This window comes from Providencia rustigianii (assembly GCF_900637755.1).
Lineage (GTDB): Bacteria > Pseudomonadota > Gammaproteobacteria > Enterobacterales > Enterobacteriaceae > Providencia > Providencia rustigianii.
In genome coordinates, this window is the sequence record NZ_LR134396.1 from 403,701 (window position 1) to 461,371 (window position 57,671).

The 57,671-nt window shown below is 42.6% G+C and carries 53 protein-coding genes, 1 pseudogene and 1 riboswitch (2 of these 55 cut by a window edge); of the genes and pseudogenes, 32 read left to right on the forward strand and 22 right to left on the reverse strand.

Annotated features, from left to right (window positions below):
• The 3 genes from EL244_RS01850 to EL244_RS01860 form a co-directional block, all read left to right on the forward strand.
• Window positions 1-291, forward strand: the 3' end of a protein-coding gene (locus EL244_RS01850; protein WP_230084813.1) for a TauD/TfdA family dioxygenase. Its footprint begins 513 nt before the window's first position; 291 of the gene's 804 nt are visible here — the last part of the coding sequence; the start codon falls outside the window, past its left edge; it ends in the stop codon at window positions 289-291.
• A gap of 98 nt (window positions 292-389) precedes the next feature.
• Window positions 390-2,657 carry an arginine decarboxylase gene (gene adiA / locus EL244_RS01855; RefSeq protein WP_126458333.1) on the forward strand — a complete coding sequence of 756 codons (2,268 nt, stop codon included), beginning with the start codon at window positions 390-392 and terminating at the stop codon, window positions 2,655-2,657.
• Between the two features lie 137 nt (window positions 2,658-2,794).
• Window positions 2,795-3,958, forward strand: a complete 1,164-nt coding sequence (locus EL244_RS01860; protein WP_172597492.1) for a tetratricopeptide repeat protein — start codon at window positions 2,795-2,797, stop codon at window positions 3,956-3,958.
• An 87-nt stretch (window positions 3,959-4,045) separates the two neighbouring features.
• Here the strand turns inward: EL244_RS01860 and EL244_RS01865 are convergent, their stop codons facing one another.
• The 4 genes from EL244_RS01865 to EL244_RS01875 all read right to left on the reverse strand — a co-directional run bounded on the left by EL244_RS01865 (window position 4,046) and on the right by EL244_RS01875 (window position 8,370).
• Window positions 4,046-4,756: an Lnb N-terminal periplasmic domain-containing protein gene (locus tag EL244_RS01865; RefSeq protein ID WP_126458339.1), complete on the reverse strand. Its 711-nt coding sequence runs from the start codon at window positions 4,754-4,756 to the stop codon at window positions 4,046-4,048.
• 15 nt (window positions 4,757-4,771) lie between these two features.
• Window positions 4,772-4,909 (reverse strand): hypothetical protein, encoded by a 138-nt coding sequence (locus EL244_RS17970; RefSeq protein WP_232004560.1) that lies wholly within the window; start codon window positions 4,907-4,909, stop codon window positions 4,772-4,774.
• A 143-nt stretch (window positions 4,910-5,052) separates the two neighbouring features.
• Window positions 5,053-5,994, reverse strand: coding sequence for a peptidase (locus tag EL244_RS01870; RefSeq protein ID WP_232004561.1), 942 nt, complete (start codon window positions 5,992-5,994; stop codon window positions 5,053-5,055).
• Window positions 5,995-6,435: 441 nt separating this feature from the next.
• Window positions 6,436-8,370 carry an ABC transporter ATP-binding protein gene (locus EL244_RS01875; protein ID WP_126458342.1) on the reverse strand — a complete coding sequence of 645 codons (1,935 nt, stop codon included), beginning with the start codon at window positions 8,368-8,370 and terminating at the stop codon, window positions 6,436-6,438.
• A 151-nt stretch (window positions 8,371-8,521) separates the two neighbouring features.
• On the opposite strand from EL244_RS01875, the gene kefG reads away from it, so the two are divergent.
• The 4 genes from kefG (at window position 8,522) to slyD (ending at window position 11,789) form a co-directional block, all read left to right on the forward strand.
• Window positions 8,522-9,082: a glutathione-regulated potassium-efflux system ancillary protein KefG gene (kefG, locus tag EL244_RS01880; protein ID WP_112835999.1), complete on the forward strand. Its 561-nt coding sequence runs from the start codon at window positions 8,522-8,524 to the stop codon at window positions 9,080-9,082.
• On the forward strand, window positions 9,075-10,883 hold the full coding sequence (kefB, locus tag EL244_RS01885) for a glutathione-regulated potassium-efflux system protein KefB (RefSeq protein WP_115163894.1): 1,809 nt from the start codon (window positions 9,075-9,077) through the stop codon (window positions 10,881-10,883). The genes kefG and kefB overlap by 8 nt, the downstream gene beginning before the upstream one ends.
• 10 nt (window positions 10,884-10,893) lie before the next feature.
• Window positions 10,894-11,097, forward strand: a complete 204-nt coding sequence (locus EL244_RS01890) for a YheV family putative zinc ribbon protein (protein WP_006813703.1) — start codon at window positions 10,894-10,896, stop codon at window positions 11,095-11,097.
• A gap of 86 nt (window positions 11,098-11,183) precedes the next feature.
• A complete protein-coding gene (gene slyD, locus EL244_RS01895; RefSeq protein WP_006813702.1) occupies window positions 11,184-11,789 on the forward strand; it encodes a peptidylprolyl isomerase in 606 nt (201 codons plus the stop codon).
• 59 nt (window positions 11,790-11,848) lie between these two features.
• Here slyD and EL244_RS01900 read toward each other — a convergent pair whose 3' ends face one another.
• Complete coding sequence (locus EL244_RS01900) at window positions 11,849-12,070, reverse strand: SlyX family protein (protein ID WP_006813701.1); 222 nt, start codon at window positions 12,068-12,070, stop codon at window positions 11,849-11,851.
• A 234-nt stretch (window positions 12,071-12,304) separates the two neighbouring features.
• Here EL244_RS01900 and fkpA point away from each other — a divergent pair, with 234 nt between their 5' ends.
• From fkpA to EL244_RS01995, 19 genes and pseudogenes are all read left to right on the forward strand, one after another.
• A complete protein-coding gene (fkpA, locus tag EL244_RS01905; protein ID WP_006813700.1) occupies window positions 12,305-13,048 on the forward strand; it encodes an FKBP-type peptidyl-prolyl cis-trans isomerase in 744 nt (247 codons plus the stop codon).
• Between the two features lie 341 nt (window positions 13,049-13,389).
• Window positions 13,390-14,094, forward strand: coding sequence for a helix-turn-helix transcriptional regulator (locus tag EL244_RS01910; RefSeq protein ID WP_006813699.1), 705 nt, complete (start codon window positions 13,390-13,392; stop codon window positions 14,092-14,094).
• Window positions 14,091-14,495 (forward strand): sulfurtransferase complex subunit TusD, encoded by a 405-nt coding sequence (gene tusD, locus EL244_RS01915; protein WP_006813698.1) that lies wholly within the window; start codon window positions 14,091-14,093, stop codon window positions 14,493-14,495. Before EL244_RS01910 ends, tusD begins: the two co-directional genes overlap by 4 nt.
• Before the next feature lie 25 nt (window positions 14,496-14,520).
• Entirely contained in the window at window positions 14,521-14,880 is a 360-nt protein-coding gene (gene tusC / locus EL244_RS01920) for a sulfurtransferase complex subunit TusC (protein ID WP_006813697.1), read from the forward strand.
• A 39-nt stretch (window positions 14,881-14,919) separates the two neighbouring features.
• Complete coding sequence (gene tusB / locus EL244_RS01925; RefSeq protein WP_006813696.1) at window positions 14,920-15,207, forward strand: sulfurtransferase complex subunit TusB; 288 nt, start codon at window positions 14,920-14,922, stop codon at window positions 15,205-15,207.
• A gap of 136 nt (window positions 15,208-15,343) precedes the next feature.
• Window positions 15,344-15,718, forward strand: a complete 375-nt coding sequence (rpsL, locus tag EL244_RS01930; RefSeq protein ID WP_004265905.1) for a 30S ribosomal protein S12 — start codon at window positions 15,344-15,346, stop codon at window positions 15,716-15,718.
• Between the two features lie 97 nt (window positions 15,719-15,815).
• Window positions 15,816-16,286: a 30S ribosomal protein S7 gene (rpsG, locus tag EL244_RS01935; RefSeq protein ID WP_006813694.1), complete on the forward strand. Its 471-nt coding sequence runs from the start codon at window positions 15,816-15,818 to the stop codon at window positions 16,284-16,286.
• Window positions 16,287-16,372: 86 nt separating this feature from the next.
• Complete coding sequence (fusA, locus tag EL244_RS01940) at window positions 16,373-18,499, forward strand: elongation factor G (RefSeq protein WP_006813693.1); 2,127 nt, start codon at window positions 16,373-16,375, stop codon at window positions 18,497-18,499.
• 76 nt (window positions 18,500-18,575) lie between these two features.
• Window positions 18,576-19,760 carry an elongation factor Tu gene (tuf, locus tag EL244_RS01945; protein WP_112836004.1) on the forward strand — a complete coding sequence of 395 codons (1,185 nt, stop codon included), beginning with the start codon at window positions 18,576-18,578 and terminating at the stop codon, window positions 19,758-19,760.
• A 514-nt stretch (window positions 19,761-20,274) separates the two neighbouring features.
• A complete protein-coding gene (gene secE, locus EL244_RS01950; RefSeq protein WP_006813689.1) occupies window positions 20,275-20,661 on the forward strand; it encodes a preprotein translocase subunit SecE in 387 nt (128 codons plus the stop codon).
• Entirely contained in the window at window positions 20,662-21,207 is a 546-nt protein-coding gene (nusG, locus tag EL244_RS01955) for a transcription termination/antitermination protein NusG (RefSeq protein WP_006813688.1), read from the forward strand.
• A 168-nt stretch (window positions 21,208-21,375) separates the two neighbouring features.
• Window positions 21,376-21,804, forward strand: coding sequence for a 50S ribosomal protein L11 (rplK, locus tag EL244_RS01960; protein ID WP_006813687.1), 429 nt, complete (start codon window positions 21,376-21,378; stop codon window positions 21,802-21,804).
• Window positions 21,805-21,807: 3 nt separating this feature from the next.
• The gene (gene rplA / locus EL244_RS01965) at window positions 21,808-22,509 is read left to right on the forward strand and encodes a 50S ribosomal protein L1 (RefSeq protein ID WP_006813686.1); all 702 of its coding nucleotides are present in this window, start codon (window positions 21,808-21,810) and stop codon (window positions 22,507-22,509) included.
• A 336-nt stretch (window positions 22,510-22,845) separates the two neighbouring features.
• The gene (gene rplJ, locus EL244_RS01970; RefSeq protein ID WP_006813685.1) at window positions 22,846-23,343 is read left to right on the forward strand and encodes a 50S ribosomal protein L10; all 498 of its coding nucleotides are present in this window, start codon (window positions 22,846-22,848) and stop codon (window positions 23,341-23,343) included.
• 60 nt (window positions 23,344-23,403) lie between these two features.
• Window positions 23,404-23,769 carry a 50S ribosomal protein L7/L12 gene (rplL, locus tag EL244_RS01975; protein WP_006813684.1) on the forward strand — a complete coding sequence of 122 codons (366 nt, stop codon included), beginning with the start codon at window positions 23,404-23,406 and terminating at the stop codon, window positions 23,767-23,769.
• Window positions 23,770-24,123: 354 nt separating this feature from the next.
• Window positions 24,124-28,152 (forward strand): DNA-directed RNA polymerase subunit beta, encoded by a 4,029-nt coding sequence (rpoB, locus tag EL244_RS01980; RefSeq protein ID WP_039854517.1) that lies wholly within the window; start codon window positions 24,124-24,126, stop codon window positions 28,150-28,152.
• Window positions 28,153-28,267: 115 nt separating this feature from the next.
• A complete protein-coding gene (rpoC, locus tag EL244_RS01985) occupies window positions 28,268-32,491 on the forward strand; it encodes a DNA-directed RNA polymerase subunit beta' (RefSeq protein WP_126458344.1) in 4,224 nt (1,407 codons plus the stop codon).
• Between the two features lie 140 nt (window positions 32,492-32,631).
• Window positions 32,632-33,048, forward strand: a pseudogene (locus tag EL244_RS17975) (VWA domain-containing protein); the annotation flags it as partial.
• Between the two features lie 235 nt (window positions 33,049-33,283).
• Window positions 33,284-33,751 carry a hypothetical protein gene (locus EL244_RS01995; RefSeq protein WP_126458347.1) on the forward strand — a complete coding sequence of 156 codons (468 nt, stop codon included), beginning with the start codon at window positions 33,284-33,286 and terminating at the stop codon, window positions 33,749-33,751.
• Window positions 33,752-33,924: 173 nt separating this feature from the next.
• Here EL244_RS01995 and dcuC read toward each other — a convergent pair whose 3' ends face one another.
• From dcuC to EL244_RS02065, 14 genes are all read right to left on the reverse strand, one after another.
• Entirely contained in the window at window positions 33,925-35,298 is a 1,374-nt protein-coding gene (gene dcuC, locus EL244_RS02000; RefSeq protein ID WP_006813678.1) for a C4-dicarboxylate transporter DcuC, read from the reverse strand.
• Window positions 35,295-36,548: a peptidase T gene (gene pepT, locus EL244_RS02005; protein ID WP_115163897.1), complete on the reverse strand. Its 1,254-nt coding sequence runs from the start codon at window positions 36,546-36,548 to the stop codon at window positions 35,295-35,297. The genes dcuC and pepT overlap by 4 nt, the downstream gene beginning before the upstream one ends.
• A gap of 563 nt (window positions 36,549-37,111) precedes the next feature.
• A complete protein-coding gene (thiH, locus tag EL244_RS02010) occupies window positions 37,112-38,233 on the reverse strand; it encodes a 2-iminoacetate synthase ThiH (RefSeq protein ID WP_126458349.1) in 1,122 nt (373 codons plus the stop codon).
• Window positions 38,230-39,000: a thiazole synthase gene (locus EL244_RS02015; protein ID WP_006813674.1), complete on the reverse strand. Its 771-nt coding sequence runs from the start codon at window positions 38,998-39,000 to the stop codon at window positions 38,230-38,232. The genes thiH and EL244_RS02015 overlap by 4 nt, the downstream gene beginning before the upstream one ends.
• Before the next feature lie 2 nt (window positions 39,001-39,002).
• Window positions 39,003-39,203 (reverse strand): sulfur carrier protein ThiS, encoded by a 201-nt coding sequence (gene thiS / locus EL244_RS02020; protein WP_006813673.1) that lies wholly within the window; start codon window positions 39,201-39,203, stop codon window positions 39,003-39,005.
• A complete protein-coding gene (locus EL244_RS02025; RefSeq protein ID WP_006813672.1) occupies window positions 39,191-39,949 on the reverse strand; it encodes a HesA/MoeB/ThiF family protein in 759 nt (252 codons plus the stop codon). Before EL244_RS02025 ends, thiS begins: the two co-directional genes overlap by 13 nt.
• Window positions 39,950-39,962: 13 nt before the next feature.
• Window positions 39,963-40,607, reverse strand: a complete 645-nt coding sequence (thiE, locus tag EL244_RS02030; RefSeq protein WP_126462702.1) for a thiamine phosphate synthase — start codon at window positions 40,605-40,607, stop codon at window positions 39,963-39,965.
• Window positions 40,600-42,588: a phosphomethylpyrimidine synthase ThiC gene (gene thiC / locus EL244_RS02035; RefSeq protein WP_126458352.1), complete on the reverse strand. Its 1,989-nt coding sequence runs from the start codon at window positions 42,586-42,588 to the stop codon at window positions 40,600-40,602. The genes thiE and thiC overlap by 8 nt, the downstream gene beginning before the upstream one ends.
• A gap of 147 nt (window positions 42,589-42,735) precedes the next feature.
• Window positions 42,736-42,848, reverse strand: a riboswitch (TPP riboswitch).
• Window positions 42,849-43,211: 363 nt separating this feature from the next.
• Window positions 43,212-43,718: a DUF6392 family protein gene (locus tag EL244_RS02040; RefSeq protein ID WP_126458355.1), complete on the reverse strand. Its 507-nt coding sequence runs from the start codon at window positions 43,716-43,718 to the stop codon at window positions 43,212-43,214.
• Between the two features lie 97 nt (window positions 43,719-43,815).
• Window positions 43,816-44,313 (reverse strand): DUF6392 family protein, encoded by a 498-nt coding sequence (locus tag EL244_RS02045; RefSeq protein WP_112836025.1) that lies wholly within the window; start codon window positions 44,311-44,313, stop codon window positions 43,816-43,818.
• A 59-nt stretch (window positions 44,314-44,372) separates the two neighbouring features.
• Window positions 44,373-44,864, reverse strand: coding sequence for a DUF6392 family protein (locus tag EL244_RS02050; protein WP_126458357.1), 492 nt, complete (start codon window positions 44,862-44,864; stop codon window positions 44,373-44,375).
• 59 nt (window positions 44,865-44,923) lie between these two features.
• Window positions 44,924-45,415 (reverse strand): DUF6392 family protein, encoded by a 492-nt coding sequence (locus tag EL244_RS02055; protein WP_126458359.1) that lies wholly within the window; start codon window positions 45,413-45,415, stop codon window positions 44,924-44,926.
• Window positions 45,412-45,921, reverse strand: coding sequence for a DUF6392 family protein (locus EL244_RS02060; RefSeq protein ID WP_126458362.1), 510 nt, complete (start codon window positions 45,919-45,921; stop codon window positions 45,412-45,414). Before EL244_RS02060 ends, EL244_RS02055 begins: the two co-directional genes overlap by 4 nt.
• Window positions 45,918-47,351 carry an S-type pyocin domain-containing protein gene (locus tag EL244_RS02065; protein WP_230084832.1) on the reverse strand — a complete coding sequence of 478 codons (1,434 nt, stop codon included), beginning with the start codon at window positions 47,349-47,351 and terminating at the stop codon, window positions 45,918-45,920. The genes EL244_RS02060 and EL244_RS02065 overlap by 4 nt, the downstream gene beginning before the upstream one ends.
• Before the next feature lie 497 nt (window positions 47,352-47,848).
• Here EL244_RS02065 and galE point away from each other — a divergent pair, with 497 nt between their 5' ends.
• The 6 genes from galE (at window position 47,849) to EL244_RS02095 (ending at window position 55,336) form a co-directional block, all read left to right on the forward strand.
• Window positions 47,849-48,883: a UDP-glucose 4-epimerase GalE gene (gene galE, locus EL244_RS02070; protein ID WP_126458364.1), complete on the forward strand. Its 1,035-nt coding sequence runs from the start codon at window positions 47,849-47,851 to the stop codon at window positions 48,881-48,883.
• Between the two features lie 6 nt (window positions 48,884-48,889).
• Window positions 48,890-49,942 carry a UDP-glucose--hexose-1-phosphate uridylyltransferase gene (locus EL244_RS02075; protein WP_126458367.1) on the forward strand — a complete coding sequence of 351 codons (1,053 nt, stop codon included), beginning with the start codon at window positions 48,890-48,892 and terminating at the stop codon, window positions 49,940-49,942.
• Window positions 49,943-50,015: 73 nt separating this feature from the next.
• Window positions 50,016-51,176: a galactokinase gene (galK, locus tag EL244_RS02080; protein WP_006813667.1), complete on the forward strand. Its 1,161-nt coding sequence runs from the start codon at window positions 50,016-50,018 to the stop codon at window positions 51,174-51,176.
• Window positions 51,177-51,226: 50 nt separating this feature from the next.
• Entirely contained in the window at window positions 51,227-52,255 is a 1,029-nt protein-coding gene (gene galM / locus EL244_RS02085; RefSeq protein WP_126458369.1) for a galactose-1-epimerase, read from the forward strand.
• A 197-nt stretch (window positions 52,256-52,452) separates the two neighbouring features.
• Entirely contained in the window at window positions 52,453-53,451 is a 999-nt protein-coding gene (locus tag EL244_RS02090; protein ID WP_006813665.1) for a substrate-binding domain-containing protein, read from the forward strand.
• A gap of 253 nt (window positions 53,452-53,704) precedes the next feature.
• The gene (locus tag EL244_RS02095; RefSeq protein ID WP_039854509.1) at window positions 53,705-55,336 is read left to right on the forward strand and encodes a sodium/sugar symporter; all 1,632 of its coding nucleotides are present in this window, start codon (window positions 53,705-53,707) and stop codon (window positions 55,334-55,336) included.
• Window positions 55,337-55,426: 90 nt separating this feature from the next.
• Here EL244_RS02095 and EL244_RS02100 read toward each other — a convergent pair whose 3' ends face one another.
• The 3 genes in view from EL244_RS02100 to EL244_RS02110 are tightly spaced (at most 32 nt apart) and all read right to left on the reverse strand, a layout consistent with a single transcriptional unit that may run on beyond the window.
• Window positions 55,427-56,089 (reverse strand): HAD family hydrolase, encoded by a 663-nt coding sequence (locus tag EL244_RS02100; protein WP_126436282.1) that lies wholly within the window; start codon window positions 56,087-56,089, stop codon window positions 55,427-55,429.
• 32 nt (window positions 56,090-56,121) lie between these two features.
• Window positions 56,122-57,138, reverse strand: coding sequence for an ABC transporter ATP-binding protein (locus tag EL244_RS02105; protein ID WP_126458371.1), 1,017 nt, complete (start codon window positions 57,136-57,138; stop codon window positions 56,122-56,124).
• Window positions 57,135-57,671: the 3' portion of an ABC transporter permease gene (locus tag EL244_RS02110; RefSeq protein WP_126458374.1), read on the reverse strand. 279 nt of this gene lie beyond the right edge of the window; only the last 537 of its 816 coding nucleotides appear in the window; its start codon lies beyond the right edge, outside the window; its stop codon occupies window positions 57,135-57,137. The genes EL244_RS02105 and EL244_RS02110 overlap by 4 nt, the downstream gene beginning before the upstream one ends.

The window sequence follows — 57,671 nt, forward strand, 5'->3', positions numbered from 1 at the left end:
TTAGGATGGATAGAGCAGATGCTGATTTATTTCCCTTTTGACGACAGTCAACAGGCTAATTGGGAATCACGTATTGTTGGGTTTTCTAAAGAGGAAACGAAAAAATTCTTTGCTGAATTAGCTGAATTTATAAAGCAGCCTCGTTATTCTTATAAACACTATTGGGAAAATGGTGATTTGCTTATTATGGATAACCGGCGAGTGCTCCATGAACGAGAAGAATTTGAGGATGATAAAATTATTCGCCATCTCTATCGTGGGCAAACAACAGATTCTTCATTATCTGAATAGATAATACATTCATTAACGCTCAATTTTGCAATAATGCCTAATCTGAGTTAAGAATAGAGTAATGGTTTTTTTATTTACTATTTGAAAGGGTATTATTGATGAGAGCGCTCATTGTTTATACTGAGTTAACTGATGAAGATTCCGTAATTAGCCATGCAGTCGCTAGGCTTGCAAGTGAATTAAACGATGAGCATGTGGAAACGGTCATTATTCGTGATTTTGAAGATGGTTTGGCATATATTCGCTCAAACTCCAGTATTGATTGCCTGCTCTATGGACGGGATATGTCCGATAAAGAAGAGCAGGCGCAAGCCCATCGGCTAATCACGCAATTGCATCGTCGCCAAGAGGATGTCCCCGTTTTCCTATTAAGTGATCGTGAAGAAGCCCTTGTCGCCTTTGATAGAAAAATGATGGAGCAAGTGGATGAATTTGCGTGGATCCTTGAAGATTCTGCTGACTTTATCGCAGGGCGAGTACTTGCTGCGATAATCCGCTACCGAGCTCAATTACTACCTCCTCTGATGAAAAGCCTGATTAAATACAGTGATGTGCATGAACATTCATGGGCCGCACCGGGACATCAAGGGGGCGTGGGTTTTACTAAGACGCCTGCGGGGCGTATCTATCATGATTTCTTTGGTGAAAATCTGTTTCGTACCGACATCGGTATCGAACGAGTCGCAGTAGGTTCGCTTTTGGATCACACTGGCGCATTTGGTGAGTGCGAGAAAAATGCTGCGCGTATTTTTGGTGCCGACCAGTCCTATTCTGTGGTGGTAGGAACCTCTGGCTCGAACCGAACCATTATGCAGGCGTGTATGACCGATGATGATGTGGTGGTGATTGACCGTAATTGCCATAAATCTATCGAGCAAGGATTGATTTTAACAGGGGCAAAACCTGTTTATATGGTCCCAAGTCGTAACCGTTATGGGATCATCGGCCCAATTTACCCAACTGAAATGTCTCCAGAGGCGATTCAAAGAAAAGTGGCAAGTAACCCATTAACAAAAGATAAAGTAGGCAAAAAACCTGCTTATAGTGTAGTGACCAACTGTACCTATGATGGGGTGTGCTACAACGCGCGTAAGGTTCAAGATTTACTGGATAAATCCCTCGATCGTATTCATTTTGATGAAGCTTGGTATGGCTACGCACGTTTTAACCCTATTTATCGTGACCATTTTGCGATGCGTGATGAGGAACGAAAAGCAGATGACCCGACTATCTTTGCTACTCACTCAACACATAAATTACTTAATGCCCTCTCCCAAGCCTCATTTATTCACATCAGAAATGGGCGTAATGCCATAGATTTTAATCGCTTTAATCAGGCTTATCATATGCATGCGACCACATCGCCGTTATATGCGATTTGTGCATCAAATGATATTGCTGCCGATATGATGGACGGTAACAGTGGTCGCTCTTTAACCGATGAAGTGATCCGCGAAGCCATCGACTTCCGCCAATCTTTGGGGTATCTGTATAAAGAATTCCAAAATGATGGCGAGTGGTTTTTCAAACCGTGGAATCAGGAGACAGTAAAAGACCCTGCAACAGGCGAAGTTTATCCCTTTGAATTTGCGCCGGTTCCTCTGCTGATGAAAGAACAGAGTTGCTGGGTGATGAATCCTGAAGATACATGGCATGGTTTCAAAAATATTCCTGCTAATTGGGCGATGCTAGATCCGATTAAAGTGAGTATTTTGGCACCAGGCATGGGAGATGATGGCAAATTACAAGATTCAGGCGTTCCTGCTGCATTGGTGACGGCGTGGCTAAATCATTATGGTATCGTCCCAACAAGAACGACAGATTTTCAAATCATGTTCCTGTTTTCTATGGGAATAACCAAAGGTAAATGGGGGACGCTGGTGAATGCGCTACTCTCCTTTAAACGCCATTACGACACCAATACGCAATTGAAGAAAGTGTTACCGGAAGTGGTGGAGGTTGCTCCTGAGATTTATGGAGATATGGGACTTCGTGATCTTGGGGATAAAATGTTTGCCTATTTACAGCGCAATAATCCGGGAAGCCAGTTGAACCAAGCCTACTCTGAATTACCGCAAGTGATGATGAGCCCACGAGATGCCTACCAAGAGATTGTCGCTAACCGCGTGGAAGCGGTTCCTCTCGATAAGTTAGCGGGACGTATCGCGGCTAACTCGATTATTCCTTACCCACCGGGTATTCCTATGTTGTTATCGGGTGAAAGTTTTGGGGAAACCCATAGTCCTCACATTGGTTATTTACGTAGTTTGCAGGCATGGGATAGCGAGTTCCCAGGTTTTGAGCATGAAACCGAAGGCACAGAAAAAATTGATGGGAAATATCATGTGATGTGCGTGAAAGTGTGAGCCTGTGCCCTATAACTGGATGGCTTATAGATGTTAGGTTTATAGACAGTGAATTTATAGATTAAGTATTGATAAATGGCGGGATGCCGAAAAATCATTCTAGGCAATAGATGCCATTTATTATCAAGGAGATGAAAATGGTAAAACGGATCTTAATAGTGTTTCTATTGTCGGTGTGTTTTTCGGCATTTGCTGAGCCTTCCTTTGATGAAGTGATGATCAAAGCCAAGCAAGGTGATGCAGAGTCTCAATTTATCCTTGCTGAAAAATACCGCGTAGGTGACGAAGTTGAAAGGAGCCTCGATAAGTCTATCGAGTGGCATAAAAAAGCAGTAAAAAATGGCAACAATTACAGTGATTATCTTTTAGGGATTATCTATCTCACCTCTGACCTAAAACACCGTGACCTCACCAAATCTATTGCGCATTTGAAAGCCGCTAATATCAAATCTCCCCAACTTGCCGATCAGTGGTTAAAGTGGTTTTCCATCTATGACCTTAAAGCTGGAGAAGACCTTACCTTATCTAAAGCAGACTATGAAAAAGCAGCTGAGAAAGGGGACCAACAAGCCTTGTTTTTACTCGGTGTCATGAGCTATTTGAGTATTGAGGGTAAGCAGGATATTGATAAGTCGATAAAATACTTTAGCCAGATGGATGAGACGGCATCCCCAAAAGTGGATCGTGCGCTGGGATATATGTATCTGGAAAAAGCCTCTGAGACGATGTTTAATGACCCAGACCGAGCTCAGTGGCAGATAAAGGCAAAAAACGCATTTATTAAAGCATCAGATAAAGGCGATGTATTATCCCAAACTGCTGTGGCAAATCTTTATTTACGTGATGAGTCAGGTGAGTCGATATCTATGGCATTCTCATTTGATAAGGGCGTCGAATGGTTAGAGAAAGCAGCCAATAATGGCTCTGTAGCTGCACAACTACGATTGGGGATGCTCTACTTTAATGGCGATAAACTTTCAGCAGATAAACAAAAAGCCAAATATTGGTTAGAAAAGGCAGCCTTACAGGGAGATCCAAATGCTCAGCAAGCGATGGGCGTGATTTACTTTTTAGGGCAGGGTGTTCCTGTAGATTATACTCAAGCCGCAAAATGGTATGAAAAAGCCGCAATACAAGGGGGGGATAACTCTATGGTTGCTCTTGGACGAATGTATACAGCAGGTCTAGGTGTTCCTAATGATCCCAAAAAAGCGAGTTTTCTATTCAATAAGGCCTGTGATATGGGGAATAGAGAAGGGTGCATGTTAGCGGGGCGTAATCGAGTAGGACAAGCTTATTAAATATTATTGGGTTACATAGTCCATATGTAACCTAAATTAAAATGGGAAAAGCGATATTTTATTATCAGAGTATGTTTAGTATGAACGTCAACTTCTTATTCTCTGAGAAAAATCACTCTCAATACTTTCAATAATAGGAACTATTTTATTATCTAAATCATATTTTTTATCGATAAATCCCAACTGAATACAATATTTAAACGCATATCCGCTAGCTAATAATTTCCAGTTAAATTTAAATTCTGGGTAAGTTTTCTTGGCAATTTTATAGATACTTGTTGTGCAGTTATTCCACATGGAATGATATCGTTCATCCGTATCTTTGAGCTCATTGACTTTATGCATATAGTTTAAAAATAACAACGTGACTAACTCGTGATCTAGGTTTAAAGGATAGATATAAACCTGCTCATTACGCAAATTGACTCTTGTACCAATCAAATCTTGTTCATCCGCCACGACATAAATAATGTCATAGTGATAGAAAAATCCTTTCCAAACAGAAAATTCTTGATGTGATTTTCGCCGTGTTTCAATGGAGAAAGAAACATATTCTCCATTGGCAAAACCAAAACTAAGAAAAACATGGGCGATCACTTTTCCTGTCCAATGGGACTGTACTAAATCCACACTGCGCAAATCGGAAAGATTGTAGCTCTTTGTATTCCAAATATATTTATTTTCATCTGAAAACTGAAAGGACCTAAAATTGTGGATCGTTATTTCAGCGGTATCACTGTTAAGCTCCATATGAGGTTTATAGCGATATTCCGTTCTCCAATCATCTTTTGGATTCATAGACTGACCGTAAAGTTACATTTTTAATAGTACAGACATCGCTCGGGAATAATCTAAAACAATCCCTGGAGTCCATGTCATGATACTTGCATGTTTTCTTAGCTGGGACATAACCCATAATTCAGGGCTAAATAGCAGCTTCAGGAGGAGCATAAATCCGCCACGCTTCTCAGTAAAGTAACCCTCGGTGCTTTTTATTAATGCAAGAGAGACCACAGTTGAGCAATTTCGGTTAGTGAGATTGTAAGTGGTATCTTTGCGATATTCATTCCAAAATTCGTCTAACTTTTCTTTGCTTACACCGTCGATTGGGATTGTGAAATTAGAGGGGGGGCAATTTTCATTTCGTCGTTATAACTGATTTGGAAAACGCCAGAATCGTTATTTTCTTCAGTCGATTTTAAAATTTTTAAGAATTGAGAGGTATCGCGTTCAATATCTTTTTCTGGGTAATGGCTAATATAAACCTCATCAAGTTCAAAGGCGACGTGGCCTGTACTGATCACCCCTAATGAATTGCGAGAGACAATGTAGCGTTGAATAAGTTTAAAAAAGAGTGGTAATTGCCCTGTGGTTGTCCAAACATGCAAAACCGCTTTTTCTCTATTTTTATTATTAGTCTCATTCTCTTCATTAGCCTCATTTTCATTTGATTTTAGGCTATCAATATCCGCTAATTGACTACTCGTAACGAAGTAATAAACAAAAAATGAATCAAGGGAATAAATTAAAATCAGAGTCCCAACATCCCAATATATTTGACGAGACGAGTAATCAAAGGACCATGGAATAAAATTCCACAGTCCTATCATGAATTCAAGAACGGAAACAGCGAACATCAGTTTCCAGCGTTTAAACTTAAGCACGACGCTGTTTGACATCTTCCAAACAGAGCTCACCATCAAATATAAGCCGGTAATAAAACCGGATAATACCGTTTCCCATGCATGAATTTTAGAAAATAAAACGACATAGACCATAAATAGTAAAACGAGTCCGCGGCTGATCCTTAGCCCTCTAGCCGCTCCAGTACAATAGGCTGCACAAAAAAATGAGCGGATAGCTTCTAATAAGATAGGAATACAGAGGAGAATAATAAATTCATAGGGATCGGCGAAAAAAGGTAATAAAAAAAAGCAAATGCCAATAAAAGCACCAAATAATGTTATTGTGAGAATAGCCCAAAAATATCGCTTAGCCGTTTCTCTTCCGTAAAGCATTGTTATTATATAGATCATAGAATACCAGCCATGAAATAATATCAAAATAAGAATAGTTAAATTCTCACTTGGATGATTTTTAATGTGTGCAATTATGAATATTATAAAGGCTTTCTTTCGATGGAAAAAATAGCTTATTTAAGCGATTATTTTTTAGAACGTAATATTATGAATAATAAAGAATGTTTTAATATTCTTTGATTTTTTATTTAGTTAAAAATACTCATTTATTGCTATCGAATGAAATATCAGACCAGCAATTATAATTAAGTGCTGTTAAACATATGTAAATTGATGGAAATATAAGATTTTTATTACTAATTAATATTTCATATCTAGATATCCCATTTTTACTTGTGTAATTTGACTTAAATTAGGTGTGTCATATGTATAGACAATAAAAAGCCCTAGTTAATAACTAGGGCTACATCTATCGATTTAAAAGCTTAAGCCGCGGAGCTAACCCGCTTCAAACTCACTGGTCATCGTTTCTAATTGCTCTTGCAGGTCCATCCACTCCATTTCAACATCCTCAAGTGCGGATTTTTGTTCTGTCTGTTTTTTCAAACAGTCAGTTAACTCTGCTTTTTTGTCTTGTTCGTAAATTGTAGGATCGGATAACTTTGCTTCTAACTCATTCAAAGACGTCGAATATTTTTCCATCTTTTTTTCCAACTCCGTAATTTTTTTACGGATAGGCTGGGTCAGTTGACGGAATTCGGCATCGCGACGTTTTTGGTCTTTTCTATCTTGTGCCGTCACGGTTGATGCGCTGGCTGGTTTGTCTTTTTCTAGCAGATCGCGAGTCTGTTGTAACTCGAGTTTGTTTTGCTCAGCTAGCCATTGTTGATAATCATCTAAATCACCATCAAATTGAGCCACCATACCGCCATGAACCAGATAAAATTCATCCGTTGTTGAGCGCAATAAATGCCTATCATGGGATACCACCACTAATGCCCCTTCAAAGTCCATTAGCGCATCAGTAAGTGCTTGACGCATATCTAAATCAAGGTGGTTAGTCGGTTCATCGAGTAACAGTAGGTTAGGGCGCTGCCATACCACTAAAGCTAAAACTAAGCGCGCTTTTTCACCGCCAGAAAAACGGCCCGTTGGATCCGTGACTTGGTCGCCTTTAAAGCCAAAACCGCCTAGATAATCACGCAGTTGTTGCTCGGTTTGGTCAGGTGCAAGGCGGGCGATATGCTGTAATGGCGATTCATCTGCATGCAAATATTCTAATTGATGCTGAGCGAAGTACCCAAGCTTGATGCCTTTTGAGAGCGAGATTTTCCCATGTAATGGAGGCAAATCACCCGCAAGCATCTTGATCAAGGTCGATTTACCTGCTCCGTTACGGCCTAGTAAGCCGATACGTGAACCGGGAACTAGGTTCAATTTTATGGATTCTAAAATCACTTTTTCGGCGTAACCTGCGCTGACTTTTTCCATTTTCAATAATGGGTTTGGTAAGCTTTCGGGTTTACGGAATGAAAAATGGAAGGGGTTATCTACATGTGCTGGAGAAACCATTTCCATTTTTTCGAGCATTTTAATCCGGCTTTGAGCTTGTTTTGCTTTAGTGGCTTGCGCTCTAAAACGATCAATATAACTTTGTAAGTGTGCGGCTCTAACTTGTTGGCTCTCATATAAAGCTTGTTGCTGTGAAAGCTTCATCGCGCGTTGTCCCTCGAACGATGAATAATTGCCGGTATACTCGAACATGGATTCTTGCTCAATATGCAGCACTTTGTCGATGATTGGGTCGAGGAAGTCCCTATCATGGGAAATCAAAATCAGGGTGCCAGAATAGCTTTTAAGCCATTTTTCCAACCAAATCACTGCATCTAAATCTAAGTGGTTCGTCGGCTCATCGAGCAGCAACAAATCTGAACGGCACAATAACGCTTGTGCAAGGTTCAAACGCATACGCCATCCACCGGAGAATGATTTTACTGGGGATTGTAGCTGGGCTTGGCTAAAACCTAAACCGTGGAGCAAGCTAGAGGCTCTTGAGCGGATCGTCCACGCATCGATAGCATCTAATTGACCGTGGATCACGGCAATCCCATGACCATCATTTTTTTCATTGGCGTGTTGTAGCTTACGCTCTAATTCACGGAACTCTCGGTCACCGTCAATCACATATTCAATACAAGGGATATCAAGGGCTGGAGTTTCTTGGTTTACCCACGCCATTGACCAATTACTTGGAAAGGTTGCTGATCCTGCCTCTGCTTGCAGTTCGCCCTTTAAGAGTGCCAGCAGTGTTGACTTCCCGCAGCCGTTTTTACCCACTAACCCAACTTTTTGTCCTGGGTTGATAGTCGCAGTTGCATTGTCCAACAGAACACGTACACCTCGGCGAATTTGTAATGAAGAGAAAACAATCATAGAAACCGTCTATTGAAAATATGTTAAATTATCGAGTTGGATATATTTGAGTAATAAAGTTATTACAGAAATATATTAAGCTTAAAGTACATTTTTGAGGCTGCATGGTAACGGAAAATTATCCGTCTGACACGCCTTTGAGGAGGGAAAGATGTCAAATACACCGAAAGTGCTCGTAGTCTATGCTCACCCATATCCAAATGAATCTGTTGCTAATCGTCAGTTACTGAATGCTATACGTGATTTTGAGCATGTTACGGTTCATGATTTATATGCGACCTACCCCGATTTTTTTATTGATATCACGGCTGAGCAAAAGCTTCTTTGTCAGCATGACATCATTGTATTTCAACATCCTCTTTACACTTATAGTTGTCCCGCTTTACTGAAAGAGTGGTTTGACCAAGTGCTAACTCGGCGATTTGCAACAGATCAGGGCTACCAAAAACTAAAAGGAAAATATTGGCGCTCGATTATTACTACCGGGGAACCGGCTACAGCTTACCAGCATGGTGGATACAACCGTTATCCATTATTAGAAATACTTCGTCCGTTTGAATTGACGGCATTGATGTGCGACATGCAGTGGTTATCGCCAAGTATTATTTATTCTGCTCGTCGGCTGGAGGGGGAACGACTACAGCAAATGATTGATGAATATAAACAATGGATGCAGCAACCCTTAAGTACCGGAGGAAATCCAAATGGATGAACTGAACCTTTTCGAGTCAGTGATCATATTTCTGTGCGCGGGTGTGGTTATGGTGCCGATTGCGCAAAAAATTCGTTTGGGAGCGGTGCTGGGGTATTTGCTAGCAGGCATCATGATTGGGCCCTTTGTATTCGGTTTTATTCACAATGTCGACGATATTCTGCATTTTTCCGAAATGGGTGTGGTTTTTCTAATGTTCCTGATTGGGTTGGAATTAAAGCCCTCTAAGCTTTGGGAACTTCGGCGATCAATTTTTGGCGTAGGCTCAGTGCAGGTTGTCGTCACTGCTGCGATTATGGCTGGGTTATTAATTCTTGCACAATTTTCATGGCAAGCGGCGGTTGTTGGTGGGCTCGGTATGGCAATGTCCTCCACGGCAATGGCATTGCAGTTAATGGATGAAAAGGGCATGTCTAAGCAAGAAAGTGGGCAGCTCGGTTTTTCTGTTTTACTTTTTCAAGATATGGCGGTTATTCCAATAATGGCGTTGATCCCACTCCTCGCAGGGGATACAGGGAGTAGCGACTGGTATAAAATTGGCTTGAAAGTTGTCGCTTTCGCTGGATTATGGATTGTCGGGCGTTATCTATTACGTCCATTATTCCGATTAGCGGCTAAGTCTGGTGTACATGAAATTTTCACAGCAGCTGCGTTACTGGTGGTTCTCGGATCAGCACTAGTGATGGAAAGCTTAGGTTTTTCAATGGCGCTCGGTACGTTTATGGCGGGGGTCATGCTAGCAGAAACGGAATTCCGCCATGAGCTAGAAATCAATATCGATCCATTTAAAGGGCTACTTTTGGGATTATTTTTTATCTCTGTAGGTATGTCTCTTAACCTACAAGTCCTATGGAGCTACCTGCCACAGGTCTTAATTGCCGTGGTTGCTTTGGTGGCTGTAAAAGCGTTGGTTTTATATGGGTTAGGTTTTGCAGCTCGTTTACGCAATGGTGCAAGGGCTCAATTTTCTGGGGTACTCAGTCAAGGTGGGGAATTTGCATTTGTGATTTACGCGACGGCATTTGGAGCGAGCGTTATCAACGAGGTGCAGATGGATTTACTGTTGGTTGTGGTGACATTATCTATGATGACAACCCCACTTGTGATGCAGCTGATAGATGCTTATTTGAACCGTCGCTATAATCAACAACCTTTTTCCACAGAAAAACCGTTTGTTGAGGATAATGATCCCCATGTTATTTTGGTTGGTTTTGGGCGAATGGGGCAGGTTGTTGGTCGCTTACTCATGGCGAATAAGGTAAAAATTACCGTATTAGAGCAAGATGTCACCGCAATTAGTACCATGCGCCGCTATGGTTACACCGTATATTATGGGGATGCTAGAGACCTTCAACTATTACGCTCAGCGGGAGCAGATAAAGCAAAATCGATTGTTATCACTAGCAATGTTCCAGAAGAAGTGATGGAAATAGTCCGAATTTGCCAAGAAAACTTCCCTAATTTACATATTATTGCTCGTGCTGAAGGGCGTTTAGAAGCTCACGAATTGCTGCATAGTGGTGTGACAGATTTTAGCCGTGAAACTTTTTCCAGTGCTTTAGAGATGGGAAGCAAAGCATTAGTCAGCACAGGAATGCATCCTCACCAAGCTTATCGAGCGAAACAGCATTTCCGTCGTCTAGATATGCGTATGCTAAGGGATGTCGTTCCTGAAAATGAAAATAGCGACAGTGGCCAAATATCACGTATTAAAGAAGCTCGCCGTGAATTAAACGAGCTTTTTGAAAAAGAGATGCAAAGAGAAAATCGCCAGCCTCATAGCTGGAATCGCGAACAGTGAAGGTAGAAAAATGGCGTCAACACGTAAACGCTTTATTGCGGGGGCTACTTGCCCTAAATGCCAGTCCCAAGATACTTTGATGATGTGGCGTGAAGATAAAATTGATGTAGTGGAATGTGTGAAGTGCGGCGATCAACAACGACAAGTTGAGGGTGATGCAACGGAGCATGTTAGAAAACAAGAAAAAGTAATCGGTATTTTTAATCCAGAGTAAGAGAATTTTGTCAATTCTCAATACAGCACACATGTTTTCCGGTACAATTGGCAAAAATTTTTCCCTTACGGGTCGTAGGAGATGTCATGAAAGTAGCAAAAGACTTGGTTGTGAGCTTAGCTTACCAAGTAAGAACAGAAGACGGTGTTTTAGTTGATGAGTCCCCAGCCAGTGCGCCAATGGACTACCTGCATGGTCGTGGTTCTTTAATTTCTGGTCTGGAAAAAGCATTAGAAGGCCGTGAAGTTGGTGAACATTTCGATGTTGAAGTCGCTTCAGACGATGCATATGGTCAGTATGATGACAACTTAGTTCAACGCGTACCAAAAGATGTATTTATGGGTGTTGATGAGTTAGAAGTGGGCATGCGTTTCTTAGCTGACACTGATATGGGTCCTGTTCCAGTTGAAATCACTGGAATCGAAGGCGATGAAGTTATCGTTGATGGTAACCACATGTTAGCGGGCCAAAACCTGAAATTTAACGTTGAAGTCATGGCTATCCGTGAAGCAACAGAAGAAGAAATCGCACATGGACATGTTCATGGTGCAGATGGTCACGACCACGACCATGACCACGAAGGTGGTTGTTGTGGCGGTGGCGGTCATAGCCATGGTTCTGAAGGCGGTTGCTGTGGCGGTGGCGAAGGTCACGGACACGGTCAAAAACAAGGCGGTTGCGGCTGCCACTAAGCCTTAACTGTTTGTAGAAAAGGAAAGCTTATGCTTTCCTTTTCTCGTTTTAGCCCACATTAGTAATGTGGTGGCGGAGTTTCTTCCTCTGGACGTGCGAGATGGGAAGATTGTGATGCTTTTAATCTCTCAGCGACAATTCGGAGATGCTCTTGCATTTTTGACAGTTGCATTTGTTGCTCTGTGATCACTTGGTTAAGTTGTTCAATCGTCAATTCTTGGAAAGCAACTTTACTTTCTAAAAGTTCCAACCGTTGTTCAAAAGTATCTGATGCATCCATTTTAGACTCTCCTTATGGGTTCTCATCATAAAAAAACATCATAATAACCGAACATTACAAATCAACAGATAAGTTTTACTTAAAGGTATAGGCGTTGAAACCTCTTTTTGTTAATGTGGTCTAAGATATTCTTATATTAATTGTGTTAACTGACAGCTTGTTTTTTAAATTAAAGGAACAGCTATCAATAAAAGTGAGTCTCAAAGACTCGAATAATAGCTATCGGAGATTAGGATGAAATCACTGTTTAAGGCAAGTCTATTAGCAACGACATTAGCGCTGACATTTGCGGCACCGCAAGTTATGGCAGCAGAAGCAAAAGCGCAAAGCAGCGCATTCAAAAATGCAGAAGAGCGTAATGCTTACGCACTAGGTGCCTCTTTAGGCCGCTACATGCAGAATTCTTTAGATGAGCAAAAAACCATTGGTATCAATCTGGATAAAGCTCAACTACTTGCCGGTGTTCAAGATGCATTCAACGGTAAAAGCAAAATGACAGATGCTGAAGTTGAAGAAACTTTACGTCAATTTGAAGGTCAAGTAAAAGCAGCTGCTGAGAAAAAAATTAAAGACGAAACTGTCGCTAATGAGAAAAAAGGTGCTGATTACCGTGCTGCATACGCTAAAGAAAAAGGCGTAGTAAAAACGAAATCAGGTCTGCTATATAAAATTGAAAAAGATGGTACAGGCGCAAAACCTAAAGAAGATGAAACTGTTGTTGTTCATTATAAAGGAACTTTAGTTGATGGTTCTGAATTCGATAGTTCATATGCACGTAATGAGCCACTGACAATTCCATTGAACTCAGTGATCAAAGGCTGGACTGAAGGTTTATCTAACCTGAAAAAAGGCGGAAAAATTCAGTTAGTGATCCCACCAGAATTAGCATACGGTGAGAATGGCGTTCCAGGTATCCCTGCAAACTCCACATTGGTCTTTGATGTTGAATTATTAGATATCAAACCAGCTGCAAAATAATTTTTCTCTCTGAGACAAAATTGATGAAACCCAGACTTGTTCTGGGTTTTTTTGTATTCAGTGGTCAATACGAGACGAAAAAAATAGTTTTGTATAAGCCTTGAGAGAAAATTTGTATTTAAAAATCTTAAATTGCATGAAACTTGTGATAAAACATACTCTCTTGCATTCATTCTCTTGACGGCAGCGCCTCGTAGTTTTAACTTCAATAGATTCGTTTTTATTTTTTATCATCATATACGTCAGCTATGAGCAATAAAATGAAGGCAAATTAGTCGAATAATGAATGCCTTGCTAGCCGACGTGATGAATTTTATACACTTTAGAAGGATGAAGTTGAAATGTCTGATGCATTACAATCCCATGATCTCAGTGATATCAATATCTTAGATAACCAACCTTTTACTGAGACAGACCATGAAATTTTAAAGTCTTATGAAGCTGCGGTTGATGGACTCGCTATGCTAATTGGTGAGCATTGTGAAATTGTTCTTCACTCTTTGGAAGACCTAAAATGTTCAGCGGTGAGAATAGCAAATGGTCAGCATACTGGTCGTAAAATTGGCTCACCAATTACTGACCTCGCGTTAAGAATGCTACACGATATGGCTGATGCGGAATCCAATGTATCAAAAGCTTACTTTACTAAGGCAAAAAGTGGCGATTTAATGAAATCGGTCACTATTGCGATTCGTAATCGTAAGCAGCGTGTCATTGGTTTATTGTGCATCAATATGAACTTAGATGTTCCTTTCTCTGAGATTATCAAAAGCTTTGTGCCAGAAGAAAAACAAGAGATTACATCTGATGTTAACTTTGCATCGTCTGTTGATGATCTTGTTGCACAAACTTTGGAATACACCATTGAAGAAGTGAGTAATGATCGCAACGTATCGAATAACGCGAAGAACAAGCAAGTTGTACTCAACCTTTATGAAAAAGGTATTTTCGATATTAAAGATGCGATTAACCAAGTTGCAGATCGCCTAAACATCTCTAAGCACACCGTTTATTTATATATCCGCCAATTTAAGAGTGGTGAATGAGTAAGCCAAACCCATTAACTTACTGCTTATTAGTCACTGGACCTGCTTATGGCACTTCGCAAGCTGCGAGTGCCTACCAGTTTGCCAAAGCTCTACTGAAAGCGGGGCATATTTTGAAAACCCTATTTTTTTATCAAGATGGGGTTCTCAACGGTAACGTGCTTACCTCACCGGCTACGGATGAATTCGATTTAGTCAATGCATGGCGGAAGTTAGCACAAGAATCTGGCTGTGAAATGCATATCTGTGTCGCCGCAGGATTACGTCGTGGAATTATTGATAAAGAGCAAGCAGCCTCATTATCATTACCTACACATAATTTATCGGACGGTTTCATCATGAGTGGTTTAGGCAGTCTTGCTGAAGCTATGTTAACAACTGACCGCACTATCCAGTTTTAAGCTGCGATTTTATTGAAGGTATCTCGTGAAAAAAATTGCCTTTGTTTTTACCACCATACCTCATGGAAGTGCCAGTGGGCGAGAAGGGCTAGATGCATTGTTAGCAACATCTGCATTGAGTGATGATATCAGTGTTTTCTTTATTTCTGATGGTGTTTGCCAGCTACTCGGATATCAACAACCTAAAGAAATTCTGGCGCGCGACTATATCTCGACATTTAAAATTTTGCCTCTATATGACATCGAAAATATTTACATATGTATGGACTCATTACAGGAAAGAGGCATTAGCCAACAAAATGAATGGGTTGTTCCTCCGGAGTTTTTAACGGCGCAGCAAATCAAAGAAAAATTGTCATCTTGCGATGTCGTGCTTAAATTTTAAGCTTGCGCTCAAATTTTGATCTGTAGTAGGATCCCGTCCATGCTATACACAATCGCTACCTCCCCGTTTAAATGTGATTTTCCCGCTATATTGCGGTTAATAACAAACAATGACGCTGTTCTACTGATGCAAGATGGGGTTGTCGCCGCCATTGCGCACTCAAAGTACCTCGCTGAATTACAAAACAGCGGTGCTCAAATTTACGCCTTAGATGTTGATATTAACGCCAGAGGATTGCAGAAAAAAATTTCTGACAACGTTTCTATCATCACATATCAAGGTTTTGTGACACTGACTGAGGCTCATAAGCAACATTTTGCCTTATAAAGTCACTAAAAGTTGTATATTTCTTGACACCTGAGCCAGTCGGCAATAAAATTTCGCGTCCTCGTGTATCGTCATGTTGGCGAATGAGGTCAAAATCCGTGTTTACGAAGCAAAAAAACCAGGAGCTTTTTTAATAATGGCAACTATTAATCAGCTGGTACGCAAATCTCGTAGCTCGAAAGTTGTTAAAAGCAACGTTCCAGCACTGGAAGCTTGCCCGCAAAAACGTGGCGTATGTACTCGTGTATATACTACCACTCCAAAGAAACCAAACTCAGCATTACGTAAAGTGTGCCGTGTTCGTTTAACTAACGGTTTCGAAGTTTCTTCCTACATCGGTGGTGAAGGCCACAACTTGCAGGAACACTCCGTAATCCTGATCCGTGGCGGTCGTGTTAAAGACTTGCCAGGTGTGCGTTATCACACCGTTCGCGGAGCACTGGACTGTTCTGGTGTTAAAGACCGTAAGCAAGCTCGTTCTAAATACGGCGCGAAGAAACCTAAGGCTTAATGGATTTCCGTTAAGTAAGGCCAAACATTTTCATCTTAATGTCAAAATACTCTCGTAGAGTTTTGGACAAACCTGAATTAACAACGGAGTAATATCCATGCCACGTCGTCGCGTAATTGGTCAACGTAAAATTCTTCCAGATCCTAAGTTCGGATCAGAATTACTGGCCAAGTTTGTGAATATCCTGATGGTAGACGGGAAAAAATCTACTGCTGAAGCAATCGTATATAACGCACTTGAGCTCCTTGCTCAGCGTTCTGGTAAAACTGAACTTGATGCATTCGAATTAGCACTGGATAACGTGCGTCCGACTGTCGAAGTTAAATCTCGCCGTGTTGGTGGTTCAACTTACCAAGTTCCAGTTGAAGTTCGCCCGGTTCGTCGTAATGCCCTGGCAATGCGTTGGATCGTTGATGCTGCTCGTAAACGCGGTGATAAATCTATGGCACTTCGCCTGGCAAACGAATTATCAGACGCTGCTGAGAACAAAGGTTCATCTGTTAAGAAACGTGAAGACGTTCACCGTATGGCAGAAGCTAACAAGGCGTTCGCACACTACCGTTGGTAATTTCTTACTGATATTAGTGATGTATCTCAGGGTAGCCTTTCGCTACCCTTTATATGATAAATTGAACGCCCACGAGAGAGGAAAAAATGGCCCGTCAAACGCCCATAGCACGCTATCGTAATATCGGTATCAGTGCACACATCGACGCCGGTAAAACCACAACTTCTGAACGTATTCTGTTCTATACTGGTGTAAACCATAAAATTGGTGAAACTCACGAAGGTTCTGCAACAATGGACTGGATGGAGCAGGAGCAAGAGCGTGGTATTACTATCACTTCCGCTGCGACTACGGCATTCTGGTCTGGTATGGCAAAACAGTTCGAGCCACACCGTATCAATATCATCGACACCCCGGGACACGTTGACTTCACAATCGAAGTAGAACGTTCTATGCGTGTTCTTGATGGTGCAGTAATGGTTTACTGTGCGGTTGGTGGTGTTCAGCCACAGTCTGAAACTGTATGGCGTCAGGCTAACAAATATAAAGTTCCACGTATCGCGTTCGTTAACAAAATGGACCGTATGGGTGCGAACTACTTACGCGTTGTTGAGCAATTAAAAACGCGTTTAGCAGCTAACCCAGTTCCACTTCAAATTCCAGTAGGCGCAGAAGAAGGCTTCACTGGTGTTGTTGACCTGATCAAAATGAAAGCGATCAAGTGGAGCGATGAAGACCAAGGTGTTACCTTCGAATACGAAGATATCCCTGCAGATCTTCAAGACTTAGCTGAAGAATGGCACAACTATTTAGTTGAATCCGCAGCAGAAGCATCAGAAGATCTGATGGAAAAATATCTGGGCGGTGAAGACCTGACTGAAGACGAGATTAAAGCTGCACTTCGTCAACGTGTTCTGGCAAGCGAAATTATCCTGGTTACTTGTGGTTCTGCGTTTAAGAACAAAGGTGTTCAGGCGATGCTGGATGCAGTTGTTGAGTACTTACCAGCACCTACAGACGTACCTGCAATCAACGGTATTCTGGATGATGGTAAAGATACTCCAGCTGAGCGTCATGCAAGTGATGATGAGCCGTTCTCCTCTTTAGCATTTAAAATTGCAACTGACCCGTTCGTTGGTAACCTGACATTCTTCCGTGTTTACTCCGGTGTTGTTAATTCAGGTGATACTGTACTGAACCCAGTTAAATCTAAGAAAGAACGTTTTGGTCGTATCGTTCAGATGCACGCTAACAAGCGTGAAGAGATTAAAGAAGTTCGCGCTGGTGACATCGCGGCTGCTATCGGTCTGAAAGACGTAACTACAGGTGATACTTTATGTGCTATCGATGCACCAATCATCCTGGAGCGTATGGAATTCCCAGAGCCAGTAATCTCTGTTGCAATTGAACCAAAAACTAAAGCTGACCAAGAAAAAATGGGTATCGCACTTGGCCGTTTGGCTCAAGAAGATCCATCATTCCGCGTATCAACCGATGAAGAGACTAATCAGACTATCATCGCTGGTATGGGTGAATTGCACTTGGACGTTCTGGTTGACCGTATGCGTCGTGAATTTAAAGTTGAAGCGAACGTTGGTAAACCTCAAGTTGCTTACCGTGAAGCAATCACGATGAAAGTGACTGACATTGAAGGTAAACACGCGAAACAGTCTGGTGGTCGTGGTCAGTACGGTCATGTCGTTATCGATATGTACCCACTGAACAAGGCAGACAAAGACGGCGTCAACATGGAATACGAATTTGTCAACGACATTAAAGGTGGTGTGATTCCTAGCGAATACATCCCTGCGGTTGATAAAGGTCTCCAAGAGCAGCTGAAATCTGGTCCATTAGCTGGTTACCCAGTTGTGAACATGGGTGTTCGTCTGCACTTCGGTTCTTACCATGATGTCGACTCCTCAGAATTGGCGTTTAAATTGGCAGCATCGCTGGCATTTAAAGACGGCTTCAAAAAAGCGAAACCAGTTCTGCTTGAGCCAATCATGAAAGTTGAGGTGGAAACACCTGAAGACTACATGGGTGATGTAATTGGTGACCTGAACCGTCGTCGTGGTATGATTGAAGGTATGGATGACTTACCTACTGGTAAAGTTGTTCGTGCACAAGTACCATTATCCGAAATGTTCGGTTATGCTACTGACCTGCGTTCTCAGACACAAGGTCGTGCTTCATACTCTATGGAGTTCCTGAAGTACAATGAAGCGCCAAACAACGTTGCACAAGCTGTAATCGAAGCTCGTAACGCTAAATAATCGATTTTTATCGATAACAACTTTAATTTAAGTTCCTTCTTTATAGTAAAGAGGGAACTCCATAAGGAATAGAGTCGTGTCTAAAGAAAAATTTGAACGTTCAAAACCGCACGTTAACGTTGGTACAATCGGCCACGTTGACCACGGTAAAACTACTCTGACAGCAGCTATCACTACTGTTCTGGCAAAAACTTACGGCGGTAACGCTCGTGCATTCGATCAAATCGATAACGCACCAGAAGAAAAAGCGCGTGGTATCACCATCTCTACTTCTCACGTAGAATATGATACTCCTACTCGCCACTACGCACACGTAGACTGCCCAGGACACGCCGATTATGTTAAAAACATGATCACTGGTGCTGCTCAGATGGACGGTGCAATCCTGGTTGTTGCTGCGACTGATGGCCCAATGCCACAAACTCGTGAGCACATCCTGTTAGGTCGCCAAGTAGGTGTTCCTTACATCATCGTTTTCCTGAACAAATGTGACATGGTTGACGACGAAGAACTGTTAGAATTAGTTGAAATGGAAGTTCGTGAACTTCTGTCTCAGTACGATTTCCCAGGCGACGACACTCCAGTTGTTCGCGGTTCAGCACTGAAAGCGCTGGAAGGTATCCCTGAGTGGGAAGCGAAAATTGTTGAATTAGCCGGTTACCTGGACAGCTACATCCCAGAACCAGAGCGCGCAATTGACCGTCCATTCCTGCTGCCAATCGAAGACGTATTCTCAATCTCTGGTCGTGGTACAGTAGTAACAGGCCGTGTTGAGCGTGGTATCGTTAAAGTTGGTGAAGAAGTTGAAATCGTTGGTATCCAAGACACAGTTAAAACAACGTGTACTGGCGTTGAAATGTTCCGTAAACTGCTTGACGAAGGTCGTGCTGGTGAGAACGTTGGTGTTTTACTGCGTGGTACTAAGCGTGAAGAAATTCAACGTGGTCAAGTACTGGCTAAACCAGGTTCAATCAAGCCACACACTACTTTTGAATCAGAAGTTTATATTCTGAGCAAAGATGAAGGTGGTCGTCATACTCCATTCTTCAAAGGCTACCGTCCACAGTTCTACTTCCGTACAACTGACGTAACCGGTACTATCGAACTGCCAGAAGGCGTAGAGATGGTAATGCCAGGCGACAACATCAACATGATCGTGACACTGATTCACCCAATCGCGATGGATGATGGTTTACGTTTCGCAATCCGTGAAGGTGGTCGTACTGTAGGTGCGGGTGTTGTTGCAAAAATCATTGCATAATACCGCTCTTTCTGAATAAGAAAGAACCACTAAAAAAAGGACGTCCTAGGGCGTCCTTTTTATACTCTGAATTTTTAGGGTATTTGCGTTATAAGCTTAAGAACCTATCTCATCAATCATTTTAATAATTATTGGTGAGATAGGCTCTGAAACAACGATTTGTTGATTGTATTGCAAGTGCAATACAGTTATATGAGATTTATTAAGGTTTTGCTCAGAAGATATGGTATATTTTACCGCTGCCACGAAAAGAAGTTTATTTTCATCATCAAGTGGTCAAAAAATTTACTGAGTATGCGCAATAACCTGTGAAACAGTTTTGCAAAATGATGCCTGATAATAGGCTCGTTACGTTTAATTCGCAGGTGATGTCATTGATATCCCTTCTGATTTCGCAGGCTCGGTTTGTAGTAAATTAAAGGATATGTTGGCATATTCTATTGGTGTGCTCTGATTGTTTTACATTTGTAAGGCAAACGGGCTTTATACATACTTCATGGTAACAGGTTGAATTATGAGTGCGAATAGCGAAGCTCAAGGAAGTGGACGCAGTGTAGACATCTTCAAATGGGTGATTGTCTGTGCCTTATTAATCGTTGCTATCGTGGGCAACTATTACTTCCGTCAATATAATCTCGCACTGCGTGCGTTTGCAGTTGTAGCTGTAGTTGCTATTGCAGGTGCCGTTGCTTTGTGGACCACTAAAGGTAAAGCAACTCTGGCATTTGCGCGCGAAGCTCGCATCGAGGTAAAAAAAGTCATTTGGCCTACTCGCCAGGAAGCATTACAAACGACTTTGATTGTTGCTGCAGTAACGGCTGTAATGTCATTAATCCTATGGGGATTAGATGGTATCCTAGTGCGTTTAGTTTCATTTATTACAAGCCTGAGGTTATTCTAAATGTCAGATACACCTAAAAAGCGCTGGTATGTCATTCAGGCATTCTCTGGTTTTGAAGGTCGCGTAGCACAGTCTCTGCGTGAACACATCAAATTACATGCGATGGAAGATTATTTTGGTGAAGTTATGGTTCCAACAGAAGAAGTTGTTGAGATCCGTAGCGGCCAGCGCCGTAAGAGCGAGCGTAAATTTTTCCCAGGTTATGTATTAGTGCAGATGGTCATGAATGACGAATCTTGGCACTTAGTACGTAGCGTTCCGCGTGTAATGGGTTTCATTGGTGGAACCTCAGATCGCCCAGCGCCAATTAGTGATAAAGAAGTTGATGCGATCATGAATCGCTTACAACAAGTTGGTGATAAACCACGTCCTAAAACACTGTTTGAGCCGGGTGAAATGGTTCGTGTTAGCGAAGGTCCATTTGCTGACTTTAATGGTGTTGTCGAAGAAATCGACTATGAAAAGAGCCGCTTAAAAGTCTCTGTTTCTATTTTTGGTCGTGCTACTCCAGTCGAATTGGATTTTGGTCAGGTCGAAAAAGCCTAATCGAAGCGACAAACCAGCTTGCAAAAGGCGTGAAATTTGACTACAATTTCGCGCCTTTTGTTTTTTATGCTTGGCAATATGACGTGAATATGTGATTTTGCGAGGCAATTAATATCACGGGGAGCCTTAAAAATTTAAGGCGCTATTACCCATTTAGAGGAAATATTCATGGCTAAGAAAGTACAAGCCTACGTTAAGCTGCAAGTCGCAGCTGGTATGGCAAACCCAAGTCCACCGGTTGGTCCAGCACTGGGTCAGCAAGGTGTGAACATCATGGAATTCTGTAAAGCGTTCAACGCAAAAACAGACAGCATGGAAAAAGGTTTACCAATTCCTGTTGTTATCACTGTTTATGCAGACCGTTCATTCACTTTCGTAACTAAAACTCCACCTGCAGCAGTTCTGCTGAAAAAAGCAGCTGGCGTTAAGTCTGGTTCAGGCAAGCCTAACAAAGACAAAGTAGGTAAAGTGACTACTGCTCAGGTTCGCGAAATCGCAGAAACTAAAGCTGCGGATATGACTGGTGCCGATGTTGACGCGATGATGCGTTCAATCGCTGGTACTGCTCGTTCCATGGGCCTGGTAGTGGAGGACTAAGAAATGGCTAAACTAACTAAGCGCATGCGCACTATTCGTGAAAAAGTTGATGCAACTAAACAGTATGACATCAATGAAGCCATCTCTCTGCTGAAAGAATTAGCAACTGCTAAATTCGTTGAAAGCGTTGACGTAGCTATCAATCTTGGTATTGATGCTCGTAAATCTGATCAGAACGTACGTGGTGCAACTGTACTGCCACACGGTACTGGCCGTTCAGTTCGCGTTGCTGTATTTGCTCAGGGCGCAAACGCTGAAGCTGCTAAAGCTGCAGGTGCTGAACTGGTAGGTATGGAAGATCTGGCTGATAAAATCAAAGCTGGCCAAATGGACTTTGACGTTGTTATTGCTTCTCCAGATGCGATGCGCGTTGTTGGTCAATTAGGTCAAGTTCTTGGTCCACGTGGCCTGATGCCAAACCCTAAAGTTGGTACTGTAACTCCTAACGTTGCTGAAGCAGTTAATAATGCTAAAGCTGGTCAGGTTCGTTACCGTAATGACAAAAACGGAATCATCCATACCACTATCGGTAAGGCTGATTTCGATGCTGACAAACTGAAAGAAAACCTTGAGTCTCTGCTGATCGCGCTGAAAAAAGCAAAACCAGCTTCTGCTAAAGGTATTTTCATCAAGAAAATCAGCCTGTCCACCACTATGGGCGCAGGTGTTGCTATCGACCAATCTGGTCTGTCAGCAGCAGTTTAATTCCATTAGCTTTGGCTAATTGGTAATTAGACTTTACCTTTGCGTTGAATTTGTATAAAATTTGACGCCTCGAGTTTGTTGAGTGTAGAAATACGCTCAACAAACCACAAATTTCGGTATGGAGTCTGGCCTTTCCAGACCCCGTCCAAGACCGCAGGTGTAGTTTATTAGTTATTAGTAGCTACTTAATTTACCTGCGTAGACGGTGACAGAGATACCTAGAATTTCATTCTGGATTTCTATTCTGCTCACCGTGTTTTAGCGCTCTTACATAATGTTGTGTTCGAGTGAAGTGAGTCCCGGGATTTTCCCGGTTAATCCAGGAGCAAGAAGCTAATGGCACTAAATCTTCAAGACAAACAAGCGATTGTTGCTGAAGTCAGCGAAGTAGCCAAAGGCGCGCTTTCTGCAGTTGTTGCTGATTCACGCGGCGTAACTGTAGCAAAAATGACTGAACTGCGTAAAGCAGGTCGCGAAGCTGGCGTTTACATTCGTGTTGTTCGCAACACTTTGATTCGTCGTGCTGTTGAAGGTACTTCTTATGAAGTCCTGAAAGACGCGTTTGTTGGTCCAACCTTAATTGCTTTCTCTAACGAACATCCGGGCGCTGGCGCTCGTCTGTTCAAAGAGTTCGCGAAAGCGAATCCAGCATTTGAGATTAAAGCTGCGGCCTTTGAAGGTGAGTTAATCCAGGCTAAAGATATCGATCGTCTGGCAACTCTCCCAACTTACGAAGAAGCAATCGCACGCCTGATGGCAACCATGAAAGAAGCCGCTGCCGGCAAATTGGTTCGTACTCTGGCTGCACTGCGCGATCAGAAAGAAGCTGCATAAGCCCTTTCCTTCGTTGCTTTTTAACGTATAAACTATTTCTGAATTTTAGGAACACTTGTTATGTCTATCACTAAAGACCAAATCCTTGATGCAGTTGCAGAAATGTCTGTAATGGACGTTGTTGAACTGATTACTATGATGGAAGAAAAATTCGGCGTTTCTGCTGCTGCAGCTGTTGCTGTTGCTGCGGGCCCAGCTGAAGTTGCTGAAGAAAAAACTGAGTTCGACGTTGTTCTTTCTGCTGTTGGCGCAAACAAAGTTGCTGTCATCAAAGCAGTACGCGGCGCAACTGGTCTTGGCTTGAAAGAAGCTAAAGACATGGTAGAGTCAGCTCCAGCAACTATTAAAGAAGCTGCAAGCAAAGACGAAGCAGAAGCACTGAAGAAAGTTCTTGAAGAAGCAGGCGCTACTGCTGAACTTAAATAAGTTCAAATTCAAGTTCGCAGCCTAACTTATTAGGCTGACGGCTGGTGATTATTTAATCACCAGCCTTTTTGCGCTGTAAAGCGTGATGGGTGTTAACAGCTTTTCACGCAGTTTTAATGTTAACAACAACCCTCCAATACTTCTTTCTATTGACGACTTAATATACTGTGTTCATAGCTACGACCCGCTCGGGTAGCTCGGTAGTGATAACAACACAATGAAATGATTTAAGAGTGATAGCTTCAAGTATTAAGGAAAATATTCATTTTCCATTTCTTCAAAAACGCGTTCCTGTTCTGTCCTTAATCACAGGGCGAACGACTTGGGTCAATGATCAACGAGCTGAGGAAACCAATGGTTTACTCCTATACCGAGAAAAAACGTATTCGTAAGGATTTTGGTAAACGTCCACAAGTTCTGGATATACCTTATCTCCTTTCTATCCAACTTGACTCGTTCCAGAAGTTTATCGAGCAAGATCCTAACGGCCAGAATGGTTTGGAAGCAGCTTTCCGTTCTGTATTCCCAATTCAGAGTTACAGCGGTAATGCTGAACTGCAATATGTCAGCTATCGTTTAGGCGAGCCAGTCTTTGATGTTAAAGAATGCCAGATCCGTGGTGTAACTTACTCCGCGCCACTGCGTGTAAAACTGCGCCTGATCGTTTATGAGCGAGAAGCTCCTGAAGGCACCGTTAAAGACATCAAAGAACAAGAAGTCTACATGGGTGAAATTCCACTCATGACTGAAAACGGAACTTTCGTTATCAACGGTACAGAGCGTGTTATCGTTTCTCAGTTACACCGTAGCCCTGGTGTATTCTTCGACAGCGATAAAGGTAAAACACACTCTTCAGGTAAAGTGCTGTATAACGCACGTATTATTCCTTACCGTGGTTCATGGCTAGATTTCGAATTCGACCCGAAAGATAACCTGTTTGTACGTATTGACCGTCGCCGTAAATTACCTGCGACCATTATTCTGCGTGCAATGGATTACAACACCGAAGAAATCTTAAACCTGTTCTTCGATAAAACTGTATTCCAAATCCGTGATAACAAACTGATGATGACTCTGGTTCCAGAGCGTCTGCGTGGTGAAACTGCTTCTTTTGATATCGAAGCTAACGGCAAAGTCTATGTTGAAAAAGGCCGTCGTATCACTGCACGTCATATTCGTCAGTTAGAAAAAGAAGAAGTTAATAGCATCGAAGTTCCTGTTGAATATATCGCAGGCAAAGTCGTTGCAAGAGATTATATCGATGAAAGCACTGGTGAGCTGATTTGTGCAGCAAACATGGAACTTTCATTAGATATGTTGGCACGTCTGAGCCAGTCTGGTCATAAAACAATTGAAACATTGTTTACTAATGACTTAGACCACGGTGCTTACATCTCTGAAACTGTTCGTGTCGACCCAACTAACGATCGTTTAAGCGCATTGGTAGAAATCTACCGTATGATGCGTCCTGGTGAGCCACCAACACGCGAAGCCGCAGAAAACCTATTCGAAAACTTATTCTTCTCTGAAGATCGTTACGATTTATCTGCTGTAGGTCGCATGAAATTCAACCGTTCACTAAACCGTGAAGAGATTGAAGGTTCAGGCATCCTGAGCAAAGAAGATATCATTGAGGTAATGAAAAAACTCATTGAGATCCGTAACGGTAGAGGTGAAGTGGATGATATCGACCACTTAGGTAACCGTCGTATTCGTTCCGTTGGTGAAATGGCTGAGAACCAATTCCGTGTAGGTCTGGTTCGTGTTGAGCGTGCAGTGAAAGAGCGTCTTTCTCTGGGCGACCTTGATGCATTAATGCCACAGGATATGATCAACGCTAAGCCAATTTCAGCCGCAGTTAAAGAGTTCTTTGGTTCCAGCCAGCTGTCTCAATTTATGGACCAGAACAACCCACTGTCTGAAATCACGCACAAACGTCGTATCTCTGCGTTAGGCCCAGGTGGTCTGACTCGTGAACGTGCGGGCTTCGAAGTACGTGACGTTCACCCAACTCACTACGGTCGTGTATGTCCAATCGAAACGCCGGAAGGTCCAAACATCGGTTTGATCAACTCATTATCTGTTTATGCACAGACCAATGAGTATGGTTTCTTAGAAACCCCTTACCGTTTAGTTCGTGATGGCATCGTAACGGATGAAATCCATTACCTGTCTGCAATTGAAGAAGGTAACTTCATCATTGCTCAGGCAAACACCGTATTAAGTGACGATGGTCGTTTCATTGAAGAACTGATTACTTGTCGTAACAAAGGTGAATCAAGCTTATTCAGCCGTGAACAAGTTGAATATATGGACGTTTCGACTCAACAGGTTGTTTCTGTTGGTGCGTCTCTGATCCCATTCCTTGAACACGATGATGCTAACCGTGCATTGATGGGTGCGAACATGCAACGTCAAGCGGTTCCTACTTTACGTGCTGACAAACCATTAGTCGGTACTGGTATGGAACGTGCAGTAGCGGTTGACTCCGGTGTTACAGCGGTAGCAAGACGTGGTGGTACAGTCCAATACGTTGATGCTTCTCGTATCGTTATCAAAGTTAACGAAGATGAGATGTATCCGGGCGAAGCTGGAATCGATATCTATAACCTGACTAAGTACACTCGTTCTAACCAGAACACCTGTATTAACCAGATGCCTTGCGTATCTTTAGGTGAACCAGTTGAACGTGGTGACGTGTTAGCTGATGGTCCTTCAACAGACCTCGGTGAATTGGCTCTTGGTCAAAACATGCGCGTGGCATTCATGCCATGGAATGGTTATAACTTCGAAGACTCCATCTTAGTTTCTGAGCGTGTTGTTCAAGAAGACCGTTTCACAACTATTCACATTCAGGAACTCTCTTGTGTGTCTCGTGACACCAAATTAGGGCCTGAAGAAATCACAGCGGATATTCCAAACGTTGGTGAAGCAGCACTGTCTAAGCTTGATGAATCCGGTATCGTTTATATCGGTGCAGAAGTGAAAGGCGGCGATATTCTGGTTGGTAAAGTAACCCCTAAAGGTGAAACCCAATTAACGCCAGAAGAGAAACTGCTGCGTGCTATCTTCGGTGAAAAAGCGTCAGACGTTAAAGACTCTTCTTTACGTATTCCTAACGGTGTTTCCGGTACAGTTATCGATGTACAGGTATTTACCCGTGACGGCGTAGAGAAAGACAAACGTGCTTTAGAAATCGAAGAAACTCAGTTACGTGATGCGAAAAAAGACTTAACAGAAGAACTGCGTATTTTTGAATCTGCATTGTTCTCTCGTATCCGTTCTGTGTTAATCAGCGGTGGTATTGAAGCTGAGAAACTGGACAAACTGCCTCGTGACCGTTGGTTAGAATTATCATTAGCGGACGAAGAGAAACAGAACCAGTTAGAACAATTAGCTGAACAGTATGACGAACTGAAATCTGACTTCGAGAAAAAACTGGACGCGAAACGTCGTAAAATCACCCAAGGTGATGATCTGGCGCCAGGCGTACTGAAAATTGTTAAGGTTTATCTGGCTGTTAAACGTCAGATCCAACCGGGTGATAAAATGGCGGGTCGCCATGGTAACAAAGGTGTTATCTCAAAAATCAACCCAGTTGAAGACATGCCTTACGATGAAAACGGTAACCCAGTTGATATCGTTCTGAACCCGCTGGGCGTACCATCACGTATGAACATCGGTCAGATTCTGGAAACCCACTTAGGTATGGCTGCTAAAGGTATTGGTGAAAAAATCAATGCTATGCTTAAACAGCAGCAAGAAGTTGCCAAACTGCGTGAGTTCATCCAGAAAGCTTATGATTTAGGTGATGATCCACGTCAGAAAGTTGACTTAAGTACTTTCTCTGATGAAGAAGTTATGCGTTTGGCTGAGAACCTGAAAAAAGGTATGCCAATTGCAACACCAGTATTTGATGGTGCAAAAGAGAAAGAAATTAAAGAACTGCTGAAACTGGCTGGTTTACCAACCTCAGGTCAGATTACATTGTTCGACGGTCGTACTGGTGAGAAGTTTGAGCGTCAGGTTACGGTTGGCTACATGTATATGCTGAAACTGAACCACTTGGTTGACGATAAGATGCACGCCCGTTCAACTGGTTCTTACAGCTTGGTTACTCAGCAGCCGCTGGGTGGTAAAGCGCAGTTCGGTGGTCAGCGTTTCGGGGAGATGGAAGTGTGGGCACTGGAAGCATACGGTGCAGCTTATACTCTTCAAGAAATGCTTACTGTTAAATCGGATGACGTTAACGGCCGTACGAAGATGTATAAAAACATCGTCGATGGCAGCCATCAGATGGAACCTGGCATGCCGGAATCTTTCAACGTATTACTGAAAGAAATCCGTTCACTGGGTATCAACATCGAACTGGAAGACGAGTAATTCGTTTTGCGCCGGAAGGTCTGATTTTCAGTCTTCCGGCCGATGTAAGTACTGGGATTTGGCGAGAGTGGCTTGACCTCTCGCCCAATAGGTCTAACTCCGACAGGAGCATTTTGTGAAAGACTTAATAAAGTTTCTGAAAGCGCAAACCAAGACCGAAGAGTTTGATGCGATCAAAATTGCTCTGGCATCACCTGACATGATCCGTTCATGGTCATTCGGTGAAGTTAAAAAGCCAGAAACCATAAACTACCGTACGTTCAAACCTGAGCGTGATGGTCTTTTCTGTGCGCGTATTTTCGGGCCAGTAAAAGATTACGAATGTTTATGCGGTAAGTACAAACGTTTAAAACACCGTGGTGTGATTTGTGAGAAGTGTGGCGTTGAAGTTACACAAACTAAAGTCCGTCGTGAGCGTATGGGTCATATTGAACTCGCATCTCCGACTGCACATATTTGGTTCTTAAAATCACTGCCATCCCGTATCGGTTTGCTGCTTGATATGCCACTGCGTGATATCGAACGCGTTCTGTATTTTGAATCATATGTTGTTGTTGAAGGCGGTATGACCAGCCTTGAACGCGCACAGATTCTGACAGAAGAGCAATATTTAGATGCGCTGGAAGAGTTCGGTGACGAATTTGACGCGAAAATGGGTGCGGAAGCAATCCAAGGTCTGCTGAAAAACCTCGATCTTGAGAACGAGTGTGAAACGCTACGTGAAGAGTTAAACGAAACTAACTCTGAAACTAAACGTAAAAAGCTGACTAAGCGTATCAAACTGTTAGAAGCGTTCATTCAATCTGGTAACAAACCAGAGTGGATGATCTTAAACGTTCTGCCAGTTTTACCACCAGATTTACGTCCATTAGTTCCATTGGATGGCGGTCGTTTCGCGACTTCAGATCTGAACGATCTGTATCGCCGCGTAATCAACCGTAATAACCGTCTGAAACGTCTTCTGGATCTGGCTGCGCCAGACATCATCGTACGTAACGAAAAACGTATGCTGCAAGAAGCGGTTGATGCATTGTTAGATAACGGTCGTCGTGGTCGCGCAATCACTGGTTCTAACAAACGTCCTCTGAAATCTTTGGCCGATATGATCAAAGGTAAACAAGGTCGTTTCCGTCAGAACTTACTTGGTAAGCGTGTTGACTATTCTGGTCGTTCTGTAATCACCGTAGGTCCATACCTGCGTCTGCATCAGTGCGGTCTGCCTAAGAAAATGGCTCTTGAATTATTCAAACCATTTATCTACGGCAAATTAGAATTACGTGGTCTGGCAACAACCATCAAAGCTGCGAAGAAAATGGTTGAGCGTGAAGAAGCGGTTGTTTGGGATATCTTGGATGAAGTTATCCGCGAACACCCAGTTATGCTGAACCGTGCACCAACACTTCACCGTCTGGGTATCCAAGCTTTCGAACCAATTCTGATCGAAGGTAAAGCTATCCAATTGCACCCATTAGTTTGTGCGGCATATAACGCCGACTTCGATGGTGACCAAATGGCGGTACACGTTCCTCTGACTCTGGAAGCTCAGTTAGAAGCACGTGCGTTGATGATGTCAACAAACAACATTCTGTCACCTGCAAGTGGTGAGCCTATCATCGTTCCTTCTCAGGACGTTGTATTGGGTATCTACTACATGACTCGTGACTGCGTAAACGCGAAGGGCGAGGGCATGGTATTAGCCGGTCCTAAAGAAGCTGAGCGCGTTTACCGTTCAGGTCATGCTTCACTGCATGCCCGCGTTAAAGTTCGTATCACTGAAGAAGTTAAAGACAGTGAAGGTAACATTACGATTAACACTGGTTTAGTTGATACCACTGTTGGTCGTGCAATTTTATGGATGATCGTACCGAAAGGTCTGCCGTACTCTCTGGTTAACCAGGCGTTAGGTAAGAAAGCAATCTCTAAAATGCTGAATACTTGTTACCGCGTACTGGGTCTGAAGCCGACTGTTATTTTTGCTGACCAAATCATGTATACCGGTTTTGCCTATGCGGCACGTTCTGGTGCATCGGTTGGTATCGACGATATGGTTATTCCAGAGAAAAAAGCTGGGATCATCGCTGAAGCCGAAGCAGAAGTTGCAGAAATTCAGGAACAGTTCCAGTCTGGTCTGGTTACAGCAGGCGAACGTTACAACAAAGTTATCGATATCTGGGCAGCGGCAAACGAACGTGTTGCTAAAGCGATGATGGAAAACTTATCTACTGAAGCTGTCATCAACCGTGATGGTGAAGAAGAACAACAAGTTTCATTCAACAGTATCTTTATGATGGCCGACTCCGGTGCTCGTGGTTCTGCTGCGCAGATTCGTCAGCTAGCTGGTATGCGTGGTCTGATGGCTAAGCCAGATGGCTCAATCATCGAAACACCAATCACGGCAAACTTCCGTGAAGGTCTGAACGTTCTCCAGTACTTTATTTCTACCCACGGTGCTCGTAAAGGTCTTGCGGATACCGCATTGAAAACTGCGAACTCCGGTTATCTGACTCGTCGTTTAGTTGACGTTGCTCAGGACTTGGTCGTCACTGAAGATGACTGTGGTACTCACGAAGGTATCCTGATGACTCCGGTTATCGAGGGTGGCGACGTTAAAGAACCACTGCGTGAACGTGTACTTGGACGTGTAACTGCAGAAGATATCCTGATCCCAGGTACTGCAGATATTCTGGTTCCACGTAATACACTGTTACACGAAAAACTGTGTGACCTGTTAGAAGCTAACTCTGTTGACAGCGTGAAAGTACGTTCCGTTGTAAGTTGTGAAACTGACTTCGGTGTGTGTGCTCACTGTTATGGTCGTGACCTTGCTCGTGGTCATATCATCAACAAAGGTGAAGCTATTGGTGTTATCGCGGCACAATCAATCGGTGAGCCGGGTACACAGCTGACGATGCGTACGTTCCACATCGGTGGTGCGGCATCTCGTGCGGCAGCAGAATCTAGCATCCAAGTTCGTAACTCTGGTACCCTGAAACTGTTTAATGCGAAATACGTCACTAACACAGAAGGCAAACTGGTTATTACTTCTCGTAATACAGAACTGCGTCTGATTGACGAATTCGGTCGTACTAAAGAGAGCTATAAAGTTCCTTACGGTGCGCATCTGACGAAAGGCGATGGAGCTTCAGTAACTGGCGGTGAAACCGTTGCAAACTGGGATCCACATACAATGCCAGTTGTCAGTGAAGTATCAGGTATCATCAGCTTCTCTGACATGCTTGAAGGTCTGTCAATGACTCGTCAAACTGATGAGTTAACCGGTCTATCTTCAATCGTTGTTATGGATACCGCTGAGCGTACCAGTGCTGGTAAAGACTTACGTCCTGCACTGCGTGTAATCGATGCAAATGGTAAAGATGTTCTGATTCCTAACACAGACATGCCTGCTCAGTATTTCTTACCGGGTAACGCAATTGTTCAGTTAGATGACGGTGTCTCTATCAATGCCGGTGATACTTTAGCCCGTATTCCACAAGAATCTGTGGGTACTAAAGATATCACGGGTGGTTTACCACGCGTTGCTGACTTGTTCGAAGCACGTCGTCCGAAAGAACCTGCAATTCTGGCAGAAATCAGTGGCATTATCTCGTTTGGTAAAGAGACCAAAGGTAAACGTCGTCTGGTTATCACGCCATTAGATGGTTCTGAGCCGTACGAAGAGATGATCCCTAAATGGCGTCAGCTGAACGTGTTTGAAGGTGAAATTGTTGAACGTGGTGACGTAGTATCTGATGGTCCAGAGTCTCCACATGACATCCTGCGTCTGCGTGGTGTTCATGCTGTGACTCGTTACATCACCAACGAAGTTCAGGAAGTTTACCGCTTACAAGGCGTTAAGATTAACGATAAACACATTGAAGTTATCGTTCGTCAGATGCTGCGTAAAGTTACCATCGAAGATTCAGGAAGCTCTGAATTCCTCGAAGGTGAGCAGGTTGAGTACTCTCGCGTTAAAGTTGCGAACCGTAAACTGGAAAATGAAGGTAAAATTCCAGCTAACTTTGGTCGTGATCTGTTGGGTATTACTAAGGCATCTCTGGCAACAGAATCCTTTATCTCGGCAGCATCGTTCCAAGAAACGACTCGCGTACTGACAGAAGCTGCGGTAGCAGGTAAACGTGATGAACTGCGCGGTCTGAAAGAGAACGTTATTGTTGGACGTCTGATCCCAGCGGGTACTGGTTTTGCGTATCACCAAGATCGTATTCGTCGTCGTCATCTGAGCGATGTTGTGGATGCTCCACAAGTTAGCGCAGACGAAGCAACAGCGAACTTAGCAGAACTGTTAAATGCAGGCTTCTCTAGCGATAGTCAGAACTAATCACTGATTTAGCAAAGTAGCTTGATAGAAACCGGTGTCGAAAGGCACCGGTTTTTTTTGTTTTATCCATAAATTTTTGAGCTGTTATTACAACGAATTTATTTTCTAATGACTACGGTGAGCATCTCCACGATTTATCAAATAATGAAGCGATTACCATTGCTCAAAATGCCCACGTTAAAGTGTATACTTATCAGGGAACTCCTGATGATTCCACTACAAACCTTGACCGTTTTCCTAGCCTTACCGATAGGGACAGTATAACCAAAGAGTATGCTCGATTAGCTGAAAAAACGGGAGGTCATGCCTATATTTACACCACAGGAATTGCTAATTTTTCTCTAGTATTACAAGAAATTCTCTGTGATAGTCTACTCCCACCAAGCAAACCTCTGAGGGAAGCTTCGGATTGTGCAAATGTGTGTGAACAGCTCCCAGCGATCCTTACCACAGTAAACTCACTGGCTAATATTATAAATAAAGCTATTGATGCCTGCTGTGGTGAAAATGACGTTCAGAGTGGGCATCATCATTCAGATTGCCGGTGTAAGCACTAACCCCTGAAGGTCTAAAATTGCAGGCTTAATAACCGAACGGATGTTATGGAGTTTAAAAGTAAAATATTGCGATAAACTACGTCATTTTTTATCTATTTGGTTTTGTCGAAAGTTATTGTTGCTAAGGGGGCTTCAAATTTATTTCCTTTACTAGTCTCTATTATAAAAAGCGAATACAGAGGGAAAGATAATGTTGAACTTGATGAATTAATTGAAAGTTATTGAGGATAATATATTGGCGCCAATTACCGAAGAAAAACAGGATGAACAGGCTTTATTAGTCAGTAGTTCACAACTCAATGATAATACATCCATTATGTTCTATCGAATTGAGAAGGAAAAGCCTGAATATGAAATCGAAATATATAGCGATGCTTATCGTTCTAAAACGGAAGATGTGATATGGCTAGATTACGATGCTGAATATCATTGTGGAGATATTCATTCCACTGCTTTTCTTCAAATAGATACCGCACAGGAAGAAGTACTACTATGTGACTGTTACTACAGCGGTGACAGTATTATCTTTCATGCCCAACTCTCGAATAAACAGCTAAGTTCTATCAAAGCTGCCGATAAATTACAATTGAAGCTATCAACCCCAGGCGTGGTTATCAATAATGGGCATGAAATTCTATTGCTAACCGAGAGTATGTTAAGTGAGTGGCAGCAGATTATTATCTTGGGTAATGACGTTGATTAGAGTGTGTTTCAGAACGAAAATAATTCATTTTCGTGCATGATTTCTGTCGATCTTTCTGTACTCGAAAAACGTAATAATGGGATTTATTAAAGAAATAAGGCCCTCAACGATATTCATTGGGGCCTTATTTGCAACGAGCTTTAAGCTACATTAATTACACACTATCGCTAGATTTAGTAAAAAATCCCGATGATAGCGCAGTGAGCGACAAACCCGACCATTAATGGTACAGCGGTTCGTTTCACCACATCGAACGGCTGAAGCTTAGCCCCACTGGATACTGCAATAATCACCCCAGAAACTGGTGACATACCACGACCCATATGAGAAGCCTGCTGCATTGGCAGGATCATTGCGATTGGGTTAACGCCCATACTGTGAGCGATTTGTGGAATTAATTCCACAAAGGCTAAGAATGGCGCATTACCTGAACCCATAATAATTGCTGCGGCTAATGTGACTAATGCGAACACAATCGCCATCGCAAATGGTGGTAAACCAACGGATTCAGCACCGAGAATGAGTTGGTCAATGGCACCACTGACTTTGATACCGTGAGCAAATACGCCTGCGGCAACCAGAAGCCCGACCACATTACTGAACGCGTGCCCCATTCCATTTAAAAATGTTTGGAACCCATTGCAGACCTGTTTGAAATTACGCACTCGGACGGTTTCAAGCACCATACAGATCGCCATCGCAATCAGTACAATGGTCACAACATCGAGATGAATACCTTCAAAAAACAGGTTAGAAGAGCCTACCGCCATAATGATGGGAAGCATCGGTAAAATCGCATAATAACCCGGTACGGATTTAGCGACTTTTTCCTTATCATGAGATTGAACGGCTTTACCAATTTCCGGCACAAAACCTTGTTTGCGATCGCAATGACGTTGCCAGAAAATATGGGTAATACCCACAACCAACACAGTGGCTAGAGCAGCAGGACCTTGGTAGTAAAGCACATATTCAACTACCGACATGTCGACGGCTTTCGCACCACGGATAGCATCAATCGCCGTTGGCGTATAGGCCACACCAAGGGATGTCGCGATGACCCCAGCTGCTGAAGCGGGTGACAGACCTAAACCGATCATGATTGGGAACATGGTTCCCATTAACAAGACGGCTAACCCTGTTGCGGAAGGGATCGCTAATTGCAAAATACTGGCAAGCAAGAAAGAGAAAAATAGCAGCACATAAGGTGAGCGCATATTTTTCAGCGGCTTAGTGGCAACACGAACAACGGCTTCGTTCGCACCAATATGATCCATATAGTGTGCAAACCCCATCAGCGCCATAATCATCAGACCAAGGTCTGCGGCACGGCTACTAAATAGGTCTCGCATCACTTCGAATGGGTCAAGCCAAGTGATACCAGTGGTTGCTACGCTTTTCGGTAGAATTGGACCCCAGCCAAGAGCGAGGGTACAGATCATCAAGACTAAACCTGCAATTAATAAGACAGGTTCAGCCTTGTAGCCTTTCAAAATAAACCGAGCAACCAAAACAACGACAATCAGAACCGTTAGAATTGGGATCATGCATTAGCTCCTGGCTTGAAACGCTCAGCAGTGATTTGCACTACTTGCTTCAGAACATCACTTGCGGCGTACAATGATTTCACTGGCAGGTATTCATAGATGGAGTGGAAGTTATGTGCTCCGGTGAAAATATTTGGACAAGGCAGCCCATTTTGCGATAACGCCGCGCCATCATAGCCTCCACGCATTGGGATTACTTTTGGTGTAATTCCACAAGCTTGGTAAGCTGCGTGAGCAATATCAATTGGATAGCGGTTTTCACCTTGCAGGCTGTTGTAAACGTTAGAGTAGCGATCAGCCAGTGTACAAGTGACACTTTCTGGTCCCCATAGATCTTCACAGTGACCCGCTAATTTTTTCAAGAATGCCATACGGGAGCGGTAGCCTTCTTCGGTAAAGTCACGAACATCCATTTTCAGAACGGTACGTGCGCTGTTACCTGACATCTGTTTAACCCAGTAATAACCTTCACGATTTTCGGTATACTCTGGCGCTTCACCGCCGGGTAACATGGCGATAAACTTCTGTGCCATCAGCAGGGAGTTAACTAATTTGCCTTTTGCAGACATCGGGTGAGCAGATTTTCCGGTAAAGACGATTTCCACATCGCCGGCATTCCAGTTTTCATACACTAACTCGCCAATACCGCAGCAATCTAATGTGTAGGCAAAATCAGCGCCAAATTCTTGGACATCAAACACTTTTGCTCCACGCAGGCCTTGTTCTTCGTCAGGAACGAAACCGACTTTGATGGTACCGTGTTTGATTTCTGGATTTTGTTTGAAGTATTGCAGCATATCCATAATTGATGCGATAGCCGCTTTATCATCGGCACCGAGTAGGCTGGTGCCATCGGTCACTATGATGTCATCACCGAGATAGTTTTCGAGTTCAGGGAACTCACTTTTACGCAGATAAATATTGAGTTCTTTATTCATACAAATATCTTCGCCAGTATAAGGCAATATTTGTGCTTTGGTATCGTTAGTCTGCTCTGCACTGGTATCTAAGTGCCCAAAGAAAGCCACGGTAGGAACATCGTAGTCAAGGTTGGACGGTAAGGTTGCCGTCACAATCGCCGTGTCACGTAGCTTAATATCTTGTAGACCTAAGCCTTCAAGCTCTTGAACCAGCTGTTTAGCTAATACGCGCTGACCTTCAGATGATGGCATGATACCCGCAGCGCCTTTTTCCCTATTGGTGGTGGTGTTAATTTTTGTATAAGAAATAAAACGGTCAACAATATTCATTCTTTTCATTCTCCAACATCATCATGATGTATTTTTTATACGAGCAATGTTGCTAAGATCATTTTTTTATTTCATAGCAATATTCTTTTACCATGAATAAGAGAAAAATAAATATCTGACCAGTTAATTTTTTGATTAAAGACACAGAGTAATTAAAAAACTCAATTAAAAGTGGCTTTAATAATAGATTTCACTTGAATGTACGACTTAAAGATTAGTATTAAAATAATTTAATCAATTGATTTATCGTTAGTATTTTTGTATTTGATTCTATTAACCTATTTAGTATCAGATATTAACCTTCCTTAACGTAAATTACACTTTAATACGTTGGATAAGCGTAAATATTGAGATACTATTATATTAAAAAAATTAATTTAACTTTAAAAAATTATTAAAATAAATTTTAATTTTTATTAAATCTTTAGTTATAACTGGTTTATTTTAAAATGGATTGGTTTTTTGTGATCAAATTAATATTATTTTCATCAGGTTTAAACTCGATATTTGATTGTTCCATTATATGGGAAACACCCCGAAGAATGTTTCCCAATTTAAGCTAGCTAACGCCCTAAATATCTATCCCAATCTTTCCAAACTGGCTGTAATCCAGCTTGCATGAGTGCTTGTGCCACTTCAGTAGCGCTGCGGTTATCATGGGGAGAAAATTGCTCCAACTCTACTTTTGAATCAGCATAGCCTCCCGGTTGGGTTTTTGAGCCAGCGCTGACATTATTGATTGCTAATGGCACCACATGATCCCGAAAATAAGGGGATTCACGAGTGGATAGCGATAACTCAACATTCGGTGCTAATAACCGAAACGCGCAAATCAATTGCACTAATTCGGCATCATTCATCAATGATGCGGGTTCAATACCTCCAGCGCAAGGACGCAAACGGGGAAATGAAATCGAATAGCGACTCTGCCAATAATGCTGCTGTAAATACAATAAATGTTCCGCCAGCATATAGCAGTCAGTGCGCCAACTGCTCGAAAGTCCAATTAGCGCCCCTAACCCAATTTTATCAACACCGGCTTGACCTAGGCGTTCAGGGGTTTCCAAGCGCCAGTGAAAATCCTGTTTTTTACCCTTCAGATGGTGAAGTTGGTAGGTCAGCTCATGGTAGGTTTCTTGATATACCATGACGCCATCCAGCCCCAAGATTTTTAGCTCTCGGTACTCTTCAGTGCTCAAAGGCTGAACTTCCATCATCAATGAGCTGAAATAATGACGAATAATCGGTAAATAGCGCCGAAAATAATCCATTCCTACCTTGGTTTGATGCTCACCTGTGACGAGTAACAGGCTGTCGAAACCTATTTTTCGAATGGTTTCACACTCATTGATTATTTCAGACTCATCGAGGGTTTTACGCTTGATTCGGTTACTCATAGAGAAACCGCAGTAAGTACAATCGTTGGCACACAAATTTGAAAGATAAAGAGGCACATAGAAACCCACCGCATGGCCAAATCGCTGGCGGGTGAGTTGCTGAGCCTTCTGCGCCATGGGTTCAATATAATGACTCGCGGCAGGGGAAAGCAGCGCCATGAAATCCTCGAGAGTCAGCATGCCACGATGAAGAGCTTGCTCAACATCGGCGGCTGTTTTGCTATTGATCCGCAAGGTGAGGTCATCCCAATCCAGCGTTTCCCAGCGTTCACGGAAGCGGCTGATCATTGTAGCGCTCCCAAAAATTGAGTCAGTGGGCTAGAGGCTTGAGCTTGCTGTTTGGGAGCGGCAAGGCCACTTTGATAGGCAAGCTCGGCAGCTTCCACTGCCATTTTAAACGCTTGAGCCATTAAAATCGGTTGCTTGGCGACGGCGATGGCGGTATTGACGAGCACGGCATCAGCCCCCATTTCAATCGCTTCAGCAGCATGGCTGGGTGCACCAATACCGGCATCAATCACCACAGGGACATTAGCTTGCTCAATGATGATACGCAGCATCTCTTTGGTCACTAAACCTTTATTCGTTCCGATAGGTGCACCTAACGGCATGACAGCGGCGCAACCGACTTCTTCAAGACGTCGGCAAAGTACCGGATCGGCGCTGCAATAAGGCAATACCACAAATCCCTCTTTAACCAATTGTTCAGCGGCTAGCAAGGTTTCAACGGGATCAGGCAGTAGATACTGCATATCCGGATGAATTTCCAATTTAATCCAATGGGTACCTAACGCTTCACGAGCGAGCCGTGCGGCAAAAATGGCTTCTTGGGCATTTTTAGCCCCAGAGGTATTGGGCAGTAATCTAACGCCAAGCTCCTGAAGTGGTTGTAGAATCCCGTCATCTTGCCCTCGCAGGTTAACTCGCTTCATCGCCATGGTGACAAGTTGGCTACCCGAAGCTTGAATCGCTTGCTGCATTACGTTTGAACTAGCGAATTTTCCGGTACCTGTAAATAAACGTGATTGAAAAGTGACATCAGCAATTTTTAACATGATTAGCCTCCAGCAATCGCTTGGAATAGCAAAATATTGTCTTGGTCATTCAGTAAGTGGCTTTCCCACTGACTTTTAGGAATGATCACTTGGTTGATGGCAAGTGCCGAACCCGCAGTGGGATGCTCAATTTTTTCAAATAGTTGGAGCACCGTCATTGGTTCCGTCATTTCCATCGGCTGGTCGTTGATTATGATAAGCATATTTCCTCTCGACAGACGGGGCATTGCTTAGACGGGGTGAGTTGCAAGGTATTCCATTGCTGCTGCTTACCATCAAATAAACGCAATTTGCCACTTAATGGCGAAGGTAGCCCCACCAGCAACTTGATCGCTTCGAGAGCTTGCAATGTGCCAATCACGCCAACCACTGGACCTAGCACACCTGCGGTACGGCAGTTGCGCTGAGGTTCTTCTTGGTCAGGGTAGAGACAGGCGTAACATCCGGATTGGAAGGGAGGTTCTAAGACCATCAATTGCCCACCAAACCCGACTGCGCTGCCACTGATAAGGGGCTTATTTCCTTTCACACAGGCAGCATTAACGGCATGGCGAGTTGCCATGTTGTCGCAGCAATCGAGTACCAAATCCACTTGGGCCACCAGCGGAATTAAACTATCGATATCCAATTTTTGCTGAAAAACTCGCGTCTTGATTAATGGATTAAGTTGCTTTAAACGCTGTGCAGCAAGCTGCGCTTTTGACTGTTCAATATCTTGGGTTGCATACAGAACTTGGCGTTGTAGGTTGGAAATATGCAGCTCATCATGATCAGCAATCCATAATTCACCGACACCCGCCCCAGTGAGATAGAGAGCGGCTGGGGAACCTAATCCTCCCAGCCCGACAATCAATACTTTGCTATTTTTAAGTTTTTGCTGCCCATCCGAGCTTATGTCTTCAAGAAGAAGTTGGCGGCTATAGCGCATAAATTCTTGGTCATTCAACATGATAGGTATCCTCTCAACGCGTATGATGCTTAACCAAATCCAGCAACGTTTGCGTCGCGGCAAGCCAATCATCGGCTTGAGTGATGGCACTGACCACGGCTATACTCCCAACGCCCGTGGCTAATACCGCTGGCACTCGCTCAATGGAGATCCCGCCAATAGCCACGGTGGGGTATTCGGGGGTTGCATCCACCATCTGTTTGAGCGTCTCTAAACCTTGGGGAGATGAAGGCATCTGCTTGGTTTGTGTTGGGAAAATATGCCCCATAGCGATATAGGAAGGGCGAACAGATTTAGCAATGGCCAACTCTTCATGGTCGTGGGTGGATATGCCCAAACGCAAGCCAGCTTGATGAATTGCTACAAGATCGGTGGCTTCAAGATCTTCTTGCCCCAGATGGACACCATAAGCACCAAATTCGACGGCAAGCTGCCAATAATCATTGATAAATAATCGGGCATTATGTTGCTTGCCAAGAGAGATAGCCTGTTGAATATCATCGCGAACTTCTCTATCCGCTTTGTCTTTGATGCGTAGCTGGAGAGTGGAAACACCCGCATTTAGCAGGCGTTCAATCCATTCGACAGAATCTACAACAGGGTAAAGACCGAGGCGCTGCTCGGTCTGTGGGAATGGGCTATTCGGTAATTTAAGCATTTTGTTCATCGCTTACAACCTCGGAATTAACTATCTCGGCACCATGATAAAGTTCGCTACCATGGGAACGGAATGCTTCTGACATCTGTTCCATACCTTGCTCTTTTTCAGCCGCTTCTTTCTGCGCCGCATAATCACGAACTTCTTGTGAAATTTTCATTGAGCAGAATTTAGGACCGCACATTGAGCAGAAATGCGCTACTTTTCCAGAGGCCTGTGGCAGAGTTTCATCGTGATATTTACGCGCGGTTTCTGGATCGAGGGCAAGATTGAATTGATCCTCCCAGCGGAATTCAAAACGTGCTTTGGACATGGCGTTATCGCGGATCTGAGCACCCGGATGACCTTTAGCAAGGTCAGCGGCGTGGGCGGCAATTTTATAGGTAATTAATCCTTGTTTAACGTCCTCTTTATTCGGCAAACCGAGGTGCTCTTTTGGTGTCACGTAGCATAGCATTGCACAACCAAACCAGCCGATCATGGCGGCACCAATACCGGAAGTGAAGTGGTCATAACCCGGTGCGATATCGGTAGTCAGTGGGCCTAATGTATAAAACGGCGCTTCATGACAATGTTCCAATTCTTCGGTCATATTACGGCGGATCATCTGCATTGGCACATGCCCTGGCCCTTCGATCATCACTTGAACATCATATTCCCATGCGATTTTAGTCAGTTCGCCGAGGGTATGTAATTCTGAAAATTGGGCTTCATCGTTAGCATCTTGAATCGAGCCTGGACGCAATCCATCACCGAGTGAGAGAGAAACATCATAAGCCGCGCAGAGTTCACAGATTTCACGAAAATGCTCATACAAAAAGTTTTCTTGATGATGAGACAGGCACCATTTCGCCATGATGGAGCCACCGCGGGAAACAATTCCGGTCAGGCGTTTGGCGGTCATTGGCACATAACGCAGCAATACACCCGCGTGAATGGTGAAGTAGTCGACCCCTTGTTCTGCCTGTTCTAGCAGCGTATCGCGGAACATTTCCCACGTTAGGTTTTCGGCAACGCCATTGACTTTTTCGAGGGCTTGATAGATTGGCACAGTACCGATTGGCACTGGGCTATTACGTAAAATCCATTCGCGGGTTTCATGAATATAGCGACCTGTCGATAAGTCCATCACGGTATCGGCGCCCCAGCGGGTAGACCAAATCAGCTTTTCCACTTCTTCTTCAATGGAGGAAGTGACCGAGGAGTTACCGATATTGGCGTTCACTTTGACTAAGAAATTTCGCCCGATAATCATCGGTTCGGATTCAGGGTGGTTAATATTGGCAGGGATAATCGCTCGACCCGCCGCCACTTCTTGGCGAACAAACTCAGGGGTAATATTTTCTGGCAAAATCGCCCCGAAACCCTGTCCCGGATGCTGATGACGTAAAACTTCACTGCGAATACGTTCGCGCCCCATATTTTCACGAATGGCGATAAACTCCATTTCTGGGGTGATAATCCCTTGGCGAGCATAGTGCAGTTGAGTGACACACTTACCATTTTGCGCTTTCAGGGGAGCGGGGCGATGATTAAAACGCAGGTGATCTAAGCCGGCATCGGCAAGACGCTGTTGAGTAAAATCAGAGCTTAAATTCTCAATGGCGATGGTATCTGCGCGCTCACTGATCCACGGCGCTCGAATTTTTTTCAGCCCTTTATGAACATTGAGTTCAGAAGCCGGATCGCCGTAGGGACCTGAAGTATCGTAAATTGGGATTGCTTCGTTGTCTTCGAATTGAGGATTGTCTTTTTCACCACCGATCAGGGTAGGGGATAGTTGGATTTCACGCATCGGGACTTGGATATCTTGGCGTGAGCCTTGAAGATAAATGCGCTTTGAATTTGGAAATGAAACGCCAGAGATAGTGTTAATAAAATCTTCAGCGGCATCCCGTTGTGCTTTACGAGTACGTGCCGGTGCAGCTTTTGGGGATAAATCAGTCGTCGGTATTACAGAATTATTAGCATTATTGGACATAGCAATTTCCTGACATCGTCACAGGCTATTTGACGTAGTGCGCCAATAGCGGGTTTATCGAAAGAAAGTTGCTTGTCTGGAGCTCGGAGGAGTAATTGAATAACGTTGCGGCTGGTTTTTCGCCAAATGGATAAGCGAAAATTGCGCTGAATGATTACTCTTGTTCCCTTCGCGGGTATTAACCCGATCAGGTTCCGCGGATCCCGAATTAACGGTCTCAGCCTGATGCGTTTGCATGCTAGGCACTCCGACAAGAATGTTTAGTATAGAGTTTCCCCGTCATTCTTCAAGCGATAAGTGCGTTGGCTTCACTCGGCTACCCTAGTCACATACTTGTGTATGCTCCTCGGGATATCCTCGCTTACCGCCTTCTTCTAGCTCGAATAATTTAGGGGAAATCAGCGTATTAGGTAAAAATTAAAAACCTAGAAATTAATAATTAAAAGTTAAAACTAGGTTAGTTAGTTCTAATCAAGGTTAAAACCAAGAACTGAGTTTACAAACGCCACGAATATTACGGCGTTATTGCATGTTGGTGAGTTTGAATAATAGAACCACCAATGAAAAAATACTTCCCATCATAGGTATTCCCTAACCGTTGACTAATTCTTCAATATTTACATTCACTTGTAATGATCTACTTTCCAGCGTTTTTCTAAGTTATCTAACAACTCAAATGTTACTGATTGTACAAAACCTTTCATTACAGGATGATAACTGACCAAAATAGATGTTTTTTTCTTCAGACTTGAATCATTTAAAATAAATACTTCTGATTTACCAAATTCAAAGCCCATAACTACTTTTTCTGGGGCAACTCTTATAGGGTTACCTATGTGTGCATAAAACCAGCGGTCAGTCATGACTTGCTCCAATCCAAATGGTATTTTGTTTGGGAAAACCCATTGATTTCTGACATTATCAGGGATCAACGTTATCGTAATCTGTGATAATTTCTTAGATGGGTTATCAAAAGATAAAAACACATACTCTTTTGTCATCCTCAGGCTTAAATCATCATCCCCTGAGTTCCCTTGAGGCTTGGTTTTATAAGGAATCAGTCCATCGTTATAAAGTTCATCATAGGTATCCCCTAACCGTTGTACTAATGCTTCAATATTTACACTCATTCGTATAATCCTTTTGCTTAGCTCCTTTGGGATTAGTAGCACATTGGGGGATTAGACTATTTATGGTTAAATATCCTGTTATCATCCTGCTACTGAATTAAATTCGCTTTTCCCAACGTTTTTCTAGCGCTTCTAGTAATCTAAAAGTTACTTTTTTCACGTTAATTCTTTTAGGTCCATATCCATAACGTAACGATATAGCAATTTTTTTAGCTAAATTATTAATAGTGTATGTTTCTGTTTTACCAAATGAGATCCCTGCAATTATTTTTTCTTTTCCTGTTCGGATAGGTGAACCTAAATGTTCATGTACCCATTGTTCAGTCATTACTTGCTCTAGCCCAAAAGGAATATCATTGGGAAACTTCCATCCATTACGCATATCATCAGGAATAACCGTTATCGTGACTTCTCTTAACGTTTTCGATGGATTATCAAAAGATAAAAAAACAGACTCTTTTTTCATATCTAACGTGACAACATCGTCTCCTGAGTTCCCTTGAGGCTTGGTTTTATAAGGAATCAGTCCATCGTTATAAAGCTCATCATAGGTATCCCCTAACCGTTGTACTAACGCTTCAATATTTACACTCATTTGTATAATCCTTTTGCTTCGCTCCGTTGGGATTAGGTCACATTGGAGCATTAGGATTTTTATTGCTTCCATTCATTATTTAGTTGTTCAAGTGATTCAAACGTAACTTCCTTTACGTTAACTTTTTTAAAGCCATAGCGACAAGAAATAGCGATATCCTGACTTAACGATTCATTTTTAAACCTAAAAACCTCCATTTTACCTAAAGGTATACCCATAACTATTTTTTCATTAGCAATGCGAACAGGTGAACCAAAACGTTCACGCAATGACACCTCTGTCATCACTTGTTCTAGTCCAAAGGGAATATCGTTCGGAAACTTCCATCCATTACGCATATCATCAGGAATAACCGTTATCGTGACTTCTCTTAACGTTTTCGATGGATTATCAAAAGATAAAAAAACAGACTCTTTTTTCATATCTAACGTGACAACATCGTCTCCTGAATTCCCCTGAGGCTTGGTTTTATAAGGAATCAGTCCATCGTTATAAAGCTCATCATAGGTATCCCCTAACCGTTGTACTAACGCTTCAATATTTACACTCATTCGTATAATCCTTTTGCTTAGCTCCTTTGGGATTAGTAGCACATTGGGGGATTACGATTCTATTGTTTCCATTCGTTCTCTAATACATCAAGGTATAGAAAAGTAACACTCTTAACATTTACTTTTTTATATCCATATAACATTGAAACTGCGATTTTTTTATCTAAAAGAGGAGATTTCAGAATGAAAACCTCTGTTTTCCCAAAACTAATTCCCATGATTATTTGTTCAGGTGCGCTTCTAATAGGTGAGCCTAAATTTTCATATAGCCACCGTTCAGTCATCACTTGTTCTAGTCCAAAGGGAATATCATTCGGAAACTTCCACCCATTACGCATATCATCAGGAATAACCGTTATCGTGACTTCTCTTAACGTTTTCGATGGATTATCAAAAGATAAAAAAACAGACTCTTTTTTCATATCTAACGTGACAACATCGTCTCCTGAGTTCCCTTGAGGCTTGGTTTTATAAGGAATCAGTCCATCGTTATAAAGCTCTTCATAGGTATCCCCTAACCGTTGTACTAACGCTTCAATATTTACACTCATTTATAATGATCTACTTTCCAGCGTTTTTCCAAATTCGCTAATAATTCAAAAGTAACTTCTTGAGCAAGCATTTTCATCTTGGGGTGAAAGCTCACAATCATAGCTATAGGCTCCATAGATTGCGTTGTAATGCTTAGCTTAAATACCTCTGTTTTTCCTATAGGGATACCCAAAATAACATCTTCAGGAGCTTGTCTTATTGGATTGCCTATATGCTCATAAAACCAAACATCAGACATCACTTGTTCTAATCCAAAGGGAATTTGGTTCGGGAAAACCCACTCATTATGCTTATTATCTGGTATGAGAGTCATAGTAATCTGTGATAATTTTTTGGACGGATTATCAAATGCTAAAAATGTAAATTCTTTTGACATTCTAAGTGTTAATACATCATCTCCAGAGTTGCCTTGAGGTTTTGTTTTATAAGGGATTAACCCGTCGCGATAAAGTTCATCATAGGTATCCCCTAACCGTTGTACTAATGCTTCAATATTTACACTCATTTGTATAATCCTTTTGCTTCGTTTAGTTCATGTATTTTGTCTAATTTTTCATCCAGTAATTTGCTATCGTAGCCTTCATTTTCCAAACATTCTCGATTAGCAGCCCAATTTCGGTTAACGGCTTCTCGTAAACTTTGTGCATCCAGTTCTTTTCGACGTAGTGATGAGCCATTGTCAAGATCAACCCAACTATTATTCCGACCTCCATAAGTTTCACTGCATTTTTGATGCACCTCTTTAGGTATCGCAATTGAAGCTACTTGATTAACCATTTTATCTAATTGTGTTTCTGTTAACGTTGAATATTTGTTTTTTAAATACATACGAACAGCTGCTTTAGATGGAAGGTGATCGATTTCATACAGCCCACTGCGGGGGCGTCCTTTAAAGTTATCGTAATAATCCACTTCCAAATCATCTACTGGCTCTTTTTGAAAAAACACATAGATTGCAGGTACTTCCCCTCGAGGATCGACAATCACATAATCATTAAAATCTGTTTCGTGAATAGGCACCCATTCAATCCATCCCGTTGATTGCTCGGGTATCGGACTTATGGTTATTTCTGGTTTTTCAATGTCGGGAATGGGGTTTGGCAAACTCCAAATTTTTTGCGGTTCAGGTAAAGGAGTTGGTGGGGATGTATGTCCAATTTCACCACCATCATGAATGATGGTTTCCCGACGTCCGTTATCTAAACTAAATTTAACAGACTGAAAACCTAATATAGGTTTTTCTGCGACTTCTTGAGCGGTGTAATCATTGTATTCCACCGTATTTTCTTTGAGATCCCAAACAAATTGCCCTTTAAATTCAGGGTCTGAAAATGTCGCCGTGCCATCCTCATGAATTTCAGCAAAGCGGACTCTTACCCTATCTAATCCACTTTTTTCATCCACTTCATACCCAACAATTTTCGGGTTTCCCGTCTCTTCGTCTACTATGACTCGAAAACGAACACGGGTTGTTACCGTACTTTTTGCCGCAGCTATTTCTCTTAAAAAGGCTTCCGACGTATAGTCATAGGTAGATACTGTGGATACAGAACGAGAAAAACCGCCAAAAATGAGTCGCTTTTCAAGAGGACGACCAATAAAAATACGATCCATTGTCGCATCACCCACACTCGGTGAGTAAAAGAGACCCATCAATAATATCGTCATCGGGTTTGGCGCTTTAACTACCTGAGTTAAAACATCTAAGGCATCTTTCGGGGATATTGATGGTTTTGGTATTGCGGTTGCTGATGGTAAAAGCGGGATAGATTGCGTAGGAGAAAAAGATAGCGCTCTAGGCTCCATGAAAAATCGTAGTTTCGGGACAGTGACATAAACCGTTGTTGTGGACGTTCCGATATTTGTTCGACTTGTTGCACTTCCAATATAATTATTTTCTGGCATCCCTGCATCTCCTTTTAGCAGCAACTCCATTATTCTACCTTATCTTAAATTTAATTATCCTTTTTGGCTATAGTTTAAAATTTAGGCTTCAATAATTCCTTTCCAAGATTAGAAATTAGAACATCTAAAACGTTGCTTCAATTTCCAAACAATGGAGAAGTATCTCTCCACAGGGCAACCTGTTCGCATTTGATTGAATATTCCTTCAGAAGTTATTTAATACTCAAATTTATTATAAATAAGTCAGTTAGTTAGTTAGCTTAATTTTGGATATCTTAGTTTACCACCTTCTTCTAGCTAGAATAATTTAGAGGAGCCTTTGAAAGGCTAGTGAGTTAAAACCAAGGCCACAACCAAGAACCGACTTTACAAACGCCACGAATATTGCGGCGTTATTGTCACTTTTGTGTAAACGTTTACACTAAGGTGGGATTGATCACAGAACTGGGGTGCTGGTCGTTGTTATACTGCCCTGCAAAATGGTAGGTAACGCGGTAAATCGTATTTGAAATGATTCAGAGGTGGATATGCAGAAGATTGAAGTGTTAGTAACAGGCGGGCTTGGCTATATTGGTAGCCATACTTGCGCTCAAATGATAGCCGCGGGAATCTCCCCAATTATTCTTGATAATCTTTGTAATTCAAAGATGGAAGTCCTGAATCGCATTGAAAAACTGACGGGTTTTCGCCCGGTATTTTATCAGGGAGATGTCCGTGATGAGCAGTGCTTAAAGGCTATTTTTTCCACTCATCATATTCACTCTGTTATTCATTTTGCTGGTTTGAAAGCCGTGGGGGAATCCGTCGAAAAACCTATTGAATATTATGATGTTAATGTTAATGGCACACTGGTTTTAGCCCGCTGTATGCAGAATGCTGGCGTAAAAAGTCTTATCTTTAGTTCCTCAGCAACCGTTTATGGGGAACCCACATCATTACCTATCACTGAAGACTTTCCGACAGGAAATACCCAAAGCCCCTATGGCACCAGTAAATACATGGTTGAGCGTTGCTTATCAGACCTTTATCAAGCCGATAAAGCGTGGTCAATCTCGCTATTGCGCTATTTTAATCCCGTCGGCGCCCATTCATCAGGATTGATGGGGGAAGATCCTCAAGGTATCCCCAATAATCTGACACCGTATATTGCTCAGGTCGCCATTGGTCGACGTCCAAAATTAACCGTCTATGGAAACGATTACCCTACCGTGGATGGAACGGGTGTGCGTGACTATATCCATGTAATGGATCTTGCGGATGGTCATGTCGCTGCACTGAATAAGCTTGGCGAGAAAGCCGGCTTACATATTTATAATCTAGGCACAGGGAATGGAAATAGTGTGCTGCAAGTTCTTCATGCTTTTGAAAAAGCAGCTGGCAAGCCTATTCCGTATGTGTTTGAAGCACGCCGCGCAGGTGATATTGCCGAATATTGGTCAAGCCCAGCAAAAGCCACCGCTGAATTAGGCTGGCATGCGACTCGGACTATTGATGATATGGCCGCTGATACATGGCGCTGGCAACTGCATAACCCGAATGGATATGAAAGCGAGAGAGGCTAAGTGATTATGACAAAAATGCAATTTAATCCATCAGAAAACCCTCATCGCCGCTATAACCCGTTAACGGGGCAGTGGGTTTTGGTCTCTCCTCACCGTTCAAAACGCCCATGGAGTGGTCAGGATGAGAAGCCAGCATTTTCTGAATTGGCGAAGTATGATCAACATTGCTACTTGTGTCCGACAAATCAACGTGTTTCTGGGGAGTTAAACCCAGATTACCAAGGCACTTTTGTTTTCCAAAATGATTACTCAGCATTGCTACCCGAAACCTGTGAGCAGCCAAGTAATCAGTCAGATTTATTTCAAACTCAAGCTGTGAGTGGTCTTAGTCGTGTTATCTGTTTTTCCCCTGATCACAGTAAAACCCTTCCAGAGCTGACGCTACCTGAAATTGGACAAGTGGTGGACACTTGGCAGCAGCAAATTTCAGAGTTAAGTGAACGATTTTTATGGGTACAGGTTTTTGAAAATAAAGGGGAAGCCATGGGATGCTCCCAGCCTCATCCCCATGGACAAATTTGGGCTAGCGATTTTTTACCCAATGAAATTGCCCGAAAAGACCACTTTTTAGCTGAATATTATCAACGGCATGGCAGCAATTTATTGAATGATTATGTTAAGGCTGAAATGCAAGATGGCGCTCGAACAGTCGTTGAAACGGAGCATTGGATTGCGTTGGTACCTTATTGGGCGGCATGGCCATTCGAAACCATGTTATTACCAAAAATACATATTAAACGCATGGATGAGATGAGTGAGTCGATTCGCACCGATTTAAGTTTGGCATTAAAACAGCTGACTTGCCGCTATGACAATCTCTTTAACTGCGCTTTTCCTTATTCTATGGGATGGCATTTTGCACCGTTTTTTGATCACGGAAAAGACATTGAACACTGGCAACTTCATGCTTTGTTTTATCCTCCATTACTGCGTTCAGCTACCGTTAAAAAATTTATGGTGGGTTATGAAATGTTAGCTGAAACTCAGCGTGACTTGACGCCTGAGCAGGCGGCACAGCGCTTACGTGAAGTCAGTGATATTCATTATAAGCAGCAGTAACGCAGTTAAAAAATCAATAATTATTAGCTTACTTAAGCAGTTCGAATAATTTGAAAATTTAGGAACCTATTCAATGGATAAATTACAAAAGACGGTTGAAAATGCTTTTCAATACGTATTTGGGTACCAACCGGATACCTATGTTCAAGCCCCTGGACGCGTTAATCTTATTGGTGAACACACTGATTATAATGACGGTTTTGTCCTTCCCTGCGCTATTGACTATCAAACCATGACAGCAGCAAAAAAACGTAATGACCGAATTATTCGAGTGGTTGCTGCAGATTATGCTAACGATGGCGATGAATTTAGCTTGGATGATGAGATCACTTTTTTACCGGGAAAAATGTGGGCAAACTACATTCGAGGCGTGATCAAATTTTTATTGCAAAGAGGCTTTGAATTCGGCGGCTGTGACATTGCGGTGAGTGGCAATGTTCCTCAAGGTGCTGGGCTCAGTTCTTCAGCCTCTTTAGAGGTCGTTATTGGGCAAACGATTAAAGAGCTGTATCAACTTGATATTAGCCAACAAGAGATTGCACTTAATGGTCAACAAGCTGAAAACCAATTTGTTGGGTGCAATTGTGGGATTATGGACCAACTCATTTCTGCCAGCGGTGATGCAGAGCATGCTTTACTGATAGATTGCCGTAGCTTAGAAGTTTACCCAATTCCCGTGCCTGATGATTTGGTTGTGATGATCATCAACTCCAATAAAAAACGTGGCTTAGTCGACAGTGAATACAATACTCGTCGTCAGCAATGTGAAGCTGCCGCAACGCAGTTTTCAGTCAAAGCATTACGTGATATTACGCTGGATGAGTTTACTCAAAAGCAGAACCAACTCGACCCATTAGTTGCCAAGCGGGCTAAACATGTTATTACGGAAAATGCCCGTACACTGGCGGCTGCAAAAGCATTAACAGAAAACAATTTGCTATTACTGAGCCAGCTCATGGCGGAATCCCATGTTTCTATGCGGGATGATTTCGAAATCACGGTTAAAGAAATCGACATATTAGTGGATATCGTCAAATCTGTTTTAGGCGATCAAGGCGGTGTACGCATGACCGGAGGTGGATTTGGCGGCTGTGTTGTTGCGGTTATGAAACAGCAGCTCGTTGAGCCAGTTAAAGCTGCGGTAGAAGCCCAATACCAGACTATGACTGGGTTAAAAGAAGATATTTATGTCTGTCAGCCAAGTGCAGGGGCTGGGGTTTTCGTTGCGAGTTAATCACGTTTTAAGTTATTAAGCATCAATAATCAGGTTACGGCTGGAAGAATATGCAGATTTCTAAAGAATTGGATGCACCAAAAGAAATTACGCTGATAAATCAAAGTGGAATGGAAATTAGATTGACGACGTTTGGTGCTAGCTGGATGAGCTGTATATTACCGCTCTCCACGGGAAAGCGCGATGTTGTCTTAGGTTCACCAAACATAGCCTCACAAATGGAACAATCTGTTTATTTGGGGGCAACGGTTGGGCGTGTTGCTAATCGTATCGCCAATGGGTCATTCACCTTGAACGATAAGGTGTATTCGGTGACGAGTAACCAAGGCGAGCATTGCTTGCATGGTGGAAAAGATAATTTTAGCTACCGTCTATGGGCGGTTACACAGCCAAATTCACAGCAGGCCATTTTTACGCTAACTTCCGCTGATGGCGACCAAGGATTTCCGGGGAAACTGTGGGTTGAGGTGAGCTATGAACTGACTGATGATAATCAGGTCATCATTGATTATCAACACCGAGTCGACCAGCTATGCCCTGTTAATCTCACCAATCATGCTTATTTTAATTTGGCAGGAGAAGGTTCTGACAAAACGGTGTTAGAGCATGATTTACAAATCTATGGAACCCATTTTTTACCCACCAATAAAGAGGGGATTCCAACTGGTGAATGGCGTGATGTCACCGAAACTAATTTTGACTTTAGACAAAGTAAGCGTATTAGCCGTGATTTTTTGCAAGATGCAGACCAACGACGTGCTGGGGGATATGACCATACGTTGATATTGGAACCTTCGGTGGTTGATGGAAAGAGCGTTGCTGCGTCGTTATTATCTCCAGATGGTGATGTACGCATGAATATGATGACGACAATGCCTGCTATGCAGCTATATACGGGTAATTACCTTATTGATGTAACAGGAAAAACAAAGGTATACACCCCTTTTTCAGGTATTGCATTTGAAACGCAATTTCCACCGGATGCAGTCAATCATCCAGAGTGGGGGGAGCCGTGGAGTGGTATTTCCTACCCTAATCAAACTTATACAAGCCAAACGCGTTACCAATTTATTTTTTAATTTTTTATTTTCTAATAAAGAAGCCAGTGGCTGATGTATTCCCAAGCACCGCAATATGACGGTGCTTTATTTTTTTATATCGCGAAACGTTAGCCATCGTTATTTAAAATGATTTAGCCCATTGTTTAAACGCTAACACATTGTTTTTAAATACAGCCTGTTGTTTAATAAACTTATCGTGAATATTGAGGTGTACAATGGCGACAATAAAAGATGTAGCACGGGAAGCAGGGGTGTCTGTTGCAACGGTTTCTCGCGTGCTCAACCTATCTCCTAAGGCAAGTCAGGCCTCGATAGCATCCGTTCAACAAGCAATGAATAAACTGGGTTATAGGCCCAATGCCGCCGCTCGCGCATTAGTGAACCAAAGCTCAAATACCATTGGTGTATTAGTTAACGATGTCTCTGACCCTTTTTTTGGTGTAATGGTCAAAGCCGTTGATGCAGTAGCGCATAAAAATGGTAAACATATCCTGATTTGTAATGGTTACCATAATGCGAAAGAAGAGCGACAATCGATTGAATTACTGATCAACAATCGTTGTGATGCTTTAATTATTCATTCAAAAGCGTTGGAGGATGAAGAGCTGATAGCATACGCGAAAGAAGTGCCCAGTATGGTCTTGATCAACCGACGCATTGAAAAAATTGCTAATCGCTGTATTTCGTTGAATAACTATAAAGGGGCTTATCTGGCGACGGAGCACCTTATTCGTCAAGGTCATAAAAAAATCGCGTATATCTCTTCAAATCATCAAATAGAGGATGCCGCTCAGCGTTTGCTCGGTTATCGAGATGCATTGAAAAATCACGGTGTTGAGTTACCAGAAAGTTATGTGGAATATGGTGAGCCGTCGGGAGAAGGTGGTGAACTCGCTATGACCAAATTATTGATTAAATCGTTAGATATTACCGCGGTGGTCGGCTACAACGATTTTATGGCCGCGGGTGCGATTGCAGTTTTAGATGAAAACGATATTTCTTCGCCAGAACAAGTGTCGGTTATCGGTTTTGATGACGTTCTCATTGCTCGCTATATTCATCCTCGCTTAACAACTATTCGTTATCCCATTCAAATGATGGCAGAGCGAGCCACACAGCTAGCATTGGCTTTGGCTCGGGAAGAAACGATCCCAGATGAAAATTTAGTCTATTCACCGACATTAGTTCAGCGTAATTCTGTTCGCCCTCTCTAACTCCTTTTTTATTAATGTAAACGTTATCATTTATTTGTGATGGCGTTCAACAACCTTATCATTAGTTAATAACCCCAAACCTTATCAATATTATTTAAATCCTTATAAATCAACGGATAGAATAGATTCCCATTCTATTTTTGTTAATCTAAATGTGTTAAATATTTAGTGTTAATATGTGATTCAAGTAACGGCTAATTATTGTGGTAACGTTTACACTGGCGCCGTTATCATTTGGCTAAGGAATTTTATTATGCAGACAGCAGGTATTGGATTAAGCACACTAGACTACGGGGTTTTTGCCTTGTATGTGCTAATCATAGTCACCGTTGGGCTTTGGGTATCCCGAGATAAAAATGGGCAGAAAAAAGGGACGAAAGATTATTTCCTTGCAGGAAAGACTTTGCCTTGGTGGGCAATAGGTTCCTCATTAATTGCAGCGAATATTTCTGCGGAACAATTTATTGGTATGTCAGGCTCGGGTTTCTCTATCGGGCTGGCTATCGCATCATATGAATGGATGGCTGCACTAACATTGATCATCGTGGCAAAATATTTTATGCCAGTCTTTATTGAGAAAGGTATTTTTACCATCCCTGAATTTGTTGAAAAACGCTTCAATCGGACATTGAAAACCATTTTGGCTGTATTCTGGTTAGCACTGTTTATCTTTGTTAATTTAACATCTGTACTGTATCTAGGGGCTCTGGCTCTGCAAACTATTCTTGGTATCCCAATGCATTACGCGATTTTGGGGTTAGCTTTGTTTGCGGTGGTATATTCTCTTTATGGTGGTTTGTCCGCGGTGGCATGGACAGACGTTGTACAAGTATTCTTTTTGATCTTGGGTGGGTTCTTAACCACTATTATGGCGGTGAGTTATATCGGTGGTGATGCCGGTATTTTTGCCGGTATGAGTCGTATGGCGGATGAAGCGCCAGCTCACTTTGAAATGATTTTAAGTCCGGATAATCCACAGTTTAGTAACTTACCTGGTATTGCTGTTCTAATCGGTGGGTTATGGGTTGCTAACTTGTATTATTGGGGTTTTAACCAATATATTATTCAGCGTGCTTTAGCGGCTAAATCCATTGGTGAAGCACAAAAAGGGTTAGTTTTTGCCGCGTTTATGAAGTTGATTGTGCCTATACTCGTGGTTGTTCCGGGTATTGCTGCTTATGTTATCGTTTCTGATCCTGCGCTACTGGCAGGTTTAGGGGAAACGGCACAAGCACATATGCCTACATTAGCTCAGGCAGATAAAGCTTATCCTTGGTTAACACAATTCCTACCTGTTGGCGCAAAAGGTATTGTATTCGCTGCGTTGGCTGCTGCGATAGTGTCTTCATTAGCTTCGATGCTGAACTCAGTGGCAACTATTTTCACGATGGATATCTATAAGGAATACATTGCACCTGCAACGGAAGATCATAAACTCGTGAATGTGGGGCGTATTAGTGCAGTTGTTGCACTGATTGTGGCTTGCTTTATTGCACCATTATTAGGCAACATTGGGCAAGCTTTCCAATATATTCAAGAATATACAGGGTTAGTTAGCCCAGGTATTTTAGCCGTATTCTTATTAGGTCTATTTTGGAAAAAAACCAATGCGAAAGGCGCAATCATCGGTGTTTTACTTTCCATTCCATTTGCATTGTTCCTGAAATTAATGCCTTTAGGCATGCCATTCCTTGATCAAATGATGTACACCTTCTTCTTTACTGCAGTAGTTATCGGGTTGATTAGTCTGACAACGTCAAAAGAGGATGATAGTAAAGGCGCAATAATTTTAACCTCAGAAACATTTAAAACATCAGCAGGTTTTAATATTGCATCGTATATCATTATGGTCATTCTATGTGCACTGTATGCCTTGCTGTGGTAATTCATTAATATAAATGAGTCATTATTTATCATGATCACAAAGGGCAGCCATCGAGCTGCCCTTTGGTTTTTTATCGATAAAAATTAAAACTTACAAACGCCACGTATATTGTGGCCAGTGATTTTCATTGGCAGCTTGAAGCAAGCGAGGGTCGCCGTTGACGATGAAAGTTTCGTCGGCAAATTGGCACATTGGTAGGTCATTGGCAGAATCAGTATAGAAATAAATGTAGGCATCTGAGATTGGTTGGTGAGCGAGCCATTGAGTCAAACGCTTCACTTTGCCTTCTTTAAACGTTGGAATGCCGTCAATTTCAGTGGAGTAACAGCCATTTGATTGTTTGATATTAATCCCCATCGCCACATCTGCACCGAGACGATCGGCGATTTTTTTCACAATAAACGAGACAGTTGCCGAGATCACAATGATCGGGATCCCTTGGGATCGGTAAGAGGCTACCGTGCTCAATCCTTCGGGATAAACACGAGGAATAATAATGGTATCCACAAAATCATCCAGCCATTGGTCAACTTGCTCTACCTTAATTCCATTCAGGGTTTGCAGGTTAAACTGCAAATAAGTCGCCATATCTAAATTGCCAGTATTGTACTGCTCCATCATAGCTTTATCTGCTTCGACAAAACGTGGGTCACTGATGATTTTTTTATCCCAAAGGTATTGGGTCCACAGCACACTGCTATCTCCTTGAATCAGCGTATCGTCTAAATCAAAGATGGCTAATTGGTTTTGCATGGTATTCCTTTGGCTAACTAACTTATCGTTGACTAACTTAGAGCACGAATTTCATTTTTATTAAACATCAGTTCAAGGCGAGTGCCCGGTTCAAATAACCGTTCAGAAGAGCGATTGAGTAAATCCACGGTCATATCTCCTGCGGGTGTATTCACGCTGTAGCGAATGATATTCCCTAATAATTGATGGTCAAGGATAACGGCATCAACTGGAGCCGAAATATGAGTGCCATACTGGCGTCCAACTTCCCGTACATAAATAGACTCAGGGCGAATAGCGAGCGTGCCGTTTAAATTCACTCCCAGCATTCCATTGGCTTTTTCTGCATCAACTAAATTGTAATGCCCCATAAAACGCGCAACAAATTCCGTTGCGGGTTGAGTATAGATATTTTCCGCAGTATCGCTTTGAATAATTGCGCCTTTATTCATTAAAAAAATGCGGTCGGACATAATCATCGCTTCGTCTTGGTCGTGAGTCACGAAAATAGTGGTTAAACCTAATTCTCGCTGAATTTTACGAATTTGTTGACGCAGATGTTTACGAATACGGGCATCCAAGGCGGATAAAGGCTCATCAAGTAATAAAATTTGCGGCTTCATTACTAATGCGCGGGCGAGGGCAACACGTTGGCGCTGACCACCAGATAGTTGATGAGGATACTGGTTTTCTTTGCCTTGCAGTTCCACCATCTCAATGACATCCGCAACAGCTTTTTCTCTTTCTTGCCCAGAGACTTTACGCATTTTCAACCCAAAGGCGATGTTTTCTGACACGGTCATATTGGGAAATAATGCATAACTTTGGAACACCATTCCGACACCGCGCTGTTGAGCTGGCTGATGGGTAATATTTTGGCGATTAATATACAGCTCACCGCTATCGGGTTGTTCCAGACCCGCGATGCAGCGCAGTAGGGTAGATTTTCCACAGCCACTTGGACCGAGTAGAGTAATAAATTCCCCTTTTTCGACCGTAAACTGGATATCAGAGAATACCTGATTCTGACCAAAGGATTTTGTTAAGTTTTCAGCAATGACGTAGCTCATTGTTCATCTCCAGCACGGTTTAATCGCGTTGCTAACCAAGTGAGCAGCAACGTAAAAATGAAATAGGACATCACCAATGCAGAAGTAAAGTGTCCGCTAGTTTGGCGCATATTAAACAGATAAATTTGCAGGGTTTCATAACGGGTACCGACCAAGATATTGGCAAATACAAACTCGCCCATTAGAAATGAGAATGAAATCAGCAGGGAAACTAACAATCCTTTTCGGATATTGGGTAGCACAATCATTAAGAAGGCTTTGAAAGTACTGGCACCTAACAGATGTGCGGCATCCATTAAGTCATGAAGATTAATACCTTGAAAACTGTTCGCCAGTGCACGGTACATAAAAGGCAGCGTAATGGTGAAATAAGTTCCGATTAAAATCCACGGGGTTCCCACCAACATGAACGGCTCATCAGCAAAGATTTGCAATAAACCCACCGAAGAAACCACCGGAGGGATCGCGAATGGCAAAATGATCAGTAAATCCATCACGCCTTTCAGCTTTGGAAAACGGTAAAACACCGCAAA

Coding starts and splice junctions, on each gene's coding strand:
- adiA (WP_126458333.1), top strand. CDS start 390: ATGAGAGCGCTCATTGTTTATACTGAGTTAACTGATGAAGATTCCGTA.
- EL244_RS01860 (WP_172597492.1), top strand. CDS start 2,795: ATGGTAAAACGGATCTTAATAGTGTTTCTATTGTCGGTGTGTTTTTCG.
- EL244_RS01865 (WP_126458339.1), bottom strand. CDS start 4,756: ATGAATCCAAAAGATGATTGGAGAACGGAATATCGCTATAAACCTCAT.
- EL244_RS17970 (WP_232004560.1), bottom strand. CDS start 4,909: ATGCTCCTCCTGAAGCTGCTATTTAGCCCTGAATTATGGGTTATGTCC.
- EL244_RS01870 (WP_232004561.1), bottom strand. CDS start 5,994: ATGATCTATATAATAACAATGCTTTACGGAAGAGAAACGGCTAAGCGA.
- EL244_RS01875 (WP_126458342.1), bottom strand. CDS start 8,370: ATGATTGTTTTCTCTTCATTACAAATTCGCCGAGGTGTACGTGTTCTG.
- kefG (WP_112835999.1), top strand. CDS start 8,522: ATGTCAAATACACCGAAAGTGCTCGTAGTCTATGCTCACCCATATCCA.
- kefB (WP_115163894.1), top strand. CDS start 9,075: ATGGATGAACTGAACCTTTTCGAGTCAGTGATCATATTTCTGTGCGCG.
- EL244_RS01890 (WP_006813703.1), top strand. CDS start 10,894: ATGGCGTCAACACGTAAACGCTTTATTGCGGGGGCTACTTGCCCTAAA.
- slyD (WP_006813702.1), top strand. CDS start 11,184: ATGAAAGTAGCAAAAGACTTGGTTGTGAGCTTAGCTTACCAAGTAAGA.
- EL244_RS01900 (WP_006813701.1), bottom strand. CDS start 12,070: ATGGATGCATCAGATACTTTTGAACAACGGTTGGAACTTTTAGAAAGT.
- fkpA (WP_006813700.1), top strand. CDS start 12,305: ATGAAATCACTGTTTAAGGCAAGTCTATTAGCAACGACATTAGCGCTG.
- EL244_RS01910 (WP_006813699.1), top strand. CDS start 13,390: ATGTCTGATGCATTACAATCCCATGATCTCAGTGATATCAATATCTTA.
- tusD (WP_006813698.1), top strand. CDS start 14,091: ATGAGTAAGCCAAACCCATTAACTTACTGCTTATTAGTCACTGGACCT.
- tusB (WP_006813696.1), top strand. CDS start 14,920: ATGCTATACACAATCGCTACCTCCCCGTTTAAATGTGATTTTCCCGCT.
- rpsL (WP_004265905.1), top strand. CDS start 15,344: ATGGCAACTATTAATCAGCTGGTACGCAAATCTCGTAGCTCGAAAGTT.
- rpsG (WP_006813694.1), top strand. CDS start 15,816: ATGCCACGTCGTCGCGTAATTGGTCAACGTAAAATTCTTCCAGATCCT.
- fusA (WP_006813693.1), top strand. CDS start 16,373: ATGGCCCGTCAAACGCCCATAGCACGCTATCGTAATATCGGTATCAGT.
- secE (WP_006813689.1), top strand. CDS start 20,275: ATGAGTGCGAATAGCGAAGCTCAAGGAAGTGGACGCAGTGTAGACATC.
- nusG (WP_006813688.1), top strand. CDS start 20,662: ATGTCAGATACACCTAAAAAGCGCTGGTATGTCATTCAGGCATTCTCT.
- rplK (WP_006813687.1), top strand. CDS start 21,376: ATGGCTAAGAAAGTACAAGCCTACGTTAAGCTGCAAGTCGCAGCTGGT.
- rplA (WP_006813686.1), top strand. CDS start 21,808: ATGGCTAAACTAACTAAGCGCATGCGCACTATTCGTGAAAAAGTTGAT.
- rplJ (WP_006813685.1), top strand. CDS start 22,846: ATGGCACTAAATCTTCAAGACAAACAAGCGATTGTTGCTGAAGTCAGC.
- rplL (WP_006813684.1), top strand. CDS start 23,404: ATGTCTATCACTAAAGACCAAATCCTTGATGCAGTTGCAGAAATGTCT.
- rpoB (WP_039854517.1), top strand. CDS start 24,124: ATGGTTTACTCCTATACCGAGAAAAAACGTATTCGTAAGGATTTTGGT.
- dcuC (WP_006813678.1), bottom strand. CDS start 35,298: ATGATCCCAATTCTAACGGTTCTGATTGTCGTTGTTTTGGTTGCTCGG.
- pepT (WP_115163897.1), bottom strand. CDS start 36,548: ATGAATATTGTTGACCGTTTTATTTCTTATACAAAAATTAACACCACC.
- thiH (WP_126458349.1), bottom strand. CDS start 38,233: ATGATCAGCCGCTTCCGTGAACGCTGGGAAACGCTGGATTGGGATGAC.
- EL244_RS02015 (WP_006813674.1), bottom strand. CDS start 39,000: ATGTTAAAAATTGCTGATGTCACTTTTCAATCACGTTTATTTACAGGT.
- thiS (WP_006813673.1), bottom strand. CDS start 39,203: ATGCTTATCATAATCAACGACCAGCCGATGGAAATGACGGAACCAATG.
- EL244_RS02025 (WP_006813672.1), bottom strand. CDS start 39,949: ATGTTGAATGACCAAGAATTTATGCGCTATAGCCGCCAACTTCTTCTT.
- thiE (WP_126462702.1), bottom strand. CDS start 40,607: ATGCTTAAATTACCGAATAGCCCATTCCCACAGACCGAGCAGCGCCTC.
- thiC (WP_126458352.1), bottom strand. CDS start 42,588: ATGTCCAATAATGCTAATAATTCTGTAATACCGACGACTGATTTATCC.
- EL244_RS02040 (WP_126458355.1), bottom strand. CDS start 43,718: ATGAGTGTAAATATTGAAGCATTAGTACAACGGTTAGGGGATACCTAT.
- EL244_RS02045 (WP_112836025.1), bottom strand. CDS start 44,313: ATGAGTGTAAATATTGAAGCGTTAGTACAACGGTTAGGGGATACCTAT.
- EL244_RS02050 (WP_126458357.1), bottom strand. CDS start 44,864: ATGAGTGTAAATATTGAAGCGTTAGTACAACGGTTAGGGGATACCTAT.
- EL244_RS02055 (WP_126458359.1), bottom strand. CDS start 45,415: ATGAGTGTAAATATTGAAGCGTTAGTACAACGGTTAGGGGATACCTAT.
- EL244_RS02060 (WP_126458362.1), bottom strand. CDS start 45,921: ATGAGTGTAAATATTGAAGCATTAGTACAACGGTTAGGGGATACCTAT.
- EL244_RS02065 (WP_230084832.1), bottom strand. CDS start 47,351: ATGGAGTTGCTGCTAAAAGGAGATGCAGGGATGCCAGAAAATAATTAT.
- galE (WP_126458364.1), top strand. CDS start 47,849: ATGCAGAAGATTGAAGTGTTAGTAACAGGCGGGCTTGGCTATATTGGT.
- EL244_RS02075 (WP_126458367.1), top strand. CDS start 48,890: ATGACAAAAATGCAATTTAATCCATCAGAAAACCCTCATCGCCGCTAT.
- galK (WP_006813667.1), top strand. CDS start 50,016: ATGGATAAATTACAAAAGACGGTTGAAAATGCTTTTCAATACGTATTT.
- galM (WP_126458369.1), top strand. CDS start 51,227: ATGCAGATTTCTAAAGAATTGGATGCACCAAAAGAAATTACGCTGATA.
- EL244_RS02090 (WP_006813665.1), top strand. CDS start 52,453: ATGGCGACAATAAAAGATGTAGCACGGGAAGCAGGGGTGTCTGTTGCA.
- EL244_RS02095 (WP_039854509.1), top strand. CDS start 53,705: ATGCAGACAGCAGGTATTGGATTAAGCACACTAGACTACGGGGTTTTT.
- EL244_RS02100 (WP_126436282.1), bottom strand. CDS start 56,089: ATGCAAAACCAATTAGCCATCTTTGATTTAGACGATACGCTGATTCAA.
- EL244_RS02105 (WP_126458371.1), bottom strand. CDS start 57,138: ATGAGCTACGTCATTGCTGAAAACTTAACAAAATCCTTTGGTCAGAAT.